Below are 57,671 nucleotides of genomic sequence, written 5' to 3'. Positions count from 1 at the left end.
TGATGAACCAGTAATAGTTAAAGATTATGTAAAGTCTCGTAAACATGAATGGTATAAAAGCTGCTACATTGAAAATGCAGCAGCGACAGATAAGGCATTACAAGTAGTTGATAATTTTATTAATGGTCAAGGAGAAGATTTAAACCAAGGAATAGTATTAAGAGAATTTGTTAATCTAGAATCAATTGGATTTCATGAAAAGAGTGGAATGCCTATTTCTAATGAATTCAGATTGTTTATATATAATTACAAAGTAATTTGTACAATAGGGTATTGGGATGGAAAAGGAATAAATGAGTACCCTGAGTTTGTAAATGAAATTTCAGAAAAACTTAAGAACGTAAAAAGCAATTTCTTTACAGTTGATATAGCTAAAAAAACTAATAGAGAATGGATTATTATGGAACTAGGAGATGGACAAGTTTCTGGGTTGCAGGATTATGAAGTGAAGGGATTTTATAAGAACTTGATTAATTGTTTGTAAATTCAGTAGTATCTTTATAATTTAAATTTTGAAAATTAATAAAGAACTATCAGAGATATAAGATGCAGGACAAATGAAATTTATTTTATAAAGATAGATTTGGAGATAAGATTATTAATACTAAATATTATGATGGATATGAAGGTGAACACAGAATTGTATTGTATCTGCATTTCAAAGACAAAGAAATATATGAATTAAGTATTTGGAATGGATATTTCGAGCCTATGCTGCAGGCAATAATGATAGCGGAGATTGATAAGAGGGGTATTTTATATGACAAGGGAGTAGTATTAGAATGGAACATGTATACGGGTTGGTGCGATGTTTATTCTGATAAAAATAAAATACATGACATAGATAAAATGATTGAAGAATTTTCACTTTTTGATAGCAGTAATTTAGCTAGAACAGATTATAAGAATCTAGATGATAAATGGATAAAAGAAATAGAAGATATGCAAGCATTAATTTTATTATTATTAAAAAGAGCAAGATATGAAAAATGTGATGTGTATATTGAGGATGATTAAATAAGAAAATAAATTTAGGATTTATTTCTATAATTTTATCATAAAGCAGGATCTTGAATTGTATATTGATTGTGGATTTATACTTTTGAATAAGTTTTTAATAGATAAAGTTTTGATAGTTTGGAGGAAAAATAGATGAGTAATACATCAAAAGGTGAAGGGAAAAAAGGCAGCAAGTATTGGATGCAGCTATTAGCAAATTTAGAAGGTGGAAAAGGATTAACAAAAGAGATACAGAAAAAAGATTCAACTATAGGAAATATTACTTGGATTTCACCATTAAAAGAATACAATTATGAAGAATATAAATTAAATAACAATAGTCCTAATCTTAGCGTTCTAGGCATATGTAAAAAGGACATGGACTTTTGGCCAGCTGGACAACCTCAGTGGGATGCAATTGGATTTGTTGAATCTGAGCCTAAAACTATTATATTAGTAGAAGCAAAAGCTCATCTTGATGAAATGAATAGCTCATGTACAGCTAAAAGTGATGAAAGCAAGGAGTTAATAGAGATCACTTTAGAAGAAATTTATAAAAATTTAAGTCATAATAAAGATAAAAAGTTTGATAAGTATATATGGATGGAAAAGCATTATCAGCTGGGGAATAGATTAGCCTTTTTATATAAGCTTAAGGAGAAAGGTTATGATGTTAAGTTAGTATTACTTAATATTGTTAATGATCCAACGTGGGGAGATAAAAAAGCTTCAGAAATGGAATGGACTCAGCATTATGATGATATTTTTACAGAACTTTTAGGAAGTAAAGAACTACCTGAGGATGTTATTGTTTTAAATTTAGATAATATAAATGAATTACCATTAAGTGAATTTTAAACAGCACAGATTAACTAGATTTTTATTGATAATAAATTTTAAAATTAAATATAACAGAGTGAGATTTTATTTCATCCTACTATGATAAGCTATTATTAAAGGATATACTATAGAACAAAATTTTAATATTTTGATATGATAGTTTTTAATAAATTTATATTGCATAAGGATGGGATATTTATGGAGTACTACTTTAAAGATAAACTTAAGTTTTTTAAATTAGTTGGAAAATTACATAAGAGGATAATTTTATACAGTGCTAATTATAAAAAGCATATCAAAGTTAGATATCCAGAAATAACAATGAAGAAGATTGAAGAAATTTTAAATTCTCCTGATTATATATTTAAATCTTCTAGAAGCAGTAAAATGTATTACCATGAAAAGACTATTAAAAATGACAATTACAGAGTAGTTATTGAGACTTATAAGAAACATGTTAAACAAGTAGTTACTGCATATAATATTACAGCAAAAGAAGACTTTACAGTGAAGCATGTGTATTGTGTGTATGATAAGAACACATTTATAGATTATGATGATATAGAAAAAGAATTTGAAGAGGATAAAAGGTACTTTTATGAATTATTTAATATAGCTGAGTAATGAATTAGAAGATATGAACAACTGTATGGAAAATTTAAATTATTTCAATAATCTAAGACTATAGGACTTCTAGAGAGGTAATACTTTTTAGCGTTCTTGAAATGCTGCTTAGAATATGTTCATAGTATTGCAGCATATGCGAGGAAAAGCAACAGAAATAATAGATGTTTATGCTACAATATAACTATAATGTATATCAAAAGAAATTAAATTTGAATTCATAATAAGAGTATGAGGGGAATTTATATGGATAAGATTTTTGGTAAAATACCAAACAGAATATTAAATAATCAAGAAGTAAGTAAAATGATAGATTATTTAAATGAAGCACTAAAAGATATAGAAATTGTTGTATTAGAAAGAATAAATAATTCTGAAAAGGACGCTTTTATTGCTGAACCTAAGGAAATATACGAAGAAAATTTAAGAAGAGAAAAGAATGGGGAAAAAATCATCAGAGAAAAAAACGTAATAACTTGCTGGGAATACATGAATTCTATTACTATAACTATAAAGCCAAATTTACAGCCTAAAAAGTTTTTTAGTTTGTCACAGTTAGAAGAAGAAAAGATACATGAACTAATTTTGAAAAAATACAATAATTTATTAGGCAAGGATGATTTAAACTCTGAAGCACATAAATTAGAAAATTTAAAGACAAGAGAAATTAAAATTGTTGAAAGTGAAGGCGAATCAATTATGAAGGATGATAGTAAAAATATAATATTATACGGGCCTCCTGGAACAGGGAAGACTTTCAATGTAGTAAATAAAGCATTAGAAATAATTAATCCTATAAGATATAGCGAGCTGATGAGAAACAATTGTAGCAGAGAAGAATTAAGTAATGAATTTAATAAACTGCTTGAAATAGGACAAATATCATTTTGTACTTTTCATCAATCATATTCATATGAAGATTTTGTTGAAGGATTAAGAAGTGATGATGAAGGAAATGGGTTTGTTCCAAAGGATGGAATCTTTAAGCAGATCTGCAAAACTGCATCTGAAAAAATTGAAAAACGTGGTTCAAAATATGAATTTGAAGAAGAGAATATCAATTTTTATAAAATGTCACTGGGAAGCAAAGATGGGGATTACGATATATATAAATATTGCATAGATAATGACTGCATAGCCCTAGGTAAAGGCGGAGATGTAGACTATAAAAACTGCAGTAATAAAGAAGAGATAAAAAATGAATATTTAAAACAATATCCATCAGCTAAAAGTGATGAGTTTGACATAGATGCTATGAATAGATTTAAGCTTTGGATGGAAAAAGATGATATTGTGATAATATCCTATGGAAACCTTAAAGCTAGAGCTATAGGAAAAGTAACAGGAGATTATTATTATGATCCTAATACAGAGATCTCCTATAGCCATTTTAGAAAGGTTGAATGGCTATATGTAAGTGATGGAATAGATGTAAAAAGAATATTGAATGAGAAGAAATTCTCTCAGCAATCAATATATCAGTTTTATAAAAAGGATTTGAATATTGAAAATATAAAGGACCTTATTTCAGCGACAGAAATAAACAGCGAAGAAAAGAAATATGTTTTGATAATAGATGAAATTAATAGAGGAAACATTTCTAAGATTTTCGGTGAATTAATTACTTTAATCGAAGAAGATAAAAGACTTGGTGAGAAAAATCAAATAAAGGTTACATTGCCGTATTCAAATGAGCCTTTTGGTGTTCCAAGCAATTTATATATTATAGGAACAATGAATACAGCAGATAGATCTATAGCACTTTTGGATACTGCTCTAAGAAGAAGATTTGAATTTATTGAATATATGCCAAATCCAGAATTATTAAGTGAAAATGTTGATGGAATTAATCTTAAAGAACTTTTAAAAGTTATAAATAGAAGAATAGAATTTTTATTTGATAGAGATCACACAATCGGCCATGCTTTCTTTATAAAAGATAATTTAAACTTTGAGGGAATTGTTGAAATTATGAATAAAAAGATTATTCCATTACTTCAAGAATATTTCTATGGAGATTTTGAAAAGATAGAACTTATTTTAGGGGGAGCAGGAAAGCCAGGAGAGAATAATTATTTCATAACTAAAGAAAAAGTAAATCCAAGAAAGTTATTTAATAATGAAAATATTTCAAATGAATATCCTTCACAATATAAATATGCAATAGTAGAAAATCCAAGCAAGGATGCATTTATTAATTTGTATAGTAGTGTTAAGGCTGAGGATTAGTATTATGAAACATATTACTATTTATGAATCCTATAATAATTTAAAAATTAGTGAAAATCATGAATTGAATTCAATAACTAATAAGGAAGCAGATGAACTTTTTAGGTATGTAGAAAAAAATAAGCTAGATAAAGATAACATCGTTTGGACAAGAAATAATATAACATTTATAAATTATGTAGGTTATATAAAATTATCTAATTTTTGCATAGAGATATTGCCTAAAATAAATCTTCACGAAAATAATTATGAAGAAGGAAGAAAGTCATTAATTAATATGCTTCAAAAGTGTGGAATAATAAAAGTGAATTATTCAAAGATAGGGCTTTTAAATATGTATAAAATGAATTTAAACGAGATTTTTGCATATCTTTTTGCTAAAACATTACAAGATGAGTTAGCAAAAGGACCATATCTTGAATATGTTTATTTTGAAGATAATATAGCAGCATTAAAAGGAAAACTATTAGTACAAAAGCATATTAACAATATAGCTGCTCATAGCAGTAGAGCAGCCTGTAGGTTTGAAGAATTTTCTAAAGATAATGTTTTAAATCAATTATTTAATTATTGCATATTAAAATTACTTACTAATGTAAAAAATAACAATACAATAAAAAGTTTACGTCATTCCCTGGCTAATTTGGCTGATGTATCAAATATACAAATTTGTAGTAAAGAAATATTTAACTATAAATTTAATAGACTTAATAGTAGGTTTAAAGAAGCTTTTATATTAGCTAAAATGCTGATTAATGGGTATTCAACTATTGGAAGCAATGGTGCAAATGAATCATTTTCAATATTGTTTAAGATGAATGAAGTTTTTGAAAAGTATATATGCAATCTTTTAACCAACAATATTGAAGAGGGTATTGTTTATCCTCAACATAATAAATATAAGCTTATGATTAAAGAAGATAGTAATAGAAGTATTTTTCAATTAAAACCTGATATTGTCATAGAAAAGGATGGAATGGAAAAAATAATAATAGATACAAAATGGAAAAGAATAGACAGCAGTTACAATAGACATGGAGTTAAAAGAGAAGATCTTTATCAAATGTATGCATATTTAACAAGATATAAAGAGGCTGAAACTGTGATTTTATTATATCCAAAGAATTCTTCAATAAATACTGAGGGTAAAGAATATTTGGAATCATGGTATTTAGATGACATGCCAGATAAAAAGATCAGGGTATATACTGTTGATTTATCTGAAGAAAGTAAAACTATTGATGAATTGAAAAAGATGTTGAATTGATTAGAAGAACAAGCTAAACGTATTTGAAGTAGTTATATTAACAGAGTTGTGGACATGCAATTCCTCAAATTTAAGAAATAATAATTCTAATAGCATTGTTAGTGCAATATATTCTATGAGAGCTTATTTGTGGTAAGCTCTTATTTTTATATGAAAAATATGAAGAATGTTCTGAAATTTGTGATAAAATATATTTAAATGAACTTAAGTTTCACTCTACTATGATATGTTATTAAGGAGAATATAAGTAATGAAACAAAATTTTTGTGAAAATGCTATCAATACATTTATATCTATAAATAATTCTAATGTTCAAGGAAGAACAGAACTAGCAGAGAAATTTGGAGTTTCTGAAAGAACCATAAGCAGCTATGTTAAATACCTAAAAGAAGAATTAGGTGTAGAAATGAGATGGGATAAGAAGAATAAGAAATATGTAATAGAAGATCAAGGCATATTTAAAGAAATAATTAATAATAGTAAGCTTGAACCAATGGATATTTGGTTTATATTGATTATTTTATTAAGATCTCAATATATATTGCCTACTAAAGTTAAAATAATCGAAAAAGAGCTATTCAAATTTGTTGGTGACAAGGAAAAAAAGGAAATGGAAAGGCTATTCTCCTTTGAAAAAAACAATCATATGGATGAATATTATCATGAAGATATTTTGAAAAATATATACAAGGCTTTTATAAATAAGAAGAAAATTAAAATGGTATATAGAAGATCAAGCGTTGATATCAGAGAATATATTTTAGAGCCACAAAACATAACTTTTGATAATGGACTAGTATATCTCATAGCATTAAATGAGAAGAAAGAAGATAGAACTTATAGGCTTGATAGAATAAAACGAATAGAGATTTTAGATGAAGATAAAGAAGAATCTAATTTTTCACTTTCTGATTATCTTTCTAAGTCATGGCATATGTTTGGAGGCATAGACAAAGAAACTAAAGTTGTTGTTAGGTTTAATAAAGAAGCGGCAAAGATAATAAAAGAAAAAGTTGGAGTAAATAAAAGAATAGTTTCTGAAGAAAATGATCATGTTACATATGAATTTTTAACTTATGGAATAGATGGAATTTGTATTGAATTATTAGGCCTAAGGGATGGATTTGAAGTTTTAGAGCCGGTGGGACTTAGGGAGAAGATTTTGGAGATTGGGAAGAGGATTGTTGAGAATCACAGTAATTAAAAAATAATAGATAATTTTATAAAAAGTAAAAACAAAAGAGTTAAGATAGGAGAAACAAAATGAAAAAAATAGCAAGTAATTTGACAAAAGAGCAGATAGCTATGGCAAAAGGATATAGACAATGGTGTAGAGTTGTTGAAGGAGAATTAAGGTTATTTGTTAACGAAAAACAAAAGAGTGATACTGGTATTTTACATAATAAAATAGATTGGAAAAATAATATTGCATATTTATGTATAAATGACTTTGAGTATTCAAAAGGTTTCTACGAAAAAAACAAGGATTATCAAGTTAGAATATTTGTAAAAGCAGATGCTGGTAATTTATACAGTGAATATGCAGTTAAAAGCTGGGATCTTGGAGAAAATAGCTTAGAAGTTATTTTAGTGTAAATTTTAGATTATGGGTGTAAAGAGGGGATTAAAATGGAAGCTTTTAATTTAGCATGGACGAAATATGGGCCATTGGAAGATGAGACAAGCGTATTAGATCCATTGGCGTTTGATTATTTTGCGCAAATTCTTGGAAATGTGGTTTTACCAAGTTTCACAACAAGAACTTCAAGGGCAAGATATTATAGCATGGTTTGCTATGGAATATATATTTCAAAAAAATATTTACAACTAGAAGGTAAACCTTACTATGAAAAAGATGTATTAGAAGTATTTAAATTATATGAAAAATACTGGGCAAGAGCAGTAGTTGAAAATTATCAAGGAAATCTTTTTGAACGTGATGGGAAGGAAAGAGATTTTAGGGGTAAAAGAGGTGCTTTGAAATCTTATGAAAAGAATATAACTACCTTAGGACTTGAATACAAGTTTTTATCAAGACAATTGGAACTTGGAGGGTTAGGTGCTTACAGAACTAGTCTAGAGGCTCTTCTGTTAGTTGATGCATCATTAAATTTAACTCATAAAGGTGAGATGTTAGCTAAGGCTTTTGTTGATACTGCTATATATGACAAATTAGTTTTAAAAGCTATAAGAGATCAAAGTATAGTTATGAAGGAAGGAAGAGGATCAGTAAAATCCTTTGGATATCATGCTAGTCTTGATGGGTTTATAAATTTTGATGAATATCATGAAGAGGAAATGGGTCTATTAAAAGATTATATATTAAATGATGCTAAATCTATTATACCTGTTAGTTATATTTATCATAACTATGATTATGAAAATTCTAATATTATGGAGACCATTAAAGATATATCGAATTCTAACGGAAAAACTGATGAAGAAACTTACATTATTCAAGGATATAAAACCATATTAGCATTTGAAAGACTTGCTATTGTATTCAATAGATTGTGGTGCAATATTATTAAAGCAGCAGAGGAGCAGTTTGGCAGCATTACTATAGATGAGTGTGTACAAGCTTCCAAAGAAATATTAGATGATATCTTTGAAAATAACTATATTGGAAATCTTGTTACAAGACAAAATTATAGCAGCGTATCAGGAAGTTACCATGGAGGAAGTTTTAACATTTTTATATCTAAATATTCTAAAGGCGAAAATGTAAATTATGAATCTTTTATAATGGATTTAATTAAATATCATATTAAAGTTATGGAAAAGAGAAGAAGCGGAGCTTGGGTCGCTATTGATGGAAACAAGATAATTGTTTTAACAGGATATGATTATCCGAAAAAAACTGAAAAATTAGCTTATCTTCATAGTTACAAAATACCTAATATTATAACTTTAATAAATGATTTGAGGTGGGAACCAAATGATGAAGTACACTGATTTTTTTGATTTAGCAGATAATGGTGGGAATAAACCTATTGCAGCAATGCTTATGACTTATGGATTTGATGCTGGATTATTTGAACATCATATTCTTCCAGCTTTTTTAGGAATCATTGATGATCCTAATGAAAATGAATTAAGATTTAGAAATCAAATAGCACTTAGATTAAAAGAAGTGCCTATACTTGTAATTTCAGATGCAAATCAATTTAATGGGGGAAGAACTTTTTTATATGACCATATAGTAGTGGATACTGAAACATTCCATCCAAAATGTTACCTGCTTCTATATAAAGAATTTTTAAGAGTTATAATTTCATCAGCTAATATTACAAAATCAGGTCTTTGTTATAATGCTGAACTTGTGTGGCACTACGATATTTATTTAGATAAAGAATCAACATTGTCAAATGATATAAATGAAATATTATCATTTCTGCAAACAAAATATAATATTCATGATGTTCAAGCTATTAATGAAATTATAAAATATTTAAAGCAAGTTAATAGTATTGAAGGTTTCCCAAAAGTAATATCAACATGTGCTAAAGAGTATGTATTTACAAGAATTATTGAAGAAATAAGAAAGTGCAGCGGAATTTGCAAGTCTATAACAATCATGTCTCCATTCTTTGAAAATGATAGGGAAAAAGCTATGGAAGGCAGTCTTTTAGTTTCATTTTTTAATGAGTTAATAGAGATTTACCATGATATAAAAATTAAGATATGTTTTCCGGCTAGTTTTAATGATTTAGAAAATAAGTATATGGTTAATGCTCCAGTTGGCATTTTTCAAGAATTAGATAATAAATTTAAAAATATAAACTTTTTTGTTGTACCTAAGGAATGGGAAAGAGAAGATGAAGAAGCAGTTCCAAGAACACTGCATGGTAAGCTTATAATGGCTGAATTTGATAATAGATATAATCTTTATTTAACTGGTTCAGTTAATTTTACAAATAATGCAATGAGGTCTAAAATATCTAAACTTAATAATATAGAAATTGGTGTTTTAAATTATACTAAATCTAAGCTTTTTATTCCTGATTGCAGTAAGGTATCTGTTTCAAAGCTTAAGGTAATAGAAAAGGATATAGATGAAAATAAGAAACCATATTTTGTTGAAAGTGCTGTTTTTGATGGTGTGGATTTAACTATTAAATTTAAAGAAGAGCAAATGATCTTGCCATGCGAAATAAAATACAGTGATCATGTGATTTTTAAAGCTATAAAAAAGCAAGATGAGCTTATAATAAATAATTTTTCATTAGAAAAATCACAGGATATAGAAATAGCTTGCAATGAATACAGCTTCTTTGTTCCAATTTTAATTCCCAATAAAGATGAAATTATTACTGAGGATCTTAAGTTAAAATTTGAATTTGATATGAAGGATATTATTGATTACTTAGCAGGAAGATATAGGAGTTTAATTGAACTTGAAAGAATAAAAAAATTAATTAGCCAAATGAAATCAGACAGTAATTTATCAATTAATATTTACTTTAGGCAAAATCTTCAACGTTTTTATAAGGCATTAGCTTCATTAAAAAATGGATTAGAGCAACCATATTATTCAGAGTGTTCGTTTATAAATTATATTAATAATCCAATTGGAATTAAGAATTTATTATCAATGATAATAAGAGATTATAAGAATAACGCTTCAAGTGAAGGAGAAACATTTTTATTTTTGGTTGAAATATTACATATAGTTAAGCATTTAGAATTTGAGGAAGATTGGCTGAAAAGTGAATATAAGCAAAAAGTCCTTATAGACCTAACAGTAGAAGCAGAAAAAATAGTTAAATCCATTGTAAAAGATTCAAAAGGACAATTAAAAAAACAATACCAGCTTATGATAAAAAGTTATGGATTAGAGGGATAAGGTATGGATATAAGAGAATTAGATGAGCTTTTTGACTTATCAAAGAGAATTGATAAAGAATCAGGTAAATTACAAACTAAAACTTGTTCTGCAATTATCTCAATGCTTAAAAACACTCCTGGAATCATATTAGGTGATGATGTTGGAATGGGAAAGACTTACATAGCATTTGCTACAGCTGTATATTATCTTTCTAAATATAGAAATAAACCAGTAATAATTGTCACACCAAGTCATCTATTAAATAATAAATGGTACGAGGATATAAGCAATTTTATAGAGGTAAATTTAAACAAAGGGATTACATTTCTTAAGAAGGAGCACATAGCAAAGATTAATGATAATTCAACATCTTATATAAGTGATATTGCTATAAAAGCAAAAGGAGCTAAGGTATTATTGATTCCAGTTAATGTGTTTTCAACTATGGGAAGAGTATATGAAAAAAGCTTTTTCTTATCTTGCTGGTTTAGGCATAAAAGATTTCATGGAAAAACAAGAGAAAAGGTGCTTAAAGCCTTAGGTGGAGATGAAAGTGTAAGGAATCCTTCGGATTTTTATGACATGGGAATAGCTTATGAGAATATTCCAGATTCGTGGTATGAAAGGTTAGATGAAGCTGATGTAAGTAAAAATATAATAGATAAGGATACTATTGATTACATATGGAGTGAAATAAAAGAATTAAGATATAAGGCAATAAATTCTGTTATCCCTAAATCTTCTTTATTTATTCTTGATGAAGCTCATAAAATAAAAAATGAGTATGCAGTTAAAAGGCAAGCGTTAGAACATTCAATAAAGGGAAAATTCAATAAAGCAATCTTTTTAACAGCCACACCTTTTCAGCTAGATGAAGGTGAACTAAAAGTTATAATGTCTTTATTTGAAAAAGGAAATTCTACTAAAGTTGAAATTGTACAATTTAGAGAAAAAGTAAACAGCTTGTTTTTAGAAATGAGAAAATATATGGAATTAACAAAACAATTTGAAGAGTATGTAAGGAACTTGAGTGCTGGTGATAATCTTTTATTGGAACAGCTAATACTGGGAAATAGCCAAGATGAAATTAGTTATGACGTAGAGGAAACTTACAAGGTTTATAAATCTGTATGTGAGCAAAAGGATATACTCGAAAAAGTAATGAGAACTATTATTGTAAGGAATGTAAAGAAAAAGGATTTATATAGAAAAGAAATTATAGGGGCTTTAGATTCAGAAGAAAAAGAAGGGATTCCTTTATCAAAGGAAGCTTATTTACCATTTGCATTAATGGAAAAAGCAATATATGAAATATTAGATAGAGGTGACAGGACTTTTATAACTAATATTAAACAATCCTTTACTTCATCTTTTGAAACAGCAAGTAAAGCGAGTATTTATGATAAAGATTTACCTTCGTTAAAGATGCTTAGAGATATGGAAATAAATAATATAAAGCATCCTAAGATTAATCATATATCGGGTGATGTGGTTAAATGTCTTAAAAAGGGTGAGAAAACTTTAATATTTTGTAATAGAATTGAGACAGCAAAAGCACTTAAAGATAAAATATCAGATAGACTAAATAAATCTTATGAAAGTGATATTGATAAGTTGTTTCCAAGTAATCTCAAAGGATTTGACAATTATTGCAGAAGGTTTTATAACAAGCAAGATTCTTTATGGTTTTTATTGCAGGAAAATTATATATATTCAGTGCTTATTCCAATAATTGAAGTATGTGGAGAAAAGAAAACTATTTTACCAAAGGCAAGGGAGATAAATAAAGAAGTATCTAATTTATATTCAAGGTATAATTTTGGAGTAAAGGCTAACTATATGTATCTTAAAAGGATAATAGAGCATTTGGTTTTTAAAATAGTATTAGATAAATTGAAGGATTGGAAAAAGAGAATTTCTGAAGAGCAAAAGCAAACAGTAGAAAATATTTTAAATTCTAAGTATGTATCACTTGGCTTAAATTTAGAGCAAGATGATTATGAAATTGATTCTGAAGATGATGAAGTCAAGGAAGAGCTAAGAAATATATCAGATAGAATAATAAATAATATTTTAAATTATAAGGGGATATGGGAAAGATATAGGGAAAACTTAAATAAGCTAAATCCATCAGAACGAGATGAACTTGTATCATCGATGATAAGTTTTCTTAGAAAAGATAAGAGATTTTTTGTTGAACTTAAAAATATAAGTGAAAAATACAAAGATAAGGATGAGACTTTTTGGGTTAATAAAACTTTTAAAAAAGGAGATTTATTAGACTGGGAAAAGGCATATGAAAGATTTATAAATAACTACTTAAATGCTCCAACAGCAACAAGAGAAAACATGAAGCTTGGATTAAAGAGCAGTGATGTAGTAGGAATAGTTATAGGAGGAACAGGAGATGTTTTAAAAGAAAAGTTAAAAGCAGGATTTAATACGCCATTCTATCCTCAAGTATTAATTTCAATTAAAACATTGCAAGAAGGTCTAGATTTGCAAATTGAATGTAAAAGAATAATTCATTATGACCTAGAATGGAATCCAGCATCTTTAGAACAAAGAGTGGGAAGGATAGATAGAATAAACAGTCTTACAGCGAAGTTAAGGGAAGAAGATAAGGATGTTACTTTAGATGTATATTATCCTTATATTAAAAATACAATAGATGAAAGCATATATAAAACAGTTAAGGATAGAGAAAAGTGGTTTAATTTGATTTTAGGGGGAACGCCACAGTGGGATACATTTGAGATAGATCCTGAGGTCAGTAATATTTCGTCGGAAGTTTTTAGGGAGATACAGATTGATTTGAGTGTTAAATAAAGGGATGTTTTGATAATGAAAATTTTGTTTTGTAATATTGCATGGATGGACTATTATAAGGGCGTTACTAAAAAAGACCGTCCTAAAAATGGAGGTTCATGGGTAAAAGATAATGATGATGCACATGAAGCTTATAATTTTGAAACAATGACGTTTGATGGTGATGATACTAAATATTGTTTAGGATTTTTGAAACTAAGACAACTAACGGAGAAAATAGAAATCAATTGCATATTGAAAAAATTCAAGGCTGTGAATTATATAAGGATGAAGATTCAGTAGATTATGTATTAGTTATATGGTGTGCGAAAGATGACTGTGTTGATTTTACTTCAGTAGTTGGTTGGTACAAGCATGCGACTGTATATAGAAACTATGAAACAGTCGCAATGGATTCTGAATATTATCAAAATTATAATGTAATGGCAAAAGCACAAGACTGTGTTTTACTTCCAAGTGGAATTAGACATAGGCGTACATTATGGTATGTTCCAAGAAAAGGTAAGAAAAATAGCCCGTCTTATGGATTTGGGCAGGCTAATGTTTGATTTGCTAATACATTAGAGGATAATCAGAACTTAAATAATTATTTGAAGAAAATTGTTGAGCAGATAGAGGAGTATTGTGGGGAGAATTGGGTGGAAAAGTATCAAAATTAAATTTAAATCTGTTAATGGAAAATTAAAATTAGAGCTAATACTTAGGAATTAGAAAGATAATTGCATAATATGATCGTCAGTGTATATAATAAGGTGACGAAATATTTATAATAGAAGTATCTGTATTTAAGTATAAAACCCCTCGTCTCCACCAAATAAGAACTAGAATTTTAATACAATGCAAAGCCACTGATTTCAGTGGCTTTCAGTGTTTATTAGGACAAACTGTGGCGGAAAATTTTAAGTTTTGAGCTTAGATTTATAGAATTTTACGTTGGATATGCACACCCCTAATGTTTTTGGAATTAGGGGTGTGCATTTTTTGATAGAAAGGCTTTTGTGAGAAAATTAATATATCTAATATTGTATTACAAGAAAAGTTATATTAATATAAAAGTATACTAGTTCTTGCATAGCAAGTTATTTGGAGGAATGAAAATGAGTAGAAAGATATCGATTCAAGATAATAATGAAGAGGTAACAGAATGGCTTAATATACAATCAAATATAAGTGAAAGTGTGACAAAGTTAATAGCAAAAGAAATAGCAAAAGAAAAAGAAAGTGGTGGACTTAAAGATTTAAGTAGTAAAGAAGATATAATACCATCTCAAGCTGATATAATGCAAGCCATACCAAAACTGATAGAAAGCTTAATGACAGAAAAGAATGAAGAACTCATTCATATACAAGAGATATATCAAGCAGTTATTGAAAGATTTAATCTTACTGAAGAAGTAATAAGTGTTAAGAGTGAGATTACAGGGGAAAATAGTTTTCATAAAAAGGTAAGATTTACCTTATTAGCGTTAAAAAATGTAGGAATAATTAGTAATCCTAAACGGGGTTTTTATTCTAGAGCAAGAAATTAAGAAAAAATTTACAAAACGTATAGACTCAATAATAATTATATGATATTATCAATTTAAGCATAGCTGGTAACCAAATAGCTTTGGCTGATAATTAAAAAATATATTATTTTGGGAGGTTAAATTCGAATGAATGAATGGTTAGTTTTAAAAGTAGACTTTGATAATCTTGATGGAGTGATTACCAATAGGACTTATGCAAGCGAAAAAAAGCCAAAAATGTGTAAAAAATTCATTATGTTGTTGGAAAAAGATAAATTAGGGATAAGAGGAGTAGCGATTGGGACCATCAAGAATATAGAACTGATTAATCCAGAAAAAAATAACATTAAATCAATATTTGGACAACCAGATTTGAGGTGGAGATATAAATATGAATTTGAAGAATTTTATGATATAACAAAGAGTTTTAGTTGTATAGATGAAATAATACGAGAGGGTGTAACTAAAAAATATACACAGACTTTCTCATATTATAATGATGATATCAAGCCAGAATTTAAAAACTGGATTGAGAGTAATATGAAGGTTTCTGAATTTATGAAGGCTTGTTTACAAAATAAAGAAGAAGAATTTTTAATAAAGCAAAGATATATTGAAAAGAACCCTGAATATATATGTAGCTTAAAAATAGGAGATAAAATTTATCATAAAGCTTTTGGTAATGGAATAATTAAAAATATTCAAGAAAAGGAGGGGGAGTATGGTGTTGTAACAAATGCAAGAATTAAGGTAGACTTTAACATTGGAACTAAAATTTTATCAGCAAAAGAGAGTGAGAGCTTAATTTTTAAAATATAAAGATAAAAATATATTATAAGAGAAACAAAACAATATTTGTATAAAATAAAAATAATAAATTATTTTGTTTTTAAATTAATTAAAATATATTGTTTTGTTTCTTAAATAATAAGTAGCAATAGAACAATATTTAGGAGGTGTCATATGTGTAATAGTGAGGAAATAAAAAATCAAATAGTTGATAGGATTGCTAGTGAAGTGAAAGAACATCAAAAAAATGAACTCCAAGATTTAACTATAACTAGAGTTAAAGAGATTGCAAAAGAAGTAATTGAAAGTTGTGAAAAAGCAAATGATATGAAAACTAATTATTTAAAAAAGAAATTAGTAGAAAATACAGGAATAGATTACAATAATATATACGATTACTTTGTCAATGAAGCTATTTATAACACTGATTACCAAATATTCGAATTAGAGAATGATAAGAAATTTTTTTTTGTAAGAGAATCATTATTAAGTAATGATCCTAATTATAATGAAAATTTAAAGAAGAAAATTGCAAAGTCAACGCTTTTGGGGATAGATTATATAGCAGATTCAAATAACCATATTTATATTATCAACACTGAAATAGAAAAATTGGACTTATCTAAAGGACAAGGAATATTAATTGAAGAGCTTGATTTTAGACGATTGAGAAATTGTAGAAATCTAATGGAAATTAAATTATCTGATAAGTTGAAAAAAATTCTATATCTAGGTATAACTGAAAGAATGAATAGTAAGCTAAAAATATATTACGATATAGACACCTGTAAAGAATCGCTTAATCAACAAATAGCAAATATAGATGAAGAATGTGAGATATTCATACCTTATAGTTCAACTTAAGTATTATATAATAAAAATTCAAGATGTTTACCAATACTCCACACGCTGAGACAGTTGTTAAGCTATTACGTAAATAGGCTGATATCAAAGGGGTTAGAGCTTTTTTAGAAAATTTCATAATGTGTTTTATATGTTCCACAAAGTTGTTTTGGGGAATTTTGGGGGTTAGTGGGTCTAACTTTTACGCGGAAATAAGAATTCGCTGACTTCATAATGCGGATTCAGTAGTCACGATATGAGGGAAGCTAAATTTTACAAGGATTGTGCCTGATTTAAAATAAAATGTAGATGTGTTTTAATATGGAGTAAATAAAAATCCATATTGTCCCTTGACATGGAAAGGGAGTTGTACGTTTTAGTTCAAGATATAGTGAAGTAGCGAAAGGATAACATTTAATGAAAAAGGAAGTTCCATGTGTTAATAGTTAAATGGTGTAAAACTAAATTGAATTTATATACATTGAATGAATCATTATACATTGAGTTTTATATGATTTTTCAATATAATGTTTTGGAAGGAGAAAGCCTTGAATATGAAATGAAAAAATATTGATTAATAGAACTTATTTTATATGATTGATATAGAAAATTGGAGTTAAGGAGTAATATATGCTAAAAGTGTTTGAAGCCTTTGCAGGTTATGGTAGTCAAAGAATGGCTTTGAGGAATTTGAATATACCTCATGAAGTAGTAGGTATATCAGAAATTGAAGGGGACGTATTATTATCATATGCAGCCATTCATAGTGAATTTTTGAATTTAAAGGAAAAAATAGGTGAATTGATCCCATCAGATCAAGAAGAAATATATAACTATTTAGAGGGAATAAATGTACCACTAGATTATAAAACCTTTGAAAATAAGGCTAGAAAATTAAAAAAAGATAAATTGAAAGAAATGTACTTAGCAAATAAATTGATTCATAATTATGGTGATATTCAAAGGATTGATCCTTCAAGTCTTCCGGATTTTGATTTGTTTACATATTCATTTCCTTGTCAAGATATATCTGTTGCAGGATTTCAAAGTGGACTAAATGCAGATTCTGGTACTCGGTCTTCATTACTATGGGAATGTTGCAAAATTATTGAAGCTAAAAAGCCTAAATATCTTATGATGGAAAATGTGAAAAATTTAGTGGGAAAAAATCATAAAGAAAATTTTGAAAAGTTTTTAGAATATTTAGAGTCTGTAGGATATAAAAATAAATGGGCTATATTAAATGCTCGTGATTTTGGAATTCCACAGAATAGAGAGCGAGTTTTTTGTATTAGCATACTTGATCATGAAATAGATTTTGAGTTCCCAGAGCCTGTTAATCTTGAAAAATTTTTATATGATATTTTAGAAGAAAATGTAAGGGAGTCATTTTACCTAACAAATGGGCAAGTCATGGATACTGAAATTAAACAAGAAGTTAGTTACTGTTTGGATTCAAATTATTGGAAAGGTGTAACCTTAAAGGATTTTTTAGCTAAGCACAGAAGGCAAGTAGTGACTGACAAGAAAAACGATGAAGGGAAATATATGGTTAGACGTTTAACGCCACTTGAAACTTGGAGATTAATGGGATGTACTGATGAAGATTTTTATAAGGCTAGTCAGTTGGTTAGTAATACGAGTTTATATAAACAGTCAGGTAATAGTATCGTAGTCAATGTATTGGAAGCTATTTTCAAAAGCTTATTTTTGCAACAGAATATATAATTTAAGTGTATAATTATTAGCAAGTAAAGTGCAAATGCAACTTTACTTGTTTTTTTTGTGTGCCCAGCATGGGCACGTGCTAATCGGTGAAAGTCCGTAATGGGGGCTGATAGTGCCAACCATTAGCTTAAGACAAGGGTGTCCATCGTGAGGTGGAATCTGAAGGAAGTCGGCGGCAAAGCCTTGGTCTGAGGTATACGAATCACATTTGAGGCTCAATTCTGTGGGTAAACTTGCAAAACAAAGTAAAGCCCGATAACTATCCGAAACAGAAAGAGTAAATGTGGCAGATGGATGAGGTGAAAGTACGTGGTCTTACCTGGGGAGGTCTGATAGATATGTGCTAACAGAATTAAATTTCTAAGTACAACCTATACAGCGATGTATAACTGAATTTATCAGAAGTCAGCAGAAGTCATAGTAACTCCGCTAAACGCGATAGCGGATGAAGGACTGAACATTAGGAGGTTTACAACTTTGGATAAATCAAAGAAATTACAAAGAAAGCAGAAAACTCAATATAGAGACCAAGTGATGGAAGTAGAAGTGGAACTTCAAGGTAAATCAAAGGTGCCAAGTAATTCTATGGTTTTACCAAATAGGGAAAGCGTAAACGATGAAACATTTGATACTAGTAGATTACTTGAAGAAGTTCTAGAAAGGAATAATATGCTTCTAGCACTTAAAAGAGTAATTAGCAATAAAGGTAGTCACGGTGTTGATGGAATGAAGACCGATGAACTTCGTGAGCATATCAAGAAGCACTGGGAAACCATTAAGGCTAAGCTACTAGAAGGTAAATATAATCCGTCACCTGTAAGGAGAAAAGAAATATCTAAACCAGATGGCGGAGTTAGACTTCTAGGAATACCAACTGTACAAGATAGATTGATTCAACAGGCAATTGCTCAAGTATTATCTAAAATATATGAACCTTTATTTTCTGAAAATAGTTTCGGATTCCGTCCTCGTAGAGGAGCACAGGATGCTATAAGGAAATCAAAACAATATATAAATCAAGGAAATAGATGGGTTGTAGATATGGATTAGAGAAGTTCTTTGATAAAGTCAATCATGATATTCTTATGAGTAAACTTAAAAGAAGATGCAAGACAAAAGATTGTTATTGTTAATAAGAAGATATCTCAAAAGCGGAATGCTCATTAATGGGGTTTCAGTAAGAAGTGAAGAAGGAACACCGCAAGGTGGTCCGCTAAGTCCATTATTAGCAAATATAATGTTAGATGAATTGGATAAAGAGCTTGAAATGAGAGGTCACAAATTTTGCAGATATGCAGACGATAATAATGTATATGTCAAAAGCAAAAGAGCAGGGCTTAGAGTAATGAAATCTATGACCAATATAATTGAAAATAATTTAAGACTTAAAGTAAATAAGGATAAAAGTGCAGTAGACTTTGTATCTAAACGAAAGTTTTTAGGATTTTCGTTTTACTTCTCGAGAAGCGGAGCAGAAATAAGAATCCATGAGAAATCCATAAAGAGATTTAAGGAAAAGGTTAAATACTGTACTAATAGAAATAAAGGAATTAGCATTGAATACAGGTTATTAAAATTAAATCAAATTACAAGAGGGTGGATTAATTACTATGGAATTGCTAACGCACTCGGAAAGCTAGTTGAACTAGACAAATGGATTAGAAGAAGACTAAGAGCTTGTATATGGAAACAATGGAAGAAGATTAGCACTAAACAAAGAAATCTAGCTAAACTAGGAAGCAATAAATACAAAGCATGGGAATATGCAAATACAAGAAAAGGCTATTGGAGAATCTCCAACAGCCCGATTTTGAGCAAGTCTTTAAATAATAAATACATAGAATCTCTAGGATTTATTAGTCTAACACAAACATATCAAATGAAGCGTTAAATTCTAATGAACCGCCGTATACCGAACGGTACGTACTGGTGGTGTGAGAGGTCGGAAAACAAAATAATTGTTTTCCTCCTACTCGATTGATATGAAAAAATTATAATCAAGTGAAATGTGTTAATAAATTTTGGGAGTAACTAAATCACAAGACCACTAAGTAGATTTATTGCTGTAAAAATTAATGTACATTTGAAGTTTATGGTATTATAATAAATTTTATCAAGTTTTACTTAAAGGAGGAATAGAATTATGAATGCAAAAGAGAGGATTATAGAGTTATTCAACTCAAATGTAAGGGGAAGAACACCAGATGTTTCTGGTAGAAATCAAAGACATGATGGAAGGTATGGGCATTGGCTAGAAAGACAATTTGGAATAACTGCAAATGGATATAATGCTCCGGACTTATATGGCTATGAGCTTAAAAATGAAACTAGTTCAAAAATAACCTTTGGTGATTGGTCGGCTGATTATTATGTTTATAAAAATGATATATTTTCTCATATATTTTCTGCTAATACTGCAGTTGCAAAAAGGGACATCTTCTTAAGTATTTTTGGACAAAACGTTACTGGAAGGTATTCTTGGTCTGGTTCACCATGTCCTTGTATTCATGGATATAATCGCTTTGGTCAAATATTAATAGTAGCACCTGATGGTAATGTTATTGCTCTTTATAATTATAACGAAGATAGAAGACCTAATAAATCCAATATAATACCACAAGATTTTAAAGTTGAAAATCTTATTCTTGCTGAATGGAGAAAAGAATCTCTAAAAAGAAAAGTAGAGGATAAATTTAACCAAAATGGATGGTTTACTTGTAAAACTGATAATACAGGAGCATATTATCAAATTTGTTTTGGAGCACCTATGTCCTACGAAAATTGGCTTGAATTAGTTCGTAGAGGTATAGTTATATTTGATAGTGGAATGCATGAAGGAAATCCTAGACCTTATTCTATGTGGAGAGCTAACAATAACTATTGGGAGAGTTTGATAGTAGAAAGGTACTAGAACTTTTTATGGGACAACCAGTATGATAATTTGAATACATTTTATTTGAAAGGGGATTTAGATTATGACTGCAAAGAAGGATATTATAGCATTATTTAATAAGAATGTAAAAGGTAAAAAGCCTAATACGGATGATAAAAATGTTCGACATGATGGTAGAGAGGGGCACTGGTTAGAGCAGCAGTTTGGAATTACTGCGAATGCTGATAATGAAGCTGATTTAATGGGATACGAGTTAAAAAATGAGACTACATCAAAAACAACTTTTGGAGATTGGTCGGCTAATGAATATATTTTTACTATGCCAAACTATAAGAATTTATTCGTGGGAAAATCTAAATGCGAGAAGCAAAACAGTTTTATAAAGATTTTTGGTAGACCAAACACAGAAAAAGAAGGTAGATACTCTTGGTCTGGTACACCCTGTCCTAAAATAGGAGACTATAATACATATGGACAAAGATTGGAAATTACAGGTAATAAGGATATTATTGCTGTGTACTCATACCTACATGATAAAAGAGAAAATAAATCTAATATTATACCAACAGAATTCCAAAAAGAAAAGATAATAGTAGCAAGATGGTATGGAGAATCAACTCCAATTGAAAAGTGCAAGGATAAATGCTTAGCAACATGCACTAAAAAGAGATGCAATAAAAAATGTTTAAAAAAGAAGTTAGAAGATAAATTTAATGATAAGGGATGGTTTACTTGCAAAAAGGATGACACAGGTACTTATGTGAAAATATGTTTTGGTAAACCAATGAATTATGATGAATGGATAAAACTTGTGAAAGATGGAACTGTATTTTTTGATAGTGGAATGTATGAAGGAAATAGTAGACCTTATTCTCAATGGAGAGCAAACAATAATTATTGGAATAGCTTAATTACAGAAGAGTATGAGTAATAGCAGATAATAAAAATAGGAAGATTCTTAAGGAGAAAATAATATATAAAGGTTCTGGATGATAATATTTTATTAAGTATTAGCTTATTGCTTGAACAATTAGCTAATATTAGTTATACTAAGTAACGTTATATAAACAAAGAGAGGGCTGATATTTTGAGCAAAAGCGAGATAATATTATCTGTCAGAAATAAATTAGATATTACACGGAAAGAATTTTCAGATGCATTAGGATTCACTGTGGAACAAGAAAAAATGTTAAAAGAGTGGGAGACTGGTAAAAAGGAAATTCCAGATGATATTTATAGTAGAATTATTAGTTTTCCTACGGAGCCACCACTCAAGAATTCACCACGAGAAGAATGTAGATTTACGCAAATAGATTTATTTGCAGGAATAGGTGGAATTCGTCAGGCGTTCCAAAGGAATGGAGGATATACAGTATATTCATCTGAATGGAATAAGTTTGCACAAAAGACATATAGAATTAATTTTGGAGAAGAGCCAGATGGTGATATAACACATGTTGATGAGAAAGATATTCCAGACCATGATATTTTATTAGCAGGATTTCCATGTCAACCTTTTTCACAGGCTGGCTTAAAAAAGGGATTTGATGATGCAAGGGGGACCTTGTTTTTCGATATTGCCAGAATACTAAAAGAGAAAAGGCCTAGAGCCTTTATGCTTGAAAATGTCAAACAGCTAAAGGGGCATGATAAAGGTAATACTATCAAGGTTATTCTTGCTATTTTAGATGAATTAAATTATTATGTGCCAGAACCACAAGTATTAAATGCATATAATTTTGGAATACCTCAGAATAGAGAACGAATAATTATTGTGGGATTTAATAAAGATTATCTACCTAATAATTATGAAGAGTTTCATTATCCAGAAGGAAAACCAAATGATAATGTAAAGGTAGGAAATATATTAGATAGAGAAGTGTCTGATAGATTTACTATTTCAGATAAATTGTACCAAGGTCATTTGGAGCGCAAAAAGATGCATGAAAGCAAAGGTAATGGATTTGGTTTTTGTCTTTTTAATTCAGAAAGTAAGTATACTAGTACAATTAGTGCAAGATATTATAAAGATGGAAGTGAGGCATTGATTGAGCAGGAAGAAAAAAATCCAAGGATGCTAACACCTAGAGAATGTGCCAGATTACAAGGATTTCCTGAAAACTTTATCATTCCGGTTTCGAATTCACAAGCATATAAACAATTTGGTAATTCTGTTTGTATACCTGTTATAGAAGCTGTTGCAAAAACAATGTTATCCTACTTAAGTAAATATGAGGTTTTATAACCAATAAATGGAGTGGATCATACCACTCCATTTATTAGTTATTTTTTATGCGTAAATTGAAAAAGTAACTTCCGTTTTCTAAGTCAAACGGAAATTAGTTATGCAAAGAGTTTGATATAATTAAAATGATATTTGTCCTTAGTATATTAGGATGATCAATTATGTCAAATAAAGATTTATGCAAAGGAAAACACCTTAAGATAGAAGATCGACTTATAATTGAATACGGGCTAGATCAAAATTACACATTAAAAGAAATTGATGAAAGAGTTAAGAAGGACCCAACTACTATCTCTAAAGAGATCAAGCGGAATAGATTTCTTAAATCAAGCAAGCGAAAAGAAATTAATCTACAATCATGCAAGCACAGAAAAAGTTGCACAAAGACAAACTTGTGTAATAGTAGCTGTGGCAAACAATGTAAGAAATGTAGGTTTACAAACTGTTATAGGTCCTGTAATGAATATTCAATCAAGAAATGCACTAAACTTAACCGCTACCCGTATGTCTGCAACGGTTGCAGCACAGTCACTACGTGCACCGATGAAAAGAGCTATTATAAAGCTAAAGTTGCAGATACAAAGTATAAGGAACTATTAGTCACATCTAGAGAAGGACTTAATATAACTTCAAATGAACTAAAAAAGATAGATGAAGTAATTTCTCCACTTATTTTGAAAGGACAGTCAATATCTCATATTTTTACTCATCATAAAGATGAGATAAATTGCTGTGAAAGAACATTATATTATTATTTTGATAACAATGCTTTTACAGCTAGGAATATTGATCTACCTAGAAAAGTAAAGTTTAAGCCAAGAAAAAAATCTACATCTCCTGTAGTAAAAGATTCAGCACATAGAGCTGGACGAACTTTCGAGGACTTTATTAAATTTCTTGAAAATAACCCCAATACACCAGTTATAGAAATGGATACAGTACACGGCACGCGAAGTGGCAAAGTGCTTCTCACTTTTATGTTTAGAAATTGTTCCTTGATGCTTGCTTTTATTATAGATAGCTGTAGTCAGACGGCTGTTAAAGATGTAATAGACAAGCTATATGAGGTGTTAGGCCATGAAGTATTTAAATGTAGCTTTCCTGTTATTCTAACAGATAACGGCTCCGAATTTAAAAGCCCAGAAGTTTTAGAATTAGATAGTGAAGGAAATCAAAGAACTAAAATATTCTACTGTAATCATATGGCATCTTATCAGAAGCCACACGTAGAAAAAAATCATGAATACATAAGGTATATAATACCTAAAGGAAAATCTCTTAATAATAGGACTCAAGAAGATGTTACCTTAATGATGAACCATATTAATAGTACAGCAAGAGCTAGTTTAAACGGAAATACACCATTCAAACTAGCCCAAATGTTTTTAGACGTCTCAATGTTAGAAAAGTTATCATTAAAACATATCCATGCAGATGAGGTACATCTAAAACCTGCACTATTTAATAAATAATATATCAAAAATTTAGGGCAAGTATCAGCGGAACTTAATCATGCAAAGTTGAAGCAAACGGAACTTAGTTTTGCAAGGCGATTTCCGTAGGCTTATTAAACCTGCTTATAAACCCTAAAAAAAGATTATATTATGCGAATTATAGCTTATTTCAGGTCTTATTTCCACTAAGTTTAATTCTAAAAACTGACTTTACACTTGCAGTTACAATAGTTTACGATGAAACGGAAGTTAGTTTTTCATTTAACCCAAAAAATTGCACGAAAAGAAAGGGAATGGATTTGGATTTTGTCTATTCAATTCACAAAGTAAATATACCAGCACAATTAGTGCTAGATATTATAAAGATGGAAGTGAGGCTTTAATTGAACAACCTAGTAGAAATCCTAGGATGCTTACTCCAAGAGAGTGTGCAAGATTACAGGGCTTTCCAGAAGATTTTATAATTCCAGTATCTAATTCACAAGCATATAAACAATTTGGTAATTCTGTGTGCGTAAATGTTATTGAAGCGGTTGCTAAAAAGATGGTTGCATTTCTTGAGAAAAATAATGTGTTATAAAAAAGCGGAGAGTTTTCTAATATGAAACTCTCCGCTTTTTATGTTAATTATTCAAAATAAACTCTGAGACAGTAATTATTTCTTTGTTAATAAGGCTTTCTTCCAATTTATTGTTCTCAGTCATGATATAGCCACTAAATTCGTCATTAAGAATCCAACTGGATCCACTCTTCTTGTAAACTTTTTTAGGGACATTATCTTCAAGAGAGCAAATGAATGTGACAGAATCAGTAATGCTTGCTGGGAGTTTAGACAAATCAGTTTGCTTCATATCATTTTTTATATATACTTTTGTATTCGATATAGCTGATAGACCAACACAGGTTTTATTGAGTTTGCACCCATAACAAGCTAATGGGTTTACGCCTCTTAGTTCTGAATTCCCAATAACACCATATCGTTGACACCAGAGTATATCAAAAAAATTTTTCATATTAGTTTTATTTGATTGACTGGCCAACCATATTACTCGTTCCAGTTTTCCGAGTTCAATAAATGCATCATAAAATATAGAACGTGTTTCTATTCCCAATGGAAATTGATAAAAAGTTTCTATCCAAGTATCTATAGGTATAATCTCATTTTTAGCAAATCCCTGCTGTAAAAAACAGGCAATTACTTTTTCAGAGTATCCTTTAAGTTTTGAACCATTATCATAGAATTCCTTAAAAAATGTTTTAGTCCAAAGCTTGTAATCTGTTTGTTCTATATTTAAAAATGCACTTATAAAATATTCAGCTCGCCATGCATGTCTATTGAAAGCATCTACAAGTCTTTCAGCATAAAATTTATCTTCTCTAGTAAATTTGCCTTCCAAGAGTAGATGATTACTTACGTTTTGAATAAATGCTTCCTTGTTTTGCTTCCATGCTTTTGGCATAACCTTAAAATTGATATTATCAATGCAAACAGTGTTTGAAAATTCTATTTCAAACAATATTTTGATTGCATGATATAACTTCTTAAATATAGGAAAATTGGAATAATCTTTATTTTGCACATCAATATATGTTGGTATAATATAATACTCTAAATGAGACCACTCTTTTGGAAAGGAAACTTCTTGACCAAACGCACTCATAAAGTTATATAGCATACGCATTTCGCTTTGCCTACCGGTTTTGGGTTGCCATGCAGATACAAATCTTGGTATTGAATATATTTCTTCGTAGAAGCGTCCAAAAGGAATACATGGCCCATAGGACTTTTCAATGTATGTCCATAAATCCTCCATTAATGTTTCGTATTTGGAATTACCATTACAACAGTCAATAACGGTTTGTAAAGTTATTTTATCTTTCATTCCTATACGGTTGGAGATTTCATCCTGTAACATTGCTATAATAGCGGGATTGCTATTTACATCTGTATTACATAAAACTGTAAATACTGCATCGCAATAATTGGCATGAATATGATAATTTACTGAAACTGGACAAGCAATCAAACGTTGATTATCAGTCTTAACGTGGATATACATTATTGGAAATTGGGGTAAATCAGGATAATATAACTCAATTTTTGGAATCCATTGGACTGGAACTTCGTAAATCGTTATCTCGCAAGTATATTTGAGTTCAAACATTGTACCTTCTCCTTCAATTATTCATATCTTTCGACTATCAAACTATCCCAATAAGTATTATTTGCTCGCCACTGAGAATACGGTCTTTTGTTTCCTTGGTACATGCCACTATCGAAAAAAACAATTCCTCTTCTTACCAAGTCAATCCATTGATTAAAGTTGAATGGATTACCGAAGCATATTTCGTTGTAATTTCCATATCTATCAGTTTTGCAGGTAAACCAACCATTTTCTCCGAATTTGTTTTCTAATTTTGTGGAAAGGCATTTATTTGTTTTTATGCCGTTTCTATCCGTCAATCCATACCATCGAGCAATTTCTAAATTATCAATTTGTAATTGTGCTGGAACAATCGAAGATTTGTTAATGCGCATATCTTTACTGTAAGAATAAAGTGCAACGATATCTAAATTTGATTCTATAATAAGAATTTGACCACATTCATTATATCCGTTAATTTTAGGGGTAGGTTTACCAGACCATGAGCATCTATTGTTTTTATCGGGGTTTGGAGTGCCAAAGATAGCACAAAATGAATCTTGTTTTTCAGAACCAGTAGATCCTTTAAAAAGATTTGTATATCTTCCTGTTTTGAAAATGTATTCATTTGCAGACCAATCACCAAATGTAGTCTTGCTTGTTGTTTCGTTTTTCAATTCATACCCAAAAAAATCAGCATGATTATCAGCATCTGGGGTTTTACCAAATTGTTCTTCAAGCCAATTGCCGTTTCTTCCATCATGACGGATATTTCGACCAGTGACATCTGGGTGTTTACCTTTCACATTTTCTCTGAAGAGTTTGATTAATAATTGTTTGTTTGGATCCATTTTATTTTCCTCCTTTTGATAATCGATAAATAATTTTTTAAAAATGGCTTCAAGTACGGGTACTACAATGCTGTTTCCAGATTGTTTATATAAACTTGTATTACTAACAAGGGTACTTGCTTTTTTAAAATCTTCATCAGAAACACCCATAAAACGCCATGTTTCATGAGGTGTTAATCTTCTTGCTGGATAGTATCCTTCTTCATTTATAGGACCTGAGACAACTTGCCTTCGTTTTTTCTCTAAAAAGTCTTTCAAGAATGTACCTTTCCAATAATTCGAGTCTAGACAATAAATATAATCTTGTTTGATTGGTTTTTCGGTGCATTGCTTATGGCTAAGATAAAAATTGGATGGTACATTTATTTCAAGCAAATCATTCATTTTTACTTCTAAAGGGATGGTATCGGGAAAATGAAAGTCTTTTTGATTGTTCAAAATACTAATACAAAATACACGTTCCCTATTTTGTGGAATCCCAAAATCCCTAGCATTTAAAATATCCCAATAATTCGAATATCCTAAAGACTCTAGATAGGTTAAGAATTGTAAAAAATTCCTTTTGTGATTGCTACCAACCAGATTTTTTACGTTTTCCATCATCATATATTTAGGCCTTTTTGACTCAATGATTTTGCAACATTCCCACAAAAGTGATGACCTTGTTCCAGAATTAGCATCAAGACCATTTTGATATCCAGCAACAGATATATCTTGACATGGAAAAGAGTATGTGAGAAAGTCAAAATCCGGAAGAACAGTAGGGTCTATAAATCTGATATCTCCATAGTTTTTGGATATTTTATTTGCAATGTACATATCTTTGAGTTTTTCTCCTTTCAAGGAATTAACTCTACTGGTAAATGTACGATAATCTAATGGTGTATTTATACTTGATAGATATTCTCTCATTTCATCATCTGTCTCATTGGTGGCGTTATTTCTAATTTTTAATAAATTAGCATGTATGGCGGCATATGACAAAATAACATCCCCTTCAATTTCAGAAATACCAACTATTTCGTGAGGAATACCTAGATTTTTTAATGCCATACGCTGACTTCCATAACCGGCAAAAGCCTCAAATACTTTTAACATAATTTAATACCTCTTGCATATATGTTCAGGAAAGATATTAGTAGTATTATTATAAATCCTATTGCCAATGAAATAGGTGTTTGACGATATATAGTCTTTCAATCGCTCATTATTTTCTAGTAACAAATAGGATTGTGGAGCAACAAAGCCTGAAATATTCTCACGTAGGGAATCTAATGAGATTGGTTGTATCTCTTGTAATGCGATTATTTCTGCACCATACCTATATGAATTGATATAATCGTCTATTCTTTGCTCTACGTTTGCATCGTTCGAGTATTCTGTTTTCCAATCTTCAAGCGAGTGAATTTGTCCGAAATAAATGATACCACATATTGCCTTGACTGGTTTACTAACATACATATAGGCCATTTGGCAATCTTCTGGAAAGCGCCTGCGATATTCCACAAGCTTTTCCTGAGATTTTATCTTGTTATAGATGCTTGGCCAAAAACTCATTATTGGCGTCATTGTTATCACCTCATTTATTTTAGTATAGGTTCTATGTAAGGAGAATTTTTATTAAAATATTGTTCTGTTACACCTTTACCACAAAATTCAATATTAGATATCGTTAATCCTGTTTCTTTATGAATTTCTCTTATCATTGAGTCAACAATTGATTCGTGTCTTTTAACGTGACCGCCTAGTAATATTATACAGTCTTTACAAACCTTTTCTTGAACAAGAACATTTCGTTTGTCATCATAGATCATACACATATTTGTAAGTGTAATAATCTCGGTTAGTTCCATATAAAATGTGCCTCTTAATTCTTTTATAGTTTTCATAATATCATCCAAAGTGCAGTCCATTACCTTACATATTTTCAGAAGAACATCGTTTGTAATATTTTTAATACGTTCTAGCTTTTCTATGGTGTGATAATGCTATTTAATTATATCAAAAAATTACATTATTTGATATAATTAAATAAGATTTTATAATCTTGGAATGTTAATGTCTAAAAACCTTTCATTTACAGAGTATGTGGTAAAGAAATTTTATAATGAGTTGTACGGAGCCATAGACGATTATCTACAGGAAAGTAAAGACAATATAGACCTGCGCTTATATAAGGTGAAAAATATCTATACATTTAATCTTTCGGATATTACAGTGAAATTTGTTGATGTAAGTTGGAAAGGCTGAGGATATCCAACAACGTACAGTATAGAATTTACGTGAATTTGGTGAAGTATGGGATAGTTAACTGATAAAAAATTAATAAGGTTTATAATTCAAAGGACATGTCAATACTCAATGATGGAGGTGTTGGCATGTCTTTTAAAGTTTCATGGAAATTGCATATAGTATGTTTTTTATTAGCTTATGCATTTTGCTATATAGAACAGAATAGAATTTCTGATTTATTTGTAAGCCTGTTATCCCAGAATGAATTAATTGATTTTACTGGAAATACTTTGATGTATTTAATTATTTTTTTGATAGTTATTTTTATACCTATAACTTTTGTACATGAATTGTTGCATGGTGCTGTCTACAAATTATTTGGAGGTAAAATAAGATTTGGATTTAAGGGCTGCTATGTATGGTGTGAAGATAAGAATCTTTCTAATTATTTTAAGGAGAGATTAAATTCTTTTAGTAGGCAGATTGGGATTAAGGAAATTGAAGAAAATCAACTTTTAGTTGATGAAAATGCCTTAGTGTAAATAATCAGATAATAATTTAGTCATATACAATGTAGAAAATTGATAGTGTAAAACCCACATGTTATAATTTACAATGAAATGCAATAATTAGTAAATAATTTAATTACTTTATATTTGTTTAGAAGGGGAAGGGGATTTTATGCCTATTATTGGTATTGATTTAGGGACTACAAATAGTTTGGTTGCTGTTTGGAGAGATGGACAAGCTAACATCATACCCAATGTGTTAAATAAAAATTTAACACCATCGGTAGTGAGTATTGATGAAAATGATGAAATTTTGGTTGGTGATACAGCTAAAGAAAGACTTATTACACATCCGAATTTTACGGTTGCTAACTTTAAAAGATTTATGGGAACAACGAAAAAATTCCAAATTGGTACTTATACATTTACACCAGAAGAATTATCTTCATTTATTCTAAAAAGATTAAAAGAAGATGCAGAAAGTTATTTAGGAGAAGAGATAGTAGAGGCAGTTATAAGCGTTCCAGCTTATTTTAATGATGCTCAGCGTAAAGCAACTAAAAGAGCAGGGGAGCTTGCAGGACTTAAAGTTGAGAGGTTAATTAGTGAGCCGACAGCAGCAGCTGTAGCTTATGGGCTTCATCAGGAAGATGACGAAACTCAATTTTTGGTGTTTGATTTAGGCGGCGGAACTTTTGATATTTCAATACTTGAATTATTTGAAGGAGTTATGGAGGTTAAATCTATATCAGGGGATAACTTCTTAGGTGGGGAAGATTTTAATAAACTTCTTGTAGAAAATTTTATGGTATTAAACAATTTTGATTTAAATGAATTAGAGAAGAAAGAAATGTCGGCAATATTTAAACAAGCGGAATTATGTAAAAGGGCACTATCATATAAAGAAAAAGCAACTATGACTCTGCATATAGGTGAAAATACATATGAGACAGAAGTAGATAGAAATAAATTTGAAAGCTTGTCATCAGATTTAATAATGAGATTAAGACATCCAGTAGAAAGAGCATTAAGAGATGCTGATATACACCCATCAGAAATTGAAGCCGTAATCTTAATTGGTGGTAGTACAAGAATGCCTTTGGTAAGAAGTGTGGTTAGTAAAATGTTTAATAAATTACCATACTCTAATATAAACCCTGATGAAGCAGTAGCTCTTGGAGCAAGTATACAAGGAGCTTTAAAGGAAAAAAAATCGGAACTTAAAGAATTAGTTCTAACAGACGTATGCCCATATACACTTGGTGTAGAAGTAGTAAATCGCATTAGCTCTAGGAACTATGAGGGAGGATATTTTTTACCTGTAATTGAAAGAAATTCTCCAGTGCCCATAAGCAGGGTGGAGAGATTAGTAACCATAAGAGATAATCAGGATGAAATTTCAATCGAAGTATATCAAGGAGAAAGCAGGAAAGTCGAGAACAATATTTTTCTTGGAAAATTTAAAGTACAAGTTCCAGAGGATAGAGCAGGCAAACAGGTTATTGAGTTAAGGTATACCTATGACATAAATGGATTATTAGAAGTGGAAGCTACCACATTAAGCACAGGAAAAAGTGAAACTTTAATAATTGAGAATTCTCCAGGATCTATGTCGGAAGAAGAGATAAAAAAGCGTATGTTATTACTTAAAGATATAAAAATTCATCCAAGAGATAAAACTGAAAATAGATTGCTACTTGCAAGAGGTGAAAGATTATATGAGGAAGCTCTAGGTGAAAAGCGTGAATACATTGCAAATTTATTAACCGAATTTGAAAGAATATTATTAACACAGGACTTAAGACTAATTAAGAAATACGTGAAAATATTCAATCAAAGATTAGATAAATTGGAGATTTATTAATTATGAACTGGTGGGAGATATTAGAGATATCAAAAGATAGTGATTTGAAAACAATAAAAAAGGCCTATGCAAAATTACTAAAGATATTTAATCCTGAAGATAATGCAGAGGGATATCAAAGACTAAGAGAAGCTTATGATAAGGGAATAAAATGCGCAAGAGGAAGAAATGAGAATAAAACTGAAAATCCAAGTGAAATAGTTGAAAATGACAACTATTTCAATAAGAAAATAAAATCAAGCGTTGATTTGTATATAGATAATAACACGATCAAAAATCAGGATACAAGTACCGATCTACATGAGCGCATTGAAGAATTTCTAAATAGACTTAAGGAGATTTACAATGATATAGCTTTAAGGAGAAATTCTAAGGAATGGGAAGAGCTTTTAAATATTGACGTAGTTTGGGATGCATACAGCTTTCAAATTATCGAAGATAGAGTGCTTGAATTTTTAATAGATAATAAATATTTACCAGCAGATATATGGTTAATATTGAAAAATAACTTTAACTGGGGTAAAAATGAAATAAAGTTATATAATATGTATCCGACCAATAAAGTTAATGAATTCTTTAAGAATTATAGAAATCCAAATACATTAAAATATGATTATTTAGATGAACTAAATTCTGAAATAGTAGAGGAATATTTGTCTATAAGGCAAAAAGCCTGTGAAGAATTAGAAAATAAAAATTATAGTAGTGCACAAAAATATTTACTTTTGGCTTATGATATTTTTAAAGAAGATCCAGAATTACTAAGATTAATAGGGAATTTCTATTATACTAATGGACATTTAGATAAAGCATTAGAATTTGCAAAAGCAGCTTTTAATATAAATAATTTGGATTTAGATAGTGCATTTTTAATTGGAAAGATTTTAGAGGAGAAAGGAAATTTTAATGAAGCATTACCATATTTAAAGTGGGACTTATCTTTTAATAAAGATGATAAGTCAGCATTAAATTATATCGGATATTGTTATTATTACACTGGTGAGTTATTATTAGCAAAAGAAAGTTTTGAAAGGCTATTAAGTTTGCAATATTATAATAAAAGTATTGAAAAATATCTAAAAAATATTGAATTAAGGTTAAAGAATAAAAGTAATAAAATTATAAAATTTAAAGAATATAAGCCTAAAAAGCAAAAAGTAGTTCAAAATGAATGGAAGCGGCAAGAAGCTAAAAAAATTAAAAAATCATTAATTTATGCATTTATAATATTTCTGATTTGTATTTTTCCGATTGTTCGCATGTTCATTTATGTACTTATAATGAAATTATTTAGATAAAATTACTATGGTGACGAAAATAATATTGAAATTTTTATAGAAATAAAAACAATATGATATGTTCAAAATGTAAAGATACTAAGAATATTAAAGAGTATAAGGTTAAATTGTAGCTAAAATATTAGAAGCTAGGATTTTCTAAATTCAGAAAGTCCCAGCGTTAATTATTTTATACTGAATTATTCATCGATATAGTTAATAGCAACAAAAGGTTAAATTCTTATGCTATTTGCTATTTCTTTTTTAATTTTTTAGTTATTTTTCTAAATGGGGTTTGCTCAGCAAACCCTGATTTCAATTAAAAATTTGCATGTTTATATTTGAGATAAATCCAGCAACTTTTCTAAAATAGGAAGGAAAAAAAGCAAAAAGAAGGTGAAGTTTCTCTATTATTAGAAAGTTATAAAGAAAGGGAAGAATATAAGGAATATACAGACCTTCTATCTACAATAATTAAATTGAATAAAAAATTAGAGCAGGAAATAATTTTTTAATAAAAGATAATTTGAAACATTTAGAAAGTGCTAGTAAACATAGATAAATTAAAGGTATAATGTAAGTATTGAAATGGTAATAACAAATTAAATTAGTTATTAGTAATTTTTGCAGAGCAGCATACTATTTAAAGATGGAGAGTGAAGCTATGACAAAAAGGTTTAATACAACAGGCGTATGTGTACCTAAAAAGCATTATATGGTAGATATATCCGAGAAGATAAATGAAATAGAAAAGCTTGTAGATGATGAATTCTACTTTGTTATAAATAGACCTAGGCAGTTTGGAAAGACAACAACTTTAAATGAGCTATATAAAAGGCTAAATAATAAATATAAAGTAATAAGAATGGACTTTGAGCTTATTGGAGAAGACTTTGTATCTGAGGAGAGATTTTGCAATACTTTCGTTAACTATGTGAGTAGATTTATAAATATGGATATGAAAAAAGCTTCAACCTTCACAGAATTGTCTTATATAATAATGGATGTTACAAAAGATGATGATGTTGTTCTTATTATAGATGAGGTAGATAAAAATTCTAATAATAGATTATTTCTAAGCTTTCTTGGAATGCTTAGATCTTTATACTTAAGTAGGGAGCAAGAGCTTTCAACGACCTTTAAATCTGTTATTTTAGCAGGAGTATACGATATTAAAAATTTGAAAATAAAAGTTAGAGATGTTTCTGAGGTAAGATATAATTCACCGTGGAATATAGCAGTTAATTTTAACGTAGATATGAGTTTTAGTGAATCAGATATTAGTACTATGTTAAAGAGCTATGCAAATGAGAATGATTTATTATTAGATATAGGTGTATTAAGCAAAGAAATATACAAATTTACGTCTGGATATCCATTCCTGGTATCAAGGATATGTCAAATTGTTGATGAGGATTTATTAGCAGAAAATAAAAGAGAATGGATAGCTTCAGACATACAAAGAGCTGTAAAAATATTACTTGAAGATAAAAATACTTTATTTGATGATTTGATCAAGAATCTTGAAAATAATTTAAAGTTATATGAGTGCTTATACAACATATTAATTTGTGGGATTCCAATATCATATAATATAAATAATCCTATTATAGATTTAGGACATATGTTTGGATATTTAATAAAAGATGAAAACAATAATATATCTGTATCGAATCAAATTTTTAAAGAAGTTATTTACAACTACATGATATCCAAAGCAGATACTATAACAATGTCTAGATACAATTTTAAAGATAATTTTATAATGGAAGATAATAATCTTAACATGGAACATGTTTTATTAAGATTTCAGCAGTTTATGAAAGAAAATTATAGCACTAAGGATAAAGAGTTTTTAGAAAGACAAGGGGTCCTTTTATTTTTAGCATTTATAAAACCAATAATTAACGGAATAGGCTTTGATTATAAAGAGGTTCAGATTTCAGAGGAAAGGCGATTAGATATAGTTATTCAGTATAATAAATGCAAATATGTTATAGAAACTAAAATCTGGCATGGAGATAAAGCTCATAAGAATGGATTAAAGCAACTAAAAAGTTATCTTGATATAGAAGGAATAGATGTAGGGTATTTGTTAATATTTAACTTTAATGAAAATAAACAATATATAAACAATAGATATCTTATAGAAGATAAAAATATATTCGAAGTTATTGTTTAGGGAAAATAATCATTGCAAATCCTATATTATACTTAAAATTATAAAGTATAACAATACTAAGAAGTTAGAGCTCTATTGAAACACGATGTTTAATCAGCTATAATGTTGTTAATAATCAGAACAAAAGATAAAAGATAAGGTAATGGGTTAATAAAGGAAACTCGACTCACATACGTTCGCTGAGTAAGTTCGAGCAGCCAAATATAAAATTTGGCCTCTCACTTAAAAGAGTTAAACCTTGAAGATGATTTTCTATTTGCAAAAGTTATGAGTGATAAAGAAATCTGTAAGGAATTATTAGAGAAGATTTTAGAGATTGAAATAGAAAAAGTAGAGATGGTCGAGAAATAGAAAACTATAGATTTATTACTGAAAGCAAAGGTGTTAGAATTGATGTTTATGCACATCTAAAAAGAGTGCGAAGCACAATTCGGAACTTATAGATTGTTACAAAAAGATAGAGAGAGGACTGAACTTATCTAGGGTGGTGACATTGTAACCTTAAGCTTTGAAAAAGCTTAAGGTTACAATGGCTAGACATCAGACAAAAATTCACCTAAAAGACTACGATATTATCAAGGAAACATTGATTTAGAGCTAATAAGTAAAGGGGAAGATTATAGAAAACTAGCAAAGAGTTATATTATATTTATTTGTACATTTGATTTATTCGATAAAGGACGTCATAAATATACTTTTCAAAATGTTTGCCTAGAAGATAGTAGCATAATATTAAATGATGAAGCTCAGAAAATAATATTAAATACAAAGGGAATTATGAATGATTTAAGTGATGAGTTATTAGAATTCCTTGCTTATGTAGAAGATTCAACAGATGCTACTGTAAAACATGTTAAAGGAAATCTTGTTAAGAATATACATAAAAGAGTGCAAGAAGTTAAGAATGATATTTTAATGGAGGTGGAGTTCATGACTTTGTTGGAAAGAGATAGAGAGAAAATAGAAGAAGGAATAGAAAAAGGAATAGAAAAAGGTGAAAAAAAGAAGGCATTAGAGATAGCATTAGAGATGCTGAAAGATAATGAGCCAATAGAGAAAATAATTAAATATTCAAAACTCAGTAAAGAAGAAATATTAAAAATTAAAATTTAAAGTATAATAATGTATACTATAATAGCATATGATTTTAGGCGGTAAATTAATAAAAACTTGATTTACTGCTTTTTCATATGTACCAATATGATATAACTTTACATAAGTAAAATATCAGATAATTACAGAATTCTGTTAAGAGGGCAAAACTTGTATGATCCTAAATGGAGTTAAAAAGTTATATAGAGAAAAAGCTTTTAAGGTAAGGGGGAATTTAATAAAAACATTTATAGGATACTTAAATTCACCGCTATAAAATGAAAAAAGATAAATAGTAACTCTTTTAAGTATGAAAGGAAGGAATAGTATGTCACGAGTAAAGCAGATACTTGAACCTATTTATGATGGAAAATCAAGGATATTAATACTTGGTACATTTCCATCAGTTCAATCAAGAGAATCTCAATTTTATTATGCCAATGCTAGAAATAGATTTTGGAAAGTAATAGCAGGAATTTTTGATTGTGATGAAGCTAATACAACTTTTGACAAGAAAGATATGCTTTTAAATAATGGAATTGCGCTCTGGGACGTAATAGAAAGCTGTGAAATCACAGGATCAAGTGATAGTAGTATTAAGAATGTAGTACCAGCAGATTTATCGATTGTATTGAATAATGCTAGCATTGAAAAGATATATGCAAATGGTGACAAGGCTTTTAAGCTTTACATGAAATATACATATCCAATAATAAAAAGAGATATTATAAAGTTACCTTCAACTAGTCCTGCCAATGCTAAATTTTCATTAGATAATCTTATAGATTATTGGAAATGCATAAAAGAGTAAATGTAGTTAAAAATGATATTTCAGTGGAGGTGCACATCGTGAAAAAGTGCGGAGCACAATTAAGAACTTACATGACTTTATTGGAAAGAGATAGAGAAAAGATTGAGGAAGGAATAGAAAAAGGTAGAGAAGAAGGTATTCTTTTAACGAAAAAAGTTTTAAAGCTTTCAAATTCAGGATATACAATAAGCGAAATAGCAAAAAAATGTAATATATCAGAAGAGGAAGTAAGAAGAATATTAGAATAATAGAGTGAAGAAGGCTAAAAGTTATTAGCAAATATTCAGAACTTAGTAAAAAAGAAATATTAAAAATTAAAATTTAAAGTATAAAAAATATGCTAAGGTTTTCCGAATTTAGATAATCTTAGCTTTAATTTTTTTAGACAAGAACATATGTACATCTATTCTATTTATTATTGGAAATAATGAGTGGTATAAGCTTCAAAATAAAATAGAAATATCAAATCAGTCTATTAGAAACCTTATATATACAACTTTGTATCTACTACATAATTCAAAGAAAGTGGCACAACTATGTATTAAGACAAAAGATGAATTTAGGCTATTCATGGAGCTAAATAGACGTTATAGTGAAATATCCATTGATACAGATAATAATATCGATGATAAAAGTAAAATTAAAGCTTTTAATATTGATGATGTAAAAATTATTGTTGATGATGAAAACATAATGAGTGTAATAGGAGAAAATGTGATTATGGTTTCTAGGGATGAGTTTATGAGAAGGCCTATGAGGTCTATTAAGGAACTTTTAAGAAGATAAGATTTTAACGCCTAGAAGTACTATTGATAAGGAATTAGCGGAGAATGCAGTAAAAATGTTAGAAGCTGGAAGGGGGATGTGAAAAATAGATAAAGTGACTGTTTTGTGATACTAGTGAATATTATTGGTAGTTATGTTAAAATATAATAAAATATTAATTTAAAATGAAGGGATAAAAAGTGGGGAAAAATATGAAAAAGTTAAAATTAACAAAAGTAATAGCTAGTGTATTAGTAGTAGCTTCAGTATTATTATTAAATCCAATAGGTGCAAGTGCAGAATGGCAACAAAATTCTAATGGCTGGCGGTATGCAGAAGGTGATTCATACGCTAAAGGTTGGAGATACATTTCTGGAAACTGGTATTATTTCGGTACTTTTGGATATATGGAAAAGAATAAAGATGTAGATGGCTGGTATTTAGATGATAGTGGAGCTGGGATAGAATGTATTAAAGCTGGGGAGTTTGATATTCTTAAGTCAACTAGCGGAATTGTAAAATTTAATAGAAATGTCCCTTGGGGTCCAGGAATAACTGGTATTCCATTAGTTATACCAGGAAAAATAGGGGATATTGAGATAAAAAGCATAGGAAATAGTGCATTTTATGAGTGTGAGTATTTAACAGATGTAACAATTCCAGACAGTGTAACAAGTATTGGAAATAATGCATTTGGAAGGTGTGTTAGTTTAAAAAGTATAATAATTCCAGATAGTGTGGAAAGTATAGGACATGATGCATTTTACGCTTGTGATGATGCTATGTTTTATGTTAAGAGTGAGAAAACAAAACAATATTTAATCACGTATGGTATATCCCCAAGTAGAATTATATTAAATACTAAATGATGCTCATTAACTAAATTTATATTGGAAGGAATTGCTAATTTCAAGCAATTCCTTTCATTTTGCCACCTTTTTTAGTTACTCTTTAAATAGCTTGAAGTTTTTTAAGCATCCTGCTTTAGGAAGCTGTATTGAGCTGAATACAGTTTATAATAATAGCCATGATTTCTAAGGAGCTCATCATGAGTACCTGATTCAACTATTCTGCCTTTAGAAAGTACAAAAATTTTATCACAATCTCGTATTGTAGAAAGTCTATGAGCTATTACTATTGAGGTCCTTCCTTTCATAAGCTTTTTTATACCTTCTTGAACTAATAATTCAGTTTCAGTATCTATATTTGCAGTTGCTTCATCTAGTATTAGTATTCTTGGATCTGCAATTAAAGCTCTTGCAAAAGCTATTAATTGTCTCTGACCAAGGGATAGTCTTGAGCCTCTTTCATTTACATCAGTATCATATCCCTTTTCTAGTTTTTCGATAAACCCATGAGCATTAACTGCCTTTGCAGCTTGTATTATCTCTTCATCTGTAGCGGTTAATTTACCATAGCGTATATTTTCTTTAATTGAAGTTGAAAATAAAAATGAATCTTGAAGCATTATACCCATTTGGCTTCTTAAGCTTTCAACAGTGACGTCTTTTATATCTACATCATCAATTTTTACACAGCCAAAGGTAGGGTCATAGAATCTGCTAATCAAATTAGTTATGGTTGTTTTTCCTGCACCAGTTTCACCAACTAAAGCTATTTTTTCACCAGCTTTTAATTTAAAAGAAGTATTCTTAAGGGCTGGAATATCAGCATTAGTATAAGAAAAAGTAACATGATCAAATTCGATATCTCCTTTAATTTGAGGGAGAGCCTTAATTGATGCTTCATCTACAATATCGCTTTTGGTATCTAAAATATCAAAAATTCTTTCACCTGCTGACATACTGGTAACAAAGGCATTATAAAATGAAGAGAGATTTATAATAGGTCTCCAAAGCATTTCAATGTACATAAAAAATGCCGTTAAAGTACCTAAGCTTAAATTTCCTTGTTTGCTTAACAAATATCCAGAGCCTAATAAAATTACCATACTTAAACCACGGAAGGAAGTCAAAAATGGCCAAAAGAAATCTTGAGTAAATACAGCAGTCATAAAACCTTTTGCATGATTTCCAATATGGCTGTCAAATTTATCTTTAGCGTAGTATTTTCTGCTAAAACCTTGAATTACCTTCATTCCTGATAAAGATTCATGAGTGTATCCAATTAAAGTAGAACGATGTTCTCTAAAGATTTTCCATTTATTATCTGCCTTAATCTGAATGTAGAACATTGCAAATAATAATAAAGGCATTGTAATTAAGCAGATACCAGCTAGCATTGGATTTAATATAAGCATTAGACAAATTACAAGGATAATAGTAAAAACATTAGGAATTAAATTTACAATACTATTATTTAATAAATTTTGAAGAGCATTTACATCCCCAACAACTCTTGAAATAATCTTTCCAACGGGCCTATTATCAAAAAAGTTAAAGCTTAATGTTTGTATATGAGTATATAAGCTATGTCTAATATCCACTAAAATCTGATTGGTAATCTTAGACATGGCGATAGTTCTGATTCCAGATAAAATCATTGAAAATACATTCATAAGTATTAGTCCACATCCAAGAAGAAATAAAGCCTTAACATTTTTTTCTGCAACAAAAGTATCTATAGATATTTTCATTAAATAAGGGGTAACTGAATTACAAGCCATTACAATAAGTAAAAGTAAAATTACAAGAGTAACTTTCAGTTTATAAGGTTTAACATAGGTTAATAGTCTTTTTACTATTTGAATCTTAGAGGATTCATGTAAAATATCATTCATATTAATTAGCCTCCAATGTAAGTGCTTCAAAATCTTGAAATTGGTGAGAATATACACTATGATAGTAACCTTTAGCCTTTACTAAACTTGAATGATCACCTTTTTCAACAATTCTACCATCTTTCATAAATAGAATTATATCAGCGTCTTTTACACCAGAAATCCTATGAGCAATTATAAAAGTAGTTGCTTTTTTCTTATCATTTTTTAGATTTTGAAGAACTTTAAATTCAGTTTCCATATCAAGGGCAGAAGTTGAATCATCTAGAATTAAAATAGGTGATTTTCTTAATATTGCTCTTGATATAGCAAGTCTTTGTTTTTGTCCTCCTGATAGGCCAAGACCTCTTTCGCCAATAATGGTATCAAAACCTTCTGGCATTTCTTTAATAAAGGAGTAAGCAGCACTATCTTTAACAGCTTTAATTAAAGCACTTTCAGATTTATTACTTCCAAAGTCTATATTGTTTTTTATTGTATCTGAAAATAAGAAAGTATCTTGAAAGACAACAGACATATTAGCTCTTAAAGTTTCTAAGTTCCAGTTCTTAACATTAACATTATCAACTAAAATTTCTCCTTTAGTCACATCGTAATACCTCCCTATTAGAGAAAGTAATGTACTTTTACCACATCCAGTGGTACCCATTATTGCAACAGTACTTCCGTGAGGAATATTTAAATTTATATCATGAAGTACTTCAACATTGTTATAAGAAAAACTTACATTTTTAAATATAATATCCCCTTTAATTTCAGTAGGGTTATAACCATTTTCCTTGGAAGTAATTTCAGAATTTCTATCTAAAATATCAGTTATCTTCCCCATAGAAGCTTTATTTTGTGAAAGTAAGTTAATAAAAAAACCTAAATTCTTTACACACCAAGAAAGATTAAAAATATAACTAGTAAATGCTACTAAACTACCAAAACTTAAATTTCCTTGAATACATAAATAACCACCATAAACAATCATTAAAATTGGTGCAGCGTTTGTTAAAAGTTCAATTATAGGACCATAAGTCCCAACTATTTTTGCTTGCTCAACATTTAAATCAAAGAATTTTTTGTTTACTTTTAGAAATTTTGATATTTCATATTTTTCACGAGCAAAAGCTTTTACAAGTCTGATACCAGAAACATCCTGCTGAACTATGGAGTTTATTTCTGCTGTTTGATCACTAATTTGTGAATATACAGTCCAGAACTTCTTGTCCATAATTGTTCCAATATAAGCAACAGGTAATAAAACAAGTAAGCAGATAATAGTTAAAGTTTTATTTATATTAAACATTATAAAAGCAGAAACTGAAAAAAGTATTATTGCTTCCAATAGCAATCTAAGTCCAAAGGATAGCGTGTCCCATACTACATCTACATCTTCAATAATTCTCGAAAGTAATTCACCAGTGTTATTATTATCAAAAAAAGAGAATTCAAAAGATTGAAATTTAGAGTATAAATCTTGTCTCAATTTTTTACATACTATAAGGGCAAATTTATCGAACAAAAACTCATTTAAGTAAGAAAATAAACCATGAATTAGTGCAACTGAAACAACAACTATTAAAAATATAATTAAATAATTATCCATATGACCAAGAATTATATTATCAATAAATATCTTTTGAAAGTAAGGATAAGAGCTATCTGCACAGATGGAAACTATCATAGCAAACATAGGCAAAAGTAATAATTTCCATTGTTTTGCAATGTAATTTTTAAATAAGGTCATGAAATTTCCTCCTTTTTGGCATATGATTTCAATAATCTGATAGTTTTATATGCCTAGATATTGCATGATGTTTAAAATTTTAAATTTATAAAGTTTTTAATTAGGTGCATGAAGATAACTAACAAGTTTTGAATGTGCCCTAAGTTAAACAAAGCAACTTTATAAACTTTTAAACGCAAAAAGACACAGCTATTCAGAGCTGTGTTCAACGCAAAATAATATAAAAGTTAAACGCTAAAAGTTAATGATAGATATCACATAGCGATTCTTTCGCGAGGTTTCACAGATGAATAAGTACATGTATTTAATTTTATAAAAGTAATAAATAATCTAAATGTATTCATAGTTAAACCTCCTTAAAAAATTATTTTTTAAACATCATGTTGCAAATATACTACAAATTAACAAAAAAGGCAAGGGAATAATTGAATCTCAGTAGATTTTTTTTAGTTCCGCTATTCGGGAAATTACCACTTGTGAACCCCATAGATTTGGTGATTTCATAACAGGAGAGCATAAAGCACATAATATTTCTTTGTTTTAATTTTTTATAATTGCAGCTACAACATTTATTCTTTTCTTCATTTTTATACCTCAAGAGTATTTTACAGGATTAAGAATTATTTTCTCATAGCTGTGTTCAAAACAAAATAATACAATATAACTCTATAATACTTAGAGATCTTCACAAAATTCAGTTTATGTAATATATGCTATAATAAACATAAAAACTGGAAAAGCATAGAAAGAGTGATTAATATGAAAGAAACAATAAATAGAATAAGAAAATTCCGAAATGACAGAGACTGGAGTCAATTTCACACCCCAGCCAATCTATCTAAAGCTATATCTATAGAAGCAGGAGAGCTTCTAGAAGAATTTTTATGGGATGAAGAAAACTATAATAAAGAACATGTTTTAGAAGAGCTGGCTGATGTTATGGTTTATTGTATACATATGGCTGATTCATTAGGAGTAGATTTAGAGGAAATTATAAATAGTAAAATGGATAAAAACGAAGAGAAATATCCAGTAGAAAAAGCTAAAGGTAACAGCAAGAAGTACACAGAGTTATAGAGAACATATTTACAGGCTGAGATTTTCTTATATTTAGAAAATCTCAGCTTTATTATTTGCACTATAGCATAAAATAATAGTTAAATTCTAAAAAGAATGAATTAGAAAAGTAAAATATGTATTAAAGACAATCATCATTTTACAAGGTCAGGAATTTTAGAACATTATGGTTAATTAGCTATAATATTTTTAATAATCAGAATAAAAGATAAAAAATAAGGCAAGGTAATAAAGGAAACTCGACTCGCATGCGTTTGCTGAGTAAGTTCGAGGAGCCAAATATAAAATTTGGACTCTCACTTAAAGGAATTAAATCTTGAAGATTATTGAATTATGAATAAATTGTTAGTTACTAAAAACAATGAAATATAAATAAAGAAAGGAATTTAAATGAATAATACACAAAGAATTTTAATGGCAATTTATTTTCCAATAACTATTTTGATCTTAATTTTTGATAATATTTATCCTAAAGAAAATATGGTTTTATATCTTAAATATGTTATCATGATTACTCTTTTTTTATCAGCCATAACAATAAAAAAGAAATTTTTAGAGCAAAAACTAATGGCTTTATCCTTCTTTTTCCTTGTTATTGCTGATTTCTTTTTAGTATTTGCATATACGATGCAAATAAATATAGACTTATCTCTATTTGGAGTTTTGGGATTTCTGTGTGCTTATCTTTGTTTAATTGTAGTTTATCAAAAAAAATTTAAATTAAGAAAGGCAGAAATATTAATTGCAATACTTTTTGTAACTATTTTTATTGCAGTGTTTTGCATTTTGATGCCATACATTAATAATTTAGTAATGAAAGCAGGGATCTTAATATTTGGTGCTGTTTTATCTTATATGGCTTGGACATCTGTTTGTACTATTTTTAGAAATTATTTTACTAAAAAGGCTTCATGTATAATAGCTGTTTCTAGTTCTTTAATGTTTATCTGCGATGTTGGCGTAGCATTTTCAGTATTTTATCCTCCTTTTGTGATGCAGCAGACTACATGGCTTATTAATATTATATGGATGGCATATATTCCAGGATGGACACTTTTAGCTGTATTAATTTGTGAGAAAGATTTACTCTATTAGCCAAACGCCTCCTTAACTTTACAACAATTATAAATTATGATATTATAACAAAAAGATTGGTAAAATGTTATCAGATCATTATGAAAATACGAAATAAATTATCATAATGATATTAAAAATAGTAGTACAGTAGGAATGTGTTAATTATGAAAGTAAAGAATTAGGAGGACAGTAATATGGTAGGAAAAAGAAAATTGGCAATGTTATTATGTACAGTTTTAGTAGGTGGAGTGCTTTCGGGATGTGGACAAGATACAACAGGTTCTAGTACAGAGAAAACTACTTCATCAGAAGTGAAAAATATTGGAATTATACAATTAGTACAACATGACGCATTAGATTTAACTAATAAAGGTTTTATTGATGGACTGAAAGAAAAAGGATATGAAGAAGGAAAAAACATAAAAATTGATCAGCAAAATGCTCAAGGTGATCAATCAAATACACAAACCATATCTAAACAATTTACAGATAGTAAGAAGGATTTGATCTTTGCAATTGCAACACCAGCAGTTCAAGCGGCGTACAATGCTACTAAAGATATACCAATAGTATGTTCTGCAGTAGTAGATCCAGTAAAAGCAGGAGTTGCAAAGGATTGGAAGAGTTCAGGCACTAATGTTACAGGTACGTCAAATAAGACTCCAGTAGATAAACAGATGGAATTATTAGTAAAGTTAATTCCAAATGCTAAAACTGTAGGGGTAATTTATAATTCATCAGAAACTAATGCTGTAATTCAAGTTAATGAATTTAAGGCTGAAGCAGAAAAACATGGAATTACAGTAAAAGAAATAGCGGTCACTAATACAAATGAAATAAATCAAAACTTATCAAGTGCTCTTGGTCAAATTGATGCACTATACACACCAACAGATAATACAGTAGCTTCAAGCTATACATTAGTAGGTAAGCTTTGTTTAGAAAAAAATATTCCTGTAATTGGTGCTGAAGATGCTGCGATTAGTAAAGGCGCTCTTGCAACATTAGGTATAGATTACTATGAATTAGGAAAAGAAGCAGGCTTTGAAGCTGCAGAAATATTTGAGGGAAAGAAGCCTTCAGAAATTGAAATAACAAAATTAAGTGAAATAAAAGTAGTTATAAATACAGATGTTGCAAAGAAATTGAATATTAAGATTCCATCAGATATAGAAGCTAATGCTGAAAAAGCAACAGGTGGTATTGTTGAATAGTAGGGACTAATTTACTAATGCACAATCAAAAAAATTGGACTTGTTATTTTATTTCATGCCCCTAATTATTAATGGAAGTGATGGTGATTAAAAATGAGTATAAAAACCAGGAAAATTGTAATAGTTGGAAGTGGAAATGTAGGTTCACATTGTGCATTTTCTCTAGCAATACAGGGTATATGTGATGAAATTGTAATGATTGATAAAATAGAAAAGAAAGCAAATGCAGAAGCAGTTGATTTAAGTGATACAATTTCATATTTACCTCATTATGTAAAAAGTAAAAAAGGAACTTTTAAAGATTGCGAAGATGCAGATATTGTAGTAGTAAGTCTTGGAGTTCCACCAGAGGATAATAAATCACGTTTAGATTACTTAGAAGATACAATAAACGAAGTAAATACTATAATAGATCCAATACTAGAATCAGGATTTAATGGTATATTTATAGTTATATCAAATCCAGTAGACGTAATAGCTAATTATATATGGGAAAAAACAGGTTTTCCGAAAAATAAAGTATTTGGAACTGGAACAACGTTAGATTCATCAAGGCTTAGAAGAATATTATCAGATGAAACAGGCATAGATCAAAAATCTATACAAGCATACTGCATGGGAGAACATGGGGATTCACAAATGGTACCATGGTCACATGTGTATTTTGGTGGAAAACCATTATTTGATTTGATGAAGGAAAAAACAGAAACTTATGGAAATCTTAATTTAGATGAGTTAGCTAGTAGAACAGCAAATGCAGCATATGAGATAATAGCTGGAAAGGGATGTACAGAGTTTGGAATATGCGTAGGTTTAAGTGAAATAGTTAAAGCAATACTTCACGATGAAAAGAGAATACTTCCTGCATCTACATTATTAGAAGGACAATATGGTGAAGAAAATGTTTTTGCAAGTGTACCTGTTATATTAGGCAAAAATGGAGTAGAAGAAATTGTTGAAATAAACTTAACGGAAAAAGAAAAATCACAATTTAATCATACATGTGGAATTTTAAGAGAATATATAGAGAAAGCCAATACGCTTTAAAGCTGAAAGAACCCTAAAACAAGGGTTCTTTTTTGCAATTAAATTAGATATTTTATATTAATAAATTTAGCTATTTGGACTTCTAAAGTACCCTCAGGGGAAACAGGATTTTCCATATACAAGTATTAGCAAGTCGCTAGTAAATCCACGACTACCACCTCCGAGGTCTAATATTTTCTTTTTGAAAAAAATTCATCTGTAATCAAAGTAAAAACAGAAAATTAAGATGGCTTTGTGATTATATGTTATAATTATTTTTTAGCGAGGAATTATGTAAATATATGAAGGAAATTAAAATTAAGTCTCTTCAATGTTTAACACTTGCTTTTGAATTTAGTATACATATATTGTCAGGAGAATAGAAAAATGAACTTAAATGTTGATTCAGATAATTTTGAAATAAAAAGAGAGCTACTTATTAAGGTGGATAAAGATGGAGTAATTAAATCTATTTCTAAAAACTGTTATAGAATTTTAGGATTTATGCAAAATGAGATTCTAAATACTAATATTGATAAATTTTTAGGTTATAGCTTTGATGAGTTATTATCACGTGAAAGTTTCGAGACTTTAGTTTTGAATAAAGATGGTAAACAGTTACTTTTTGAGGTTGTCTCCAAACCTGTTTTTAATGATGGTTCTAAAATAGTTGAAGCATGCATATCGCTTATAGATATAAGCAAATATCTTTACATTGAGGAGAGATATAATCAGCTGATTAAAACAATTGAAAAAACTAAGGACGTTTTTTTTACATTTCAAATTTTACCGGAATCTAAGTTTGTATATGTTGGCCCTTCAATGAAAGATATTTTAGGGTATGACCTAGAAATATATTATACTGACGCTAGTTTTGCATTTGGAATTGTTCATCCTGACGATTGTAATATACAAAAATCTAAAGTTGATAAAAACTCGGATTTTTCCAAAGCTTTTTGTATAAGATTTAAGCATAAAGATGGGCATTATGTTTGGGTAGAGGATTATTTAGTTCCCACATATAATGAAAATGGGGATTTAGTATCTGTATCAGGATTTAGCAGGGATATTACAGAAAGAAAAAATTTAGAAAAAATGTTAGAGGAACAAAATAAATTATTAGAAATGGATGTTACTGCTGAAATAAAGGCGAATAAAATCATGGAAAAGACATTAAAATCACAGGAAGAGTTATTAGTTAATATATCTCACGAGCTTAAAACTCCATTAAATGTAATTTCGGCAACATCTCAGTTATTAGAAATGTATTATATGGATGATTCAATAATAGATAAAAAGGATACACTTATTAAACATTTTAAATCAATAAAGCTAAATACCTATAGATTATCAAAACTTATTAACAATATAGTGGACACATCAAAAATAGAAGCAGGATTTTTTGAACTTAATCTATTAAATGTGAATATAGTTAATGTCGTAGAAGAAATAGTCATGTCAGTAACCAGTTTTGTTAAAATTAAAGGTTTAAATATTATTTTTGATACGGATACAGAAGAAAAGATTATTGCATGTGATCCAGAAAAAATCGAGAGAATAATGTTAAATCTTATTTCGAATGCTACAAAATTTTCAAATGATAATGGTGAGATATTTGTAAATATTAAGGATATGGATGACTGGGTTGAAATATCAGTGAAGGATAATGGTATTGGTATTGAAGATAAAAAATTGGATATTATATTTGATAGATTTGAACAAGTAGACAAATCTTTATCTAGAAATACGGAAGGTACTGGTATTGGATTGAATCTAGTTAAATCTATTGTTCAATTACATGGTGGCAGTATAAATGTTGAAAGTGAATATGGAAAAGGGAGCAAGTTTACTGTGACTCTTCCAGCTGGAGCAGTAGCTAAGGAAAATATGATATATGATAGAAATATTAAAAATAAGGATGAACGCATAAGATTAGAATTTTCAGATGTTTATTTTTAACTTTTGAAATTATGAATTATTAAAAATTTAAAAGTAGATTTAGGCACTATCAAGAAAATAACAAATCCCAATATGCTAATGGATTAACTTGTTATTTTCTTAACAGTACCTTAATTAGTATATTTAAGATTAAAAAAACCGTATTCAGCATAGAGATATACTAAATACGGTTTTTTTAAAGACTATAACAATCTTAACTAGCACAATAAAACTCTTTAGATAACTTGAGGTTTTTTAAGCATCCTGCTTTAGGAAGCTGTATTGAGCTGAATACAGTTTATAATAATAACCATGATTTTTAAGGAGTTCATCATGAGTACCTGATTCAACTATTATGCCTTTAGAAAGTACAAAAATTTTATCACAATCTCTTATTGTGGAAAGTCTATGAGCTATTACTATTGAGGTCCTTCCTTCCATAAGCTTTTTTATACCTTCTTGAACTAATAATTCAGTTTCAGTATCAATATTTGCAGTTGCTTCATCTAGTATTAGTATTCTTGGATCTGCAATTAAAGCTCTTGCAAAAGCTATTAATTGTCTCTGACCAAGGGAGAGTCTTGAGCCTCTTTCATTTACATCAGTATCATATCCCTTTTCTAGTTTTTCGATAAACTCATGAGCGTTAACTTTATAAAGTTTCTAATTAGGTGCATGAAGATAAATAACAAGTTTTGAATGTGCCCTAAGTTAAACAAAGCAACTTTATAAACTTTTAAACGCAAAAAGACACAGCTATTCAGAGCTGTGTTCAACGCAAAATAATATAAAAGTTAAACGCTAAAAGTTAATGATAGATATCACATAGCAGTTTTTTCGCGAGGTTTCACAGATGAACAAGTACATGTATTTAATTTTATAAAAGTAATAAATAATCTAAATGTATTCATAGTTAAACCTCCTTAAAAAATTATTTTTTAAACATCTTGTTGCAAATATACTACAAATTAACAAAAAGGCAAGAGAATAATTAAATTTCAATAGATTCTTAAATAGTATAACTTTATAATACTTAGAGATCTTCATGAAATTAATTTTATGTAATATATGCTATAATAAACATAAAAACTGGAAAAGCATAGAAAGAGTGAATAATATGAAAGAAACAATAAATAGAATAAGAAAATTCCGAAATGACAGAGATTGGAGTCAATTTCACACCCCAGCTAATCTATCTAAAGCTATATCTATAGAAGCAGGAGAGCTTCTAGAAGAATTTTTATGGGATGAAGAAAACTATAATAAAGAACATGTTTTAGAAGAGCTGGCTGATGTTATGGTTTATTGCATACATATGGCGGATTCATTAGGAGTAGATTTAGAGGAAATCATTAATAGCAAAATGGATAAAAACGAAGAGAAATATCCAGTAGAAAAAGCTAAAGGTAATAGCAAGAAGTACACAGAGTTATAAAGATCATATTTATAGGCTGAGATTTTCTTATATTTAGAAAATCTCAGCCTTATTATTTTGCACTGCATCCACATCAATAAAAGGATTAGACCATTTTATGAGAAGAATATAACAGGCATATATCAAAAATCTATACAAGCATATTGCATGAGAGGACATGGAGATTCACAAATGGTACCATGGTCTCATGTATCCTGGCTTAATATGTTCTATTTGGCTTTTTTGTGGTAAAATGTTATTATAAGTAATTATTTATAAATATATATCGAAAAATACTTCATAATTATCTTAAAATCTATTAGGAGAACTATTCCATGAATAAATTATATTTTTTGAAAAAGCTAGATTTAAACCTTACAGAAGATCAAAAGGCTACTGTTATTAATGATATTAATGTAACTAATCTTGAAAGAATGAAGTTAATTCTTATTATATTTATAATAGTTGAAATTTTATTCATATTATTTAATGATATCCCTTACTTAATGAACCATTCTTCAAATGTAATTTGGAATGATAGTAAATATTTTATTTTACATTCACTCAATGTGATTGTTTCTTTTGTTGGACTTATTCTTATAAAAGTATTAACTAAATATAGTAAAGATAAATTTAGAGTTATGAATAAGTTATTAATTCCAACTTTAACTATATTAATTTTAAGCTCTATGGCTATGATTAATGCTTTAGATCAAGCTAAACCGGGCAATGTAAGTAGTGTATTTATTGCTAATCTTATTATATTTAGTAGTATTATAATGTTGAGAGCTCCCTTAAATTTAGCTGTGTATTCTATTCCATTCTTAGCTTATTTAGGTGGATTGGTAATATTTCAGAATGATATTAATTTGTTAGTTACTAACATTATAAATGGTTTAATTTTCTTTTTAGCAATTATTATAATTTCAACAGGAATTTATAATTCTAATTATGAGAAAATAGCTCAAAACATAATTCTAAGAGAGATTAATACAAAATTGAACTACATATCAAGTCATGATTCATTGACAAAACTCTTAAATCGCAGGAGTTTTAGTAATAATGTTTCTGAAAAAATGAGAATGGTTGGTAAATCTAAAAAAATCGCAACTCTTATTTTGATAGATGTAGATCATTTTAAACATGTAAATGATAAATTCGGTCATTCGGTTGGAGATATGGTACTTAAAGAAGTAAGTAATATCATAATAAAACATATAAAAACTACAGATTTAGCTACTCGCTGGGGTGGTGAAGAATTCCTTATATTTCTTTTTGAAAGTTCAATTAATGAAGCCTATGTATTAGCTGAAAATATTAGACAAGAAATTCAGAATAAAGTAATTGTAACTGATAAATTCCAAATACAAATAACTGCAAGCTTTGGAATTTCTTTATTAAAAGATAATTTTTCCAAATCCTTTGATACTTCGTTTAAATCAGCAGACGTTGCTCTTTATAAAGCTAAAAATCAAGGTAGAAATCGAATCGTAATAGCATCTTAAGATTCAAATAATACATTTGACTTTCGAAATTCCTATTAGAGGGGCCATAAAAATTTAGGAAAAATATTAACTCTTGACGTTACGACCTATGGGGTTAAGGGGAGAACAAAGATTTTGGGTAGACGGAAATATTAAGAGAAAACGGCTCAAAAGAATTCTACAAAGTAAATGATAGAATTCTTTTGAGCCATATATCTAGAATCGTATATTATAATCTTTGAACATTTGTAGCCATGGGTCCCTTTTCGCCACTTTCAATGTCGAAGGTAACACTTTCATCTTCATGCAGATCTTTATCAGGACCTTTATCTTTAATTTGGGAATGATGTACAAAAACATCATCTCCTTTGTCACAAGATATAAATCCATAGCCTCTTTCTGTATCAAACCATTTAACTACGCCAGTAACTTTAGCCATGAAAAATTCCTCCTTTTGCAATAATTATATTTTATAGTCTTTGTTAAAAGAATGGATTTTAAACATTAAAATAATATAATAAATCAAAAGTTTAAAGTAAAAAATAATAAACTTTAATCTTTTTTTGATTTATATTAAATTCTAATATAAAATTAGAAAAAATGTGTTATAATTATAAACAAAAGAATATTATGGGAAAATAGGTTTAAAGTGCGAGATTATTGTCAGATTTTGATAAGCTTATTTTTTATTTGTATTATGGAATAGCATAGATTCGGGGTGATTTGATTTAAAGTAGTTTTTAAACAACATGATGCTTATTTATTATGGGATATATTTAATAAAGAAATATATTAAATATATAATGATAATATAGCAATATACATTCTTATGTCGAATTTGGCAATAAAGCAGTGCAACAATATTTTTGCAGAGAGTAATGGTATAAAAAAATAGCGAAAATGAATTTGGAGGTGATTTTATTTTGAAATTAAGTAATATCAAAATAAAAAGTAAATTACAATTATTAAGTTCAATACTATTGATTTTTACAGTATTTGTTGGTGTTTTCGGTTATATTCAACTAAAAATAAGCAATGATAATATGGAATCAATGTATAATAATAAATTAAATTCAATTAACTGGTTAAATGATAATAGAAATCAGGCAAGGGCAATTGAAGCAGATATGTATTACATAATATTATATCCAGATGATAAAGACAAACAAAATGAAAAAATGAAGGACATTAAACAAAGAACGCAAATGTTTGATGATAACTTTCAAAACTATAAAAAGGTAGATTTAGATACGCATGAAAAAGATATGATTCCAATGATAGAAAATGATTTATCAACATATAGACAAGCAATGGATGAGATATTAAAACTTGCTTTAGAGGGAAAGCAAAAGGAAGCATTAGAAAAGAATGAAGATATTAAAGATGTGGCCAACAATTTTCAAGCAAATTTAAAAGAGCTAGCCGTGCATACTGTAAAAGAAGCCGATGAGATTAATGAGTTAAACAATGAGAATTATAAAAAGATAACATTAATCTTTCTTATATCTATAGCTGTTTCTATTATAGTAGGATATTTGATGTCTAAGATTATCACAAGAAATATAGTTAAACCTTTAGATATTTCAGTTAATTATTTGGACATACTATCAAGTGGAGATTTCACAAGTGAAGTACCTGTAGAATTTAAAAAGAGAAAAGATGAAATAGGAACAATGGCAAAAGCCTTAGATAATATACATGTAAGCTTAAAATCATTAATTAAAAATATTGTAGAAGAATCAGATAGAATAGAAGAGGTTGTTAACATAGTAAATAATGAAGTCAAAATTCTTAATGGGAATATAGAGGATGTTTCAGCAACTACGCAGGAACTTTCAGCAACTATTGAGGAAACTTCAGCTTCAGCAGAAGAAACTTCAGCAACTTCTCAAGAAATAGGTAAGGCAGTACAATCAATAGCTGAAAAATCACAAGATGGAGCGATTCAAGCAGGAGAAATAAATAAAAGAGCACAACAAACTAAAGAAGATATTGAAAATTCTCAAAAGATGGCTCATAACACATTTGTAAATACAAAAGATGGACTTGAAAGAGCTTTAGAAAAGTCAAAAGTAGTTGAAGAAATTAATGTACTATCTGATTCAATTATGCAGATAACAGAACAAACAAACCTATTGGCATTAAATGCAGCTATAGAAGCAGCAAGAGCTGGAGAAGCAGGGCGTGGATTTTCTGTAGTTGCAGAAGAGGTAAGAAAACTTGCAGAACAGTCAAAAGATACTGTATCAGAAATACAGAAAGTAACAAATAAGGTTAGAGAAGCTGTTAACGATCTCTCATATAATTCAAATAATCTTTTAGAGTTTGTGTCTAAAGATGTAAAGAGAGACTATAGTAATATGCTTGAAGTAGCAGGAAAGTATAGCGAAGATGCAAAATTTGTAGATGACCTTGTTATGGACTTTAGTTCAACATCAGAGGAACTTTTAGCATCAATTAATGATATTTTAAAAACTATAGATGGAGTAGCAGAAGCAACAAGCGAAGGAGCAAGTGGAACTGTAGATATAGCAAATAAAGTTTCAGAAATTAGTCATAAATCCAATGAAGTATTAGAACAGGTTACACAAACAAAAGAAAGTGCAGAAAAGTTAAAAGCTGAAATGTCTAAGTTTAAAGTTTAGGGTATATATCTGTGAAAGATGTATCAAAAAAATCATTTGAATGCTTTTGAAAAAAGTCGAGCAAGTAATAAAGTAAATATTAATATTGAGCCTGTAACAAGGCTCTTTTTTTATTTGGAGATTAAGTTATTAGCAGGTCGTTCGTAAACTCTCGACTACAACCTCTGGGGGCCATAAATTATATACTTATAACTACTAAATGTATTTGTGTAAAAATTTTCATCTGTAATCAAAGTAAAAACAAAAAATTAAGATGTCTTTGTGATTATATGTTATAATTATTTTTAGCGAGAAATTATGTAAATATATGAAAGGAATCCAAATTAAGCCTCTCAAATGTTTAATTCTTGCTGTTGAATTTAGTATACATATATTGTCAGGAGAATAGAAAAATGAACTTAAATGTTGATTCAGATAATTTTGAAATAAGTAGAGAGTTACTTATTAAAGTAGATACTGAGGGAGTTATTAAATTTATTTCTAAAAATTGCTATAGAATTTTAGGATTTATGCAAAATGAAATTTTAAATACTAATATTGATAAATTCTTAGGTTATAGATTTGATGAGTTATTATCACGTGAAAGTCTCGAGGCCTTAGTTTTAAAAGAAGATGGCAACCAGTTACTTTTTGAGGTTGTCTCTAAACCTGTTTTTAATGATGATTCTAAAATAGTTGGGACATATTTGTCTCTTATTGATATAAGCAAATATATTCACATTGAAGAGAGATACAATCAATTAATTAAAACATGTGAAAAAACTAAGGACGTTTTTTTTATATTTCAAATTTTACCGAAATTTAAGTTTATATATGTTAACCCTTCGATGCAAGAGACTTTAGGGTATGAACTAGAAATGTACTATACTGACCCTCATTTTGTATTCGAAATCGTTCATCCTGAGGATACCAATATTATGCAATCTAGAGTGGATAAAAACACTGATTTTTCCAAAGATTTTTGTCTAAGATTTAAGCATAAAGATGGGCATTATGTCTGGATAGAGGATTATTTAGTTCCTACATATAATGAAAATGGGGATTTGGTATCTGTATCAGGATTCAGCAGGGATATCACAGAAAGAAAAAAATTAGAAAAAATGCTAGAAGAACAAAATAAATTATTAGAAATGGATGTTACTGCTGAAATAAAGACGAATAAAATCATGGAAAATACATTAAAAAAGCAGGAAGAGTTATTAGTTAATATATCTCACGAACTTAAAACTCCATTAAACGTAATTTCGGCAACGGCTCAGTTATTAGAAATGTATTATATGGATGATTCAATAATAAATAAAAAGGATATATTTATTAGATATTTTAAATCAATAAAGCTAAATACCTATAGGTTATCAAAGCTTATTAACAATATAGTGGACTCATCAAAAATAGAAGCAGGATTTTTTCAACTTAACCTATTAAATGTGAATATAGTTAATGTCGTAGAAGAAATAGTTATGTCAGTAACAAGTTTTGTTAAAATTAAAGGCTTAAATATTATTTTTGACACGGATACGGAAGAGAAGATTATTGCGTGTGATCCAGAAAAAATCGAGAGAATAATGCTAAACCTTATTTCGAATGCTACAAAATTTTCAAATGATAATGGTGAAATATTTGTAAATGTTAAGGATATGAATGAATGGGTTGAAATATCAGTAGAGGATAATGGGATTGGTATTGAAGAGAAAAAAATGGATATTATATTTGATAGATTTGAACAAGCGGATAAATCTTTGTCTAGAAATGCGGAAGGTACTGGTATTGGATTGAGTCTAGTTAAATCTATTGCTCTATTACATGGTGGCAGTATAAATGTTGAAAGTGAATATGGAAAAGGGAGCAAGTTTACTGTGATGCTTCCAGCTGGAGCAGTAGCTAAGGAAAATACGATATATAATAGAAATATTAAAAATAAGGATGAACGCATAAGAATAGAATTTTCAGATGTTTATTTTTAACTTTTGAAATTATGAATTACTAAAAATTTAAAAATATATTTTAGAGAGTGTAAAATAGTCTGTGTAAACTTCATTAGAATGATATAATAAATTATCAAATGAAGGGAGCACAGGCTATGTCTTTATCTAGAGATGAATTAGTAAAATTAATTTTGAGTAACTCTGATATAAAAACGACTGAAGATATACAAAATACATTAAAGGATTTATTTGGAGGGGTACTTCAGCAAATGCTGGAATCGGAGATGGAAAGTCACTTAGGATATGCTAAACATGATTATGAAAATAAAAACACTTCAAATAGTAGAAATGGAAAAAGTACAAAGACTATGAAATCAAATTTAGGACTATTTGATTTAGATGTTCCAAGAGACCGCGAAGGCTCATTTGAGCCGGCGATAGTTAAGAAACATCAAACTGATGTATCACACCTAGAAAGTGCTGTGATTGGAATGTATGCAAAAGGAATGACCACAAGAGATATAGCAACTCAAATTAATGATATTTATGGAATGGATGCATCACCAACGCTTATTTCTAATATAACAGATAAA

The 57,671-nt window shown here is 28.9% G+C and carries 48 protein-coding genes and 4 pseudogenes (1 of these 52 running past the window's edge); 44 read left to right on the top strand and 8 right to left on the bottom strand.

Annotated features, from left to right (window positions below; all coding sequences use genetic code 11):
* The 24 genes and pseudogenes from L3B96_RS08170 to L3B96_RS27425 form a co-directional block, all read left to right on the top strand.
* Positions 1–484 carry the 3' end of an ATP-grasp domain-containing protein gene (locus L3B96_RS08170; protein ID WP_238860176.1) on the top strand. The gene continues 653 nt to the left of window position 1, outside the view, so the window shows 484 of its 1,137 coding nt (coding positions 654–1,137); its start codon lies beyond the left edge, outside the window; it ends in the stop codon at positions 482–484.
* Between the two features lie 161 nt (positions 485–645).
* Entirely contained in the window at positions 646–1,017 is a 372-nt protein-coding gene (locus L3B96_RS08165) for a hypothetical protein (protein ID WP_238860174.1), read from the top strand.
* A 135-nt stretch (positions 1,018–1,152) separates the two neighbouring features.
* The gene (locus tag L3B96_RS08160; RefSeq protein ID WP_238860172.1) at positions 1,153–1,857 is read left to right on the top strand and encodes a hypothetical protein; all 705 of its coding nucleotides are present in this window, start codon (positions 1,153–1,155) and stop codon (positions 1,855–1,857) included.
* A 180-nt stretch (positions 1,858–2,037) separates the two neighbouring features.
* Positions 2,038–2,463 (top strand): DUF4258 domain-containing protein, encoded by a 426-nt coding sequence (locus L3B96_RS08155; protein ID WP_238860170.1) that lies wholly within the window; start codon positions 2,038–2,040, stop codon positions 2,461–2,463.
* Between the two features lie 246 nt (positions 2,464–2,709).
* On the top strand, positions 2,710–4,692 hold the full coding sequence (locus L3B96_RS08150) for an AAA family ATPase (protein ID WP_238860168.1): 1,983 nt from the start codon (positions 2,710–2,712) through the stop codon (positions 4,690–4,692).
* A gap of 4 nt (positions 4,693–4,696) precedes the next feature.
* On the top strand, positions 4,697–5,959 hold the full coding sequence (locus L3B96_RS08145) for an McrC family protein (RefSeq protein WP_238860166.1): 1,263 nt from the start codon (positions 4,697–4,699) through the stop codon (positions 5,957–5,959).
* A 250-nt stretch (positions 5,960–6,209) separates the two neighbouring features.
* Complete coding sequence (locus L3B96_RS08140; RefSeq protein WP_238860164.1) at positions 6,210–7,163, top strand: WYL domain-containing transcriptional regulator; 954 nt, start codon at positions 6,210–6,212, stop codon at positions 7,161–7,163.
* 59 nt (positions 7,164–7,222) lie between these two features.
* Positions 7,223–7,555 carry a hypothetical protein gene (locus L3B96_RS08135; protein WP_238860162.1) on the top strand — a complete coding sequence of 111 codons (333 nt, stop codon included), beginning with the start codon at positions 7,223–7,225 and terminating at the stop codon, positions 7,553–7,555.
* Between the two features lie 33 nt (positions 7,556–7,588).
* Positions 7,589–8,914, top strand: coding sequence for a hypothetical protein (locus L3B96_RS08130; protein ID WP_238860160.1), 1,326 nt, complete (start codon positions 7,589–7,591; stop codon positions 8,912–8,914).
* Positions 8,898–10,805, top strand: a complete 1,908-nt coding sequence (locus L3B96_RS08125; RefSeq protein WP_238860158.1) for a hypothetical protein — start codon at positions 8,898–8,900, stop codon at positions 10,803–10,805. The genes L3B96_RS08130 and L3B96_RS08125 overlap by 17 nt, the downstream gene beginning before the upstream one ends.
* A 3-nt stretch (positions 10,806–10,808) precedes the next feature.
* Entirely contained in the window at positions 10,809–13,616 is a 2,808-nt protein-coding gene (locus L3B96_RS08120) for an SNF2-related protein (protein ID WP_238860157.1), read from the top strand.
* Between the two features lie 15 nt (positions 13,617–13,631).
* On the top strand, positions 13,632–13,898 hold the full coding sequence (locus tag L3B96_RS08115) for a hypothetical protein (RefSeq protein ID WP_238860155.1): 267 nt from the start codon (positions 13,632–13,634) through the stop codon (positions 13,896–13,898).
* Entirely contained in the window at positions 13,844–14,164 is a 321-nt protein-coding gene (locus L3B96_RS08110) for a hypothetical protein (RefSeq protein WP_238860153.1), read from the top strand. The genes L3B96_RS08115 and L3B96_RS08110 overlap by 55 nt, the downstream gene beginning before the upstream one ends.
* A gap of 549 nt (positions 14,165–14,713) precedes the next feature.
* The gene (locus L3B96_RS08105; RefSeq protein ID WP_238860151.1) at positions 14,714–15,145 is read left to right on the top strand and encodes a winged helix-turn-helix domain-containing protein; all 432 of its coding nucleotides are present in this window, start codon (positions 14,714–14,716) and stop codon (positions 15,143–15,145) included.
* A gap of 126 nt (positions 15,146–15,271) precedes the next feature.
* Complete coding sequence (locus tag L3B96_RS08100) at positions 15,272–15,943, top strand: hypothetical protein (RefSeq protein ID WP_238860149.1); 672 nt, start codon at positions 15,272–15,274, stop codon at positions 15,941–15,943.
* Between the two features lie 144 nt (positions 15,944–16,087).
* Positions 16,088–16,777 (top strand): hypothetical protein, encoded by a 690-nt coding sequence (locus L3B96_RS08095; protein ID WP_238860147.1) that lies wholly within the window; start codon positions 16,088–16,090, stop codon positions 16,775–16,777.
* Between the two features lie 609 nt (positions 16,778–17,386).
* A complete protein-coding gene (locus tag L3B96_RS08090; RefSeq protein ID WP_238860145.1) occupies positions 17,387–18,484 on the top strand; it encodes a DNA cytosine methyltransferase in 1,098 nt (365 codons plus the stop codon).
* A 477-nt stretch (positions 18,485–18,961) separates the two neighbouring features.
* Positions 18,962–20,375, top strand: a pseudogene (ltrA, locus tag L3B96_RS08085) (group II intron reverse transcriptase/maturase).
* 252 nt (positions 20,376–20,627) lie between these two features.
* Positions 20,628–21,395 carry an LlaMI family restriction endonuclease gene (locus L3B96_RS08080; RefSeq protein ID WP_238860143.1) on the top strand — a complete coding sequence of 256 codons (768 nt, stop codon included), beginning with the start codon at positions 20,628–20,630 and terminating at the stop codon, positions 21,393–21,395.
* A gap of 64 nt (positions 21,396–21,459) precedes the next feature.
* Positions 21,460–22,308: an LlaMI family restriction endonuclease gene (locus L3B96_RS08075; protein WP_238860141.1), complete on the top strand. Its 849-nt coding sequence runs from the start codon at positions 21,460–21,462 to the stop codon at positions 22,306–22,308.
* Between the two features lie 156 nt (positions 22,309–22,464).
* Positions 22,465–23,622 carry a DNA cytosine methyltransferase gene (locus L3B96_RS08070; RefSeq protein ID WP_238860139.1) on the top strand — a complete coding sequence of 386 codons (1,158 nt, stop codon included), beginning with the start codon at positions 22,465–22,467 and terminating at the stop codon, positions 23,620–23,622.
* A 261-nt stretch (positions 23,623–23,883) separates the two neighbouring features.
* Entirely contained in the window at positions 23,884–24,222 is a 339-nt protein-coding gene (locus L3B96_RS08065) for a hypothetical protein (RefSeq protein ID WP_238860350.1), read from the top strand.
* Between the two features lie 2 nt (positions 24,223–24,224).
* A pseudogene (locus L3B96_RS08060) lies at positions 24,225–25,094 on the top strand (IS30 family transposase); the annotation flags it as partial.
* Between the two features lie 256 nt (positions 25,095–25,350).
* Positions 25,351–25,656 carry a DNA cytosine methyltransferase gene (locus tag L3B96_RS27425; protein ID WP_343073073.1) on the top strand — a complete coding sequence of 102 codons (306 nt, stop codon included), beginning with the start codon at positions 25,351–25,353 and terminating at the stop codon, positions 25,654–25,656.
* Positions 25,657–25,699: 43 nt separating this feature from the next.
* Here L3B96_RS27425 and L3B96_RS08050 read toward each other — a convergent pair whose 3' ends face one another.
* From L3B96_RS08050 to L3B96_RS27420, 4 genes are all read right to left on the bottom strand, one after another.
* Entirely contained in the window at positions 25,700–27,136 is a 1,437-nt protein-coding gene (locus tag L3B96_RS08050) for a hypothetical protein (protein WP_238860138.1), read from the bottom strand.
* Between the two features lie 122 nt (positions 27,137–27,258).
* Positions 27,259–29,169 (bottom strand): LlaMI family restriction endonuclease, encoded by a 1,911-nt coding sequence (locus tag L3B96_RS08045; protein WP_238860136.1) that lies wholly within the window; start codon positions 29,167–29,169, stop codon positions 27,259–27,261.
* 3 nt (positions 29,170–29,172) lie between these two features.
* Positions 29,173–29,640 carry a hypothetical protein gene (locus L3B96_RS08040; protein ID WP_238860135.1) on the bottom strand — a complete coding sequence of 156 codons (468 nt, stop codon included), beginning with the start codon at positions 29,638–29,640 and terminating at the stop codon, positions 29,173–29,175.
* A 14-nt stretch (positions 29,641–29,654) separates the two neighbouring features.
* Positions 29,655–30,047, bottom strand: a complete 393-nt coding sequence (locus tag L3B96_RS27420; protein WP_343073076.1) for an NUDIX domain-containing protein — start codon at positions 30,045–30,047, stop codon at positions 29,655–29,657.
* A gap of 112 nt (positions 30,048–30,159) precedes the next feature.
* Between L3B96_RS27420 and L3B96_RS08025 the strand changes: the two genes are divergently transcribed.
* The 10 genes and pseudogenes from L3B96_RS08025 to L3B96_RS07980 all read left to right on the top strand — a co-directional run bounded on the left by L3B96_RS08025 (position 30,160) and on the right by L3B96_RS07980 (position 39,672).
* Complete coding sequence (locus L3B96_RS08025) at positions 30,160–30,321, top strand: hypothetical protein (protein WP_238860133.1); 162 nt, start codon at positions 30,160–30,162, stop codon at positions 30,319–30,321.
* A 128-nt stretch (positions 30,322–30,449) separates the two neighbouring features.
* Positions 30,450–30,845 carry a hypothetical protein gene (locus L3B96_RS08020; RefSeq protein WP_238860132.1) on the top strand — a complete coding sequence of 132 codons (396 nt, stop codon included), beginning with the start codon at positions 30,450–30,452 and terminating at the stop codon, positions 30,843–30,845.
* A gap of 139 nt (positions 30,846–30,984) precedes the next feature.
* Positions 30,985–32,676 (top strand): molecular chaperone HscC, encoded by a 1,692-nt coding sequence (locus tag L3B96_RS08015; protein WP_238860131.1) that lies wholly within the window; start codon positions 30,985–30,987, stop codon positions 32,674–32,676.
* Between the two features lie 2 nt (positions 32,677–32,678).
* Positions 32,679–33,974, top strand: coding sequence for a J domain-containing protein (locus tag L3B96_RS08010; protein WP_238860130.1), 1,296 nt, complete (start codon positions 32,679–32,681; stop codon positions 33,972–33,974).
* A gap of 643 nt (positions 33,975–34,617) precedes the next feature.
* Positions 34,618–36,135 (top strand): GxxExxY protein, encoded by a 1,518-nt coding sequence (locus L3B96_RS08005; RefSeq protein ID WP_238860129.1) that lies wholly within the window; start codon positions 34,618–34,620, stop codon positions 36,133–36,135.
* Between the two features lie 210 nt (positions 36,136–36,345).
* Positions 36,346–37,248, top strand: a pseudogene (locus tag L3B96_RS08000) (Rpn family recombination-promoting nuclease/putative transposase).
* A gap of 307 nt (positions 37,249–37,555) precedes the next feature.
* Entirely contained in the window at positions 37,556–38,038 is a 483-nt protein-coding gene (locus L3B96_RS07995) for a DNA-deoxyinosine glycosylase (RefSeq protein WP_238860128.1), read from the top strand.
* A gap of 38 nt (positions 38,039–38,076) precedes the next feature.
* Positions 38,077–38,286, top strand: coding sequence for a hypothetical protein (locus tag L3B96_RS07990; RefSeq protein WP_343073072.1), 210 nt, complete (start codon positions 38,077–38,079; stop codon positions 38,284–38,286).
* A 277-nt stretch (positions 38,287–38,563) separates the two neighbouring features.
* A complete protein-coding gene (locus L3B96_RS07985) occupies positions 38,564–38,824 on the top strand; it encodes a hypothetical protein (protein WP_238860127.1) in 261 nt (86 codons plus the stop codon).
* A 191-nt stretch (positions 38,825–39,015) separates the two neighbouring features.
* A complete protein-coding gene (locus L3B96_RS07980) occupies positions 39,016–39,672 on the top strand; it encodes a leucine-rich repeat domain-containing protein (protein WP_238860126.1) in 657 nt (218 codons plus the stop codon).
* A 101-nt stretch (positions 39,673–39,773) separates the two neighbouring features.
* Here the strand turns inward: L3B96_RS07980 and L3B96_RS07975 are convergent, their stop codons facing one another.
* Positions 39,774–41,543, bottom strand: a complete 1,770-nt coding sequence (locus L3B96_RS07975; protein WP_238860125.1) for an ABC transporter ATP-binding protein — start codon at positions 41,541–41,543, stop codon at positions 39,774–39,776.
* A 1-nt stretch (position 41,544) separates the two neighbouring features.
* On the bottom strand, positions 41,545–43,278 hold the full coding sequence (locus tag L3B96_RS07970; protein WP_238860124.1) for an ABC transporter ATP-binding protein: 1,734 nt from the start codon (positions 43,276–43,278) through the stop codon (positions 41,545–41,547).
* Between the two features lie 759 nt (positions 43,279–44,037).
* On the opposite strand from L3B96_RS07970, the gene L3B96_RS07965 reads away from it, so the two are divergent.
* The 5 genes from L3B96_RS07965 (at position 44,038) to L3B96_RS07945 (ending at position 49,631) form a co-directional block, all read left to right on the top strand.
* Positions 44,038–44,355, top strand: coding sequence for a nucleotide pyrophosphohydrolase (locus tag L3B96_RS07965; protein WP_012058997.1), 318 nt, complete (start codon positions 44,038–44,040; stop codon positions 44,353–44,355).
* A 414-nt stretch (positions 44,356–44,769) separates the two neighbouring features.
* Positions 44,770–45,450, top strand: a complete 681-nt coding sequence (locus L3B96_RS07960; protein WP_238860123.1) for a lysoplasmalogenase family protein — start codon at positions 44,770–44,772, stop codon at positions 45,448–45,450.
* Between the two features lie 176 nt (positions 45,451–45,626).
* Positions 45,627–46,646, top strand: a complete 1,020-nt coding sequence (locus tag L3B96_RS07955; protein WP_238860122.1) for an ABC transporter substrate-binding protein — start codon at positions 45,627–45,629, stop codon at positions 46,644–46,646.
* A 93-nt stretch (positions 46,647–46,739) separates the two neighbouring features.
* On the top strand, positions 46,740–47,693 hold the full coding sequence (locus L3B96_RS07950; RefSeq protein ID WP_238860121.1) for an L-lactate dehydrogenase: 954 nt from the start codon (positions 46,740–46,742) through the stop codon (positions 47,691–47,693).
* Positions 47,694–48,059: 366 nt separating this feature from the next.
* Positions 48,060–49,631 carry an ATP-binding protein gene (locus L3B96_RS07945; protein ID WP_238860120.1) on the top strand — a complete coding sequence of 524 codons (1,572 nt, stop codon included), beginning with the start codon at positions 48,060–48,062 and terminating at the stop codon, positions 49,629–49,631.
* Positions 49,632–49,865: 234 nt separating this feature from the next.
* Here the strand turns inward: L3B96_RS07945 and L3B96_RS07940 are convergent.
* A pseudogene (locus L3B96_RS07940) lies at positions 49,866–50,261 on the bottom strand (ATP-binding cassette domain-containing protein); the annotation flags it as partial.
* Between the two features lie 466 nt (positions 50,262–50,727).
* Between L3B96_RS07940 and L3B96_RS07935 the strand changes: the two are divergent.
* Positions 50,728–51,045 (top strand): nucleotide pyrophosphohydrolase, encoded by a 318-nt coding sequence (locus tag L3B96_RS07935; protein WP_012058997.1) that lies wholly within the window; start codon positions 50,728–50,730, stop codon positions 51,043–51,045.
* Between the two features lie 314 nt (positions 51,046–51,359).
* The gene (locus tag L3B96_RS07930) at positions 51,360–52,529 is read left to right on the top strand and encodes a GGDEF domain-containing protein (protein WP_238860119.1); all 1,170 of its coding nucleotides are present in this window, start codon (positions 51,360–51,362) and stop codon (positions 52,527–52,529) included.
* Positions 52,530–52,737: 208 nt separating this feature from the next.
* On the opposite strand, the gene L3B96_RS07925 is transcribed toward L3B96_RS07930, so the two are convergent.
* Positions 52,738–52,947: a cold shock domain-containing protein gene (locus L3B96_RS07925; RefSeq protein WP_023976494.1), complete on the bottom strand. Its 210-nt coding sequence runs from the start codon at positions 52,945–52,947 to the stop codon at positions 52,738–52,740.
* 484 nt (positions 52,948–53,431) lie between these two features.
* Here L3B96_RS07925 and L3B96_RS07920 point away from each other — a divergent pair, with 484 nt between their 5' ends.
* The 3 genes from L3B96_RS07920 to L3B96_RS07910 all read left to right on the top strand — a co-directional run.
* Positions 53,432–55,153 carry a methyl-accepting chemotaxis protein gene (locus L3B96_RS07920; RefSeq protein WP_238860118.1) on the top strand — a complete coding sequence of 574 codons (1,722 nt, stop codon included), beginning with the start codon at positions 53,432–53,434 and terminating at the stop codon, positions 55,151–55,153.
* A 392-nt stretch (positions 55,154–55,545) separates the two neighbouring features.
* Positions 55,546–57,117: an ATP-binding protein gene (locus L3B96_RS07915; protein WP_238860116.1), complete on the top strand. Its 1,572-nt coding sequence runs from the start codon at positions 55,546–55,548 to the stop codon at positions 57,115–57,117.
* 116 nt (positions 57,118–57,233) lie between these two features.
* Positions 57,234–57,671 (top strand): transposase (locus L3B96_RS07910; RefSeq protein ID WP_238860115.1); only part of this gene is annotated, 438 nt, incomplete at its 3' end.

It is taken from the genome of Clostridium sp. YIM B02569, assembly GCF_022320765.1.
Classification (GTDB): domain Bacteria; phylum Bacillota; class Clostridia; order Clostridiales; family Clostridiaceae; genus Clostridium; species Clostridium beijerinckii.
This window is presented reverse-complemented; position numbering and strand designations above follow the sequence as displayed.

Coding starts and splice junctions, on each gene's coding strand:
- L3B96_RS08040 (WP_238860135.1), bottom strand. CDS start 29,640: ATGACGCCAATAATGAGTTTTTGGCCAAGCATCTATAACAAGATAAAA.
- L3B96_RS08160 (WP_238860172.1), top strand. CDS start 1,153: ATGAGTAATACATCAAAAGGTGAAGGGAAAAAAGGCAGCAAGTATTGG.
- L3B96_RS08105 (WP_238860151.1), top strand. CDS start 14,714: ATGAGTAGAAAGATATCGATTCAAGATAATAATGAAGAGGTAACAGAA.
- L3B96_RS08075 (WP_238860141.1), top strand. CDS start 21,460: ATGACTGCAAAGAAGGATATTATAGCATTATTTAATAAGAATGTAAAA.
- L3B96_RS07925 (WP_023976494.1), bottom strand. CDS start 52,947: ATGGCTAAAGTTACTGGCGTAGTTAAATGGTTTGATACAGAAAGAGGC.
- L3B96_RS08140 (WP_238860164.1), top strand. CDS start 6,210: ATGAAACAAAATTTTTGTGAAAATGCTATCAATACATTTATATCTATA.
- L3B96_RS07915 (WP_238860116.1), top strand. CDS start 55,546: ATGAACTTAAATGTTGATTCAGATAATTTTGAAATAAGTAGAGAGTTA.
- L3B96_RS08095 (WP_238860147.1), top strand. CDS start 16,088: ATGTGTAATAGTGAGGAAATAAAAAATCAAATAGTTGATAGGATTGCT.
- L3B96_RS08050 (WP_238860138.1), bottom strand. CDS start 27,136: ATGTATATCCACGTTAAGACTGATAATCAACGTTTGATTGCTTGTCCA.
- L3B96_RS08145 (WP_238860166.1), top strand. CDS start 4,697: ATGAAACATATTACTATTTATGAATCCTATAATAATTTAAAAATTAGT.
- L3B96_RS07970 (WP_238860124.1), bottom strand. CDS start 43,278: ATGACCTTATTTAAAAATTACATTGCAAAACAATGGAAATTATTACTT.
- L3B96_RS07955 (WP_238860122.1), top strand. CDS start 45,627: ATGGTAGGAAAAAGAAAATTGGCAATGTTATTATGTACAGTTTTAGTA.
- L3B96_RS07965 (WP_012058997.1), top strand. CDS start 44,038: ATGAAAGAAACAATAAATAGAATAAGAAAATTCCGAAATGACAGAGAC.
- L3B96_RS07930 (WP_238860119.1), top strand. CDS start 51,360: ATGAATAAATTATATTTTTTGAAAAAGCTAGATTTAAACCTTACAGAA.
- L3B96_RS08010 (WP_238860130.1), top strand. CDS start 32,679: ATGAACTGGTGGGAGATATTAGAGATATCAAAAGATAGTGATTTGAAA.
- L3B96_RS08150 (WP_238860168.1), top strand. CDS start 2,710: ATGGATAAGATTTTTGGTAAAATACCAAACAGAATATTAAATAATCAA.
- L3B96_RS08135 (WP_238860162.1), top strand. CDS start 7,223: ATGAAAAAAATAGCAAGTAATTTGACAAAAGAGCAGATAGCTATGGCA.
- L3B96_RS07995 (WP_238860128.1), top strand. CDS start 37,556: ATGTCACGAGTAAAGCAGATACTTGAACCTATTTATGATGGAAAATCA.
- L3B96_RS08100 (WP_238860149.1), top strand. CDS start 15,272: ATGAATGAATGGTTAGTTTTAAAAGTAGACTTTGATAATCTTGATGGA.
- L3B96_RS08155 (WP_238860170.1), top strand. CDS start 2,038: ATGGAGTACTACTTTAAAGATAAACTTAAGTTTTTTAAATTAGTTGGA.
- L3B96_RS07945 (WP_238860120.1), top strand. CDS start 48,060: ATGAACTTAAATGTTGATTCAGATAATTTTGAAATAAAAAGAGAGCTA.
- L3B96_RS08125 (WP_238860158.1), top strand. CDS start 8,898: ATGATGAAGTACACTGATTTTTTTGATTTAGCAGATAATGGTGGGAAT.
- L3B96_RS08015 (WP_238860131.1), top strand. CDS start 30,985: ATGCCTATTATTGGTATTGATTTAGGGACTACAAATAGTTTGGTTGCT.
- L3B96_RS07980 (WP_238860126.1), top strand. CDS start 39,016: ATGAAAAAGTTAAAATTAACAAAAGTAATAGCTAGTGTATTAGTAGTA.
- L3B96_RS08080 (WP_238860143.1), top strand. CDS start 20,628: ATGAATGCAAAAGAGAGGATTATAGAGTTATTCAACTCAAATGTAAGG.
- L3B96_RS07960 (WP_238860123.1), top strand. CDS start 44,770: ATGGCAATTTATTTTCCAATAACTATTTTGATCTTAATTTTTGATAAT.
- L3B96_RS07950 (WP_238860121.1), top strand. CDS start 46,740: ATGAGTATAAAAACCAGGAAAATTGTAATAGTTGGAAGTGGAAATGTA.
- L3B96_RS08115 (WP_238860155.1), top strand. CDS start 13,632: ATGAAAATTTTGTTTTGTAATATTGCATGGATGGACTATTATAAGGGC.
- L3B96_RS08130 (WP_238860160.1), top strand. CDS start 7,589: ATGGAAGCTTTTAATTTAGCATGGACGAAATATGGGCCATTGGAAGAT.
- L3B96_RS08090 (WP_238860145.1), top strand. CDS start 17,387: ATGCTAAAAGTGTTTGAAGCCTTTGCAGGTTATGGTAGTCAAAGAATG.
- L3B96_RS08120 (WP_238860157.1), top strand. CDS start 10,809: ATGGATATAAGAGAATTAGATGAGCTTTTTGACTTATCAAAGAGAATT.
- L3B96_RS08020 (WP_238860132.1), top strand. CDS start 30,450: ATGTCTTTTAAAGTTTCATGGAAATTGCATATAGTATGTTTTTTATTA.
- L3B96_RS08045 (WP_238860136.1), bottom strand. CDS start 29,169: ATGTTAAAAGTATTTGAGGCTTTTGCCGGTTATGGAAGTCAGCGTATG.
- L3B96_RS08065 (WP_238860350.1), top strand. CDS start 23,884: ATGAAAGAGTTAAGAAGGACCCAACTACTATCTCTAAAGAGATCAAGC.
- L3B96_RS07935 (WP_012058997.1), top strand. CDS start 50,728: ATGAAAGAAACAATAAATAGAATAAGAAAATTCCGAAATGACAGAGAT.
- L3B96_RS07975 (WP_238860125.1), bottom strand. CDS start 41,543: ATGAATGATATTTTACATGAATCCTCTAAGATTCAAATAGTAAAAAGA.
- L3B96_RS08005 (WP_238860129.1), top strand. CDS start 34,618: ATGACAAAAAGGTTTAATACAACAGGCGTATGTGTACCTAAAAAGCAT.